This window comes from Alkalihalobacillus deserti (genome assembly GCF_020734105.1).
Lineage (GTDB): Bacteria > Bacillota > Bacilli > Bacillales > Bacillaceae_D > Halalkalibacter > Halalkalibacter deserti.
Genome location: NZ_JAJAFR010000023.1, coordinates 1 through 57,028 on the forward strand (window position 1 = coordinate 1; position 57,028 = coordinate 57,028).

53 protein-coding genes, 1 pseudogene and 1 riboswitch are annotated in these 57,028 nt (G+C 38.6%); of the genes and pseudogenes, 41 read left to right on the forward strand and 13 right to left on the reverse strand.

All coding sequences use genetic code 11. From position 1 onward, the window contains the following. The first annotated feature begins 329 nt into the window (after positions 1–329). The 3 genes from LDX58_RS22210 to LDX58_RS22220 all read left to right on the forward strand — a co-directional run bounded on the left by LDX58_RS22210 (position 330) and on the right by LDX58_RS22220 (position 4,062). The gene (locus LDX58_RS22210; protein WP_227939509.1) at positions 330–1,478 is read left to right on the forward strand and encodes a sugar diacid recognition domain-containing protein; all 1,149 of its coding nucleotides are present in this window, start codon (positions 330–332) and stop codon (positions 1,476–1,478) included. A 125-nt stretch (positions 1,479–1,603) separates the two neighbouring features. Beyond that, positions 1,604–2,872 (forward strand): GntP family permease, encoded by a 1,269-nt coding sequence (locus LDX58_RS22215; protein ID WP_227939511.1) that lies wholly within the window; start codon positions 1,604–1,606, stop codon positions 2,870–2,872. Between the two features lie 17 nt (positions 2,873–2,889). Then, entirely contained in the window at positions 2,890–4,062 is a 1,173-nt protein-coding gene (locus LDX58_RS22220) for a glycerate kinase (protein WP_227939513.1), read from the forward strand. Between the two features lie 97 nt (positions 4,063–4,159). Here the strand turns inward: LDX58_RS22220 and LDX58_RS22225 are convergent, their stop codons facing one another. Then, positions 4,160–5,401 (reverse strand): MFS transporter, encoded by a 1,242-nt coding sequence (locus LDX58_RS22225; RefSeq protein ID WP_227939515.1) that lies wholly within the window; start codon positions 5,399–5,401, stop codon positions 4,160–4,162. A gap of 56 nt (positions 5,402–5,457) precedes the next feature. After that, on the reverse strand, positions 5,458–6,639 hold the full coding sequence (locus LDX58_RS22230) for a M20 metallopeptidase family protein (RefSeq protein WP_227939517.1): 1,182 nt from the start codon (positions 6,637–6,639) through the stop codon (positions 5,458–5,460). 163 nt (positions 6,640–6,802) lie between these two features. On the opposite strand from LDX58_RS22230, the gene LDX58_RS22235 reads away from it, so the two are divergent. After that, positions 6,803–8,665, forward strand: a complete 1,863-nt coding sequence (locus LDX58_RS22235; protein ID WP_227939518.1) for a helix-turn-helix domain-containing protein — start codon at positions 6,803–6,805, stop codon at positions 8,663–8,665. A gap of 960 nt (positions 8,666–9,625) precedes the next feature. Here the strand turns inward: LDX58_RS22235 and LDX58_RS22240 are convergent. Then, entirely contained in the window at positions 9,626–9,934 is a 309-nt protein-coding gene (locus LDX58_RS22240) for a hypothetical protein (RefSeq protein WP_227939520.1), read from the reverse strand. 704 nt (positions 9,935–10,638) lie between these two features. On the opposite strand from LDX58_RS22240, the gene LDX58_RS22245 reads away from it, so the two are divergent. Beyond that, positions 10,639–10,863 carry a hypothetical protein gene (locus LDX58_RS22245; RefSeq protein WP_227939522.1) on the forward strand — a complete coding sequence of 75 codons (225 nt, stop codon included), beginning with the start codon at positions 10,639–10,641 and terminating at the stop codon, positions 10,861–10,863. Between the two features lie 595 nt (positions 10,864–11,458). Here LDX58_RS22245 and LDX58_RS22250 read toward each other — a convergent pair. Both LDX58_RS22250 and LDX58_RS22255 read right to left on the reverse strand, forming a co-directional pair. Next, on the reverse strand, positions 11,459–11,929 hold the full coding sequence (locus tag LDX58_RS22250) for a hypothetical protein (RefSeq protein WP_227939524.1): 471 nt from the start codon (positions 11,927–11,929) through the stop codon (positions 11,459–11,461). A gap of 156 nt (positions 11,930–12,085) precedes the next feature. Beyond that, a complete protein-coding gene (locus LDX58_RS22255; RefSeq protein ID WP_227939525.1) occupies positions 12,086–12,634 on the reverse strand; it encodes a CBO0543 family protein in 549 nt (182 codons plus the stop codon). A 678-nt stretch (positions 12,635–13,312) separates the two neighbouring features. On the opposite strand from LDX58_RS22255, the gene LDX58_RS22260 reads away from it, so the two are divergent. After that, complete coding sequence (locus LDX58_RS22260; protein WP_227939527.1) at positions 13,313–14,008, forward strand: hypothetical protein; 696 nt, start codon at positions 13,313–13,315, stop codon at positions 14,006–14,008. 62 nt (positions 14,009–14,070) lie between these two features. Here the strand turns inward: LDX58_RS22260 and LDX58_RS22265 are convergent, their stop codons facing one another. Beyond that, positions 14,071–14,904: a class II fructose-bisphosphate aldolase gene (locus tag LDX58_RS22265; RefSeq protein ID WP_227939529.1), complete on the reverse strand. Its 834-nt coding sequence runs from the start codon at positions 14,902–14,904 to the stop codon at positions 14,071–14,073. Positions 14,905–15,068: 164 nt separating this feature from the next. Between LDX58_RS22265 and LDX58_RS22270 the strand changes: the two genes are divergently transcribed. The 17 genes and pseudogenes from LDX58_RS22270 to LDX58_RS22350 all read left to right on the forward strand — a co-directional run bounded on the left by LDX58_RS22270 (position 15,069) and on the right by LDX58_RS22350 (position 34,512). Then, positions 15,069–15,917 (forward strand): MurR/RpiR family transcriptional regulator, encoded by an 849-nt coding sequence (locus tag LDX58_RS22270; RefSeq protein WP_227939531.1) that lies wholly within the window; start codon positions 15,069–15,071, stop codon positions 15,915–15,917. A gap of 64 nt (positions 15,918–15,981) precedes the next feature. Then, positions 15,982–17,349: a GntP family permease gene (locus tag LDX58_RS22275; protein WP_227939533.1), complete on the forward strand. Its 1,368-nt coding sequence runs from the start codon at positions 15,982–15,984 to the stop codon at positions 17,347–17,349. A 46-nt stretch (positions 17,350–17,395) separates the two neighbouring features. Continuing rightward, on the forward strand, positions 17,396–18,295 hold the full coding sequence (gene garR / locus LDX58_RS22280; protein ID WP_227939535.1) for a 2-hydroxy-3-oxopropionate reductase: 900 nt from the start codon (positions 17,396–17,398) through the stop codon (positions 18,293–18,295). 1 nt (position 18,296) lies between these two features. Continuing rightward, entirely contained in the window at positions 18,297–19,724 is a 1,428-nt protein-coding gene (locus LDX58_RS22285) for a four-carbon acid sugar kinase family protein (RefSeq protein ID WP_227939537.1), read from the forward strand. A gap of 299 nt (positions 19,725–20,023) precedes the next feature. Beyond that, complete coding sequence (locus LDX58_RS22290; protein ID WP_227939539.1) at positions 20,024–21,013, forward strand: LacI family DNA-binding transcriptional regulator; 990 nt, start codon at positions 20,024–20,026, stop codon at positions 21,011–21,013. Beyond that, a complete protein-coding gene (gene rbsK, locus LDX58_RS22295) occupies positions 21,010–21,894 on the forward strand; it encodes a ribokinase (protein WP_227939540.1) in 885 nt (294 codons plus the stop codon). The genes LDX58_RS22290 and rbsK overlap by 4 nt, the downstream gene beginning before the upstream one ends. Before the next feature lie 5 nt (positions 21,895–21,899). Then, positions 21,900–22,289 (forward strand): D-ribose pyranase, encoded by a 390-nt coding sequence (gene rbsD, locus LDX58_RS22300; protein WP_227939542.1) that lies wholly within the window; start codon positions 21,900–21,902, stop codon positions 22,287–22,289. Positions 22,290–22,303: 14 nt separating this feature from the next. Further along, entirely contained in the window at positions 22,304–23,800 is a 1,497-nt protein-coding gene (locus LDX58_RS22305) for a sugar ABC transporter ATP-binding protein (RefSeq protein WP_227939543.1), read from the forward strand. Further along, entirely contained in the window at positions 23,790–24,734 is a 945-nt protein-coding gene (locus LDX58_RS22310; protein ID WP_227939545.1) for an ABC transporter permease subunit, read from the forward strand. Before LDX58_RS22305 ends, LDX58_RS22310 begins: the two co-directional genes overlap by 11 nt. Before the next feature lie 277 nt (positions 24,735–25,011). Continuing rightward, complete coding sequence (rbsB, locus tag LDX58_RS22315; RefSeq protein WP_227939547.1) at positions 25,012–25,941, forward strand: ribose ABC transporter substrate-binding protein RbsB; 930 nt, start codon at positions 25,012–25,014, stop codon at positions 25,939–25,941. A 1,080-nt stretch (positions 25,942–27,021) separates the two neighbouring features. After that, a complete protein-coding gene (locus LDX58_RS22320; protein WP_227939549.1) occupies positions 27,022–27,351 on the forward strand; it encodes an alpha/beta fold hydrolase in 330 nt (109 codons plus the stop codon). Positions 27,352–27,522: 171 nt separating this feature from the next. Next, positions 27,523–27,777: an alpha/beta hydrolase family protein gene (locus LDX58_RS22325; protein WP_227939551.1), complete on the forward strand. Its 255-nt coding sequence runs from the start codon at positions 27,523–27,525 to the stop codon at positions 27,775–27,777. A 284-nt stretch (positions 27,778–28,061) separates the two neighbouring features. Beyond that, positions 28,062–30,581: a putative bifunctional diguanylate cyclase/phosphodiesterase gene (locus tag LDX58_RS22330; RefSeq protein ID WP_227939552.1), complete on the forward strand. Its 2,520-nt coding sequence runs from the start codon at positions 28,062–28,064 to the stop codon at positions 30,579–30,581. A gap of 223 nt (positions 30,582–30,804) precedes the next feature. After that, positions 30,805–31,812: pseudogene (locus LDX58_RS22335) on the forward strand (amidohydrolase). Positions 31,813–32,096: 284 nt separating this feature from the next. Further along, the gene (locus tag LDX58_RS22340; protein ID WP_227939554.1) at positions 32,097–32,606 is read left to right on the forward strand and encodes a type 1 glutamine amidotransferase domain-containing protein; all 510 of its coding nucleotides are present in this window, start codon (positions 32,097–32,099) and stop codon (positions 32,604–32,606) included. Positions 32,607–32,930: 324 nt separating this feature from the next. Next, a complete protein-coding gene (locus tag LDX58_RS22345; RefSeq protein WP_227939556.1) occupies positions 32,931–33,092 on the forward strand; it encodes a YwzD family small protein in 162 nt (53 codons plus the stop codon). Positions 33,093–33,363: 271 nt separating this feature from the next. Next, a riboswitch (cyclic di-GMP riboswitch) is annotated at positions 33,364–33,454 on the reverse strand. Positions 33,455–33,948: 494 nt separating this feature from the next. Next, entirely contained in the window at positions 33,949–34,512 is a 564-nt protein-coding gene (locus LDX58_RS22350) for a DedA family protein (RefSeq protein WP_227939559.1), read from the forward strand. Positions 34,513–34,632: 120 nt separating this feature from the next. Here the strand turns inward: LDX58_RS22350 and LDX58_RS22355 are convergent, their stop codons facing one another. Continuing rightward, entirely contained in the window at positions 34,633–34,788 is a 156-nt protein-coding gene (locus LDX58_RS22355) for a hypothetical protein (protein ID WP_227939561.1), read from the reverse strand. Between the two features lie 409 nt (positions 34,789–35,197). On the opposite strand from LDX58_RS22355, the gene LDX58_RS22360 reads away from it, so the two are divergent. Then, positions 35,198–35,425: a hypothetical protein gene (locus tag LDX58_RS22360; protein WP_227939563.1), complete on the forward strand. Its 228-nt coding sequence runs from the start codon at positions 35,198–35,200 to the stop codon at positions 35,423–35,425. Positions 35,426–35,612: 187 nt separating this feature from the next. Here the strand turns inward: LDX58_RS22360 and LDX58_RS22365 are convergent, their stop codons facing one another. Continuing rightward, entirely contained in the window at positions 35,613–36,071 is a 459-nt protein-coding gene (locus tag LDX58_RS22365) for a hypothetical protein (protein ID WP_227939566.1), read from the reverse strand. Between the two features lie 646 nt (positions 36,072–36,717). On the opposite strand from LDX58_RS22365, the gene LDX58_RS26180 reads away from it, so the two are divergent. The 3 genes from LDX58_RS26180 to LDX58_RS22375 all read left to right on the forward strand — a co-directional run bounded on the left by LDX58_RS26180 (position 36,718) and on the right by LDX58_RS22375 (position 39,073). Further along, positions 36,718–36,846: a hypothetical protein gene (locus LDX58_RS26180; RefSeq protein ID WP_265416806.1), complete on the forward strand. Its 129-nt coding sequence runs from the start codon at positions 36,718–36,720 to the stop codon at positions 36,844–36,846. 1,017 nt (positions 36,847–37,863) lie between these two features. Next, positions 37,864–38,250 (forward strand): 2Fe-2S iron-sulfur cluster-binding protein, encoded by a 387-nt coding sequence (locus LDX58_RS22370; protein WP_227939567.1) that lies wholly within the window; start codon positions 37,864–37,866, stop codon positions 38,248–38,250. 346 nt (positions 38,251–38,596) lie between these two features. After that, a complete protein-coding gene (locus tag LDX58_RS22375; protein ID WP_227939569.1) occupies positions 38,597–39,073 on the forward strand; it encodes a hypothetical protein in 477 nt (158 codons plus the stop codon). 106 nt (positions 39,074–39,179) lie between these two features. Here the strand turns inward: LDX58_RS22375 and LDX58_RS22380 are convergent, their stop codons facing one another. Both LDX58_RS22380 and LDX58_RS22385 read right to left on the reverse strand, forming a co-directional pair. Further along, entirely contained in the window at positions 39,180–40,028 is an 849-nt protein-coding gene (locus LDX58_RS22380; RefSeq protein WP_227939571.1) for a family 1 encapsulin nanocompartment shell protein, read from the reverse strand. Next, positions 40,029–40,646, reverse strand: coding sequence for an IMEF encapsulin system ferritin-like cargo protein (locus tag LDX58_RS22385; RefSeq protein ID WP_227939573.1), 618 nt, complete (start codon positions 40,644–40,646; stop codon positions 40,029–40,031). It lies immediately after the preceding gene. 1,011 nt (positions 40,647–41,657) lie between these two features. Between LDX58_RS22385 and LDX58_RS22390 the strand changes: the two genes are divergently transcribed. Genes LDX58_RS22390 through LDX58_RS22405 form a run of 4 tightly spaced genes read left to right on the forward strand, consistent with a single transcriptional unit; the run spans position 41,658 to position 44,516 of the window. Then, positions 41,658–42,002: a DsrE family protein gene (locus LDX58_RS22390; RefSeq protein ID WP_227939576.1), complete on the forward strand. Its 345-nt coding sequence runs from the start codon at positions 41,658–41,660 to the stop codon at positions 42,000–42,002. A gap of 16 nt (positions 42,003–42,018) precedes the next feature. Then, on the forward strand, positions 42,019–42,768 hold the full coding sequence (locus LDX58_RS22395; RefSeq protein ID WP_227939578.1) for an ABC transporter ATP-binding protein: 750 nt from the start codon (positions 42,019–42,021) through the stop codon (positions 42,766–42,768). A 12-nt stretch (positions 42,769–42,780) separates the two neighbouring features. After that, the gene (locus LDX58_RS22400; protein ID WP_227939579.1) at positions 42,781–43,773 is read left to right on the forward strand and encodes an ABC transporter substrate-binding protein; all 993 of its coding nucleotides are present in this window, start codon (positions 42,781–42,783) and stop codon (positions 43,771–43,773) included. Then, positions 43,770–44,516, forward strand: coding sequence for an ABC transporter permease (locus tag LDX58_RS22405; RefSeq protein ID WP_227939581.1), 747 nt, complete (start codon positions 43,770–43,772; stop codon positions 44,514–44,516). Before LDX58_RS22400 ends, LDX58_RS22405 begins: the two co-directional genes overlap by 4 nt. 179 nt (positions 44,517–44,695) lie before the next feature. Here LDX58_RS22405 and LDX58_RS22410 read toward each other — a convergent pair whose 3' ends face one another. Together LDX58_RS22410 and LDX58_RS22415 are read right to left on the reverse strand one after the other, a co-directional pair. Then, positions 44,696–45,502: a LysM peptidoglycan-binding domain-containing protein gene (locus tag LDX58_RS22410; protein WP_227939583.1), complete on the reverse strand. Its 807-nt coding sequence runs from the start codon at positions 45,500–45,502 to the stop codon at positions 44,696–44,698. Between the two features lie 336 nt (positions 45,503–45,838). Next, the gene (locus tag LDX58_RS22415; RefSeq protein ID WP_227939585.1) at positions 45,839–46,798 is read right to left on the reverse strand and encodes an acyltransferase family protein; all 960 of its coding nucleotides are present in this window, start codon (positions 46,796–46,798) and stop codon (positions 45,839–45,841) included. A gap of 871 nt (positions 46,799–47,669) precedes the next feature. Between LDX58_RS22415 and LDX58_RS22420 the strand changes: the two genes are divergently transcribed. The 8 genes from LDX58_RS22420 (at position 47,670) to LDX58_RS22455 (ending at position 53,392) form a co-directional block, all read left to right on the forward strand. Beyond that, a complete protein-coding gene (locus LDX58_RS22420; protein ID WP_227939587.1) occupies positions 47,670–47,972 on the forward strand; it encodes an urease subunit gamma in 303 nt (100 codons plus the stop codon). A 15-nt stretch (positions 47,973–47,987) separates the two neighbouring features. Beyond that, positions 47,988–48,305, forward strand: a complete 318-nt coding sequence (locus LDX58_RS22425) for an urease subunit beta (RefSeq protein WP_227939589.1) — start codon at positions 47,988–47,990, stop codon at positions 48,303–48,305. 4 nt (positions 48,306–48,309) lie between these two features. Continuing rightward, complete coding sequence (ureC, locus tag LDX58_RS22430; RefSeq protein ID WP_227939591.1) at positions 48,310–50,019, forward strand: urease subunit alpha; 1,710 nt, start codon at positions 48,310–48,312, stop codon at positions 50,017–50,019. A gap of 11 nt (positions 50,020–50,030) precedes the next feature. Beyond that, the gene (ureE, locus tag LDX58_RS22435; RefSeq protein WP_227939593.1) at positions 50,031–50,477 is read left to right on the forward strand and encodes an urease accessory protein UreE; all 447 of its coding nucleotides are present in this window, start codon (positions 50,031–50,033) and stop codon (positions 50,475–50,477) included. Beyond that, on the forward strand, positions 50,470–51,156 hold the full coding sequence (locus LDX58_RS22440; protein ID WP_227939597.1) for an urease accessory protein UreF: 687 nt from the start codon (positions 50,470–50,472) through the stop codon (positions 51,154–51,156). Before ureE ends, LDX58_RS22440 begins: the two co-directional genes overlap by 8 nt. A 28-nt stretch (positions 51,157–51,184) precedes the next feature. Beyond that, entirely contained in the window at positions 51,185–51,799 is a 615-nt protein-coding gene (ureG, locus tag LDX58_RS22445) for an urease accessory protein UreG (protein ID WP_227939598.1), read from the forward strand. Further along, entirely contained in the window at positions 51,796–52,611 is an 816-nt protein-coding gene (locus tag LDX58_RS22450; protein WP_227939600.1) for an urease accessory protein UreD, read from the forward strand. Before ureG ends, LDX58_RS22450 begins: the two co-directional genes overlap by 4 nt. A gap of 103 nt (positions 52,612–52,714) precedes the next feature. Further along, the gene (locus LDX58_RS22455; RefSeq protein WP_227939602.1) at positions 52,715–53,392 is read left to right on the forward strand and encodes an urease accessory protein UreH domain-containing protein; all 678 of its coding nucleotides are present in this window, start codon (positions 52,715–52,717) and stop codon (positions 53,390–53,392) included. A 304-nt stretch (positions 53,393–53,696) separates the two neighbouring features. Here LDX58_RS22455 and LDX58_RS22460 read toward each other — a convergent pair whose 3' ends face one another. Next, positions 53,697–54,170 carry a hypothetical protein gene (locus LDX58_RS22460; RefSeq protein ID WP_227939604.1) on the reverse strand — a complete coding sequence of 158 codons (474 nt, stop codon included), beginning with the start codon at positions 54,168–54,170 and terminating at the stop codon, positions 53,697–53,699. Positions 54,171–54,620: 450 nt separating this feature from the next. Here LDX58_RS22460 and LDX58_RS22465 point away from each other — a divergent pair, with 450 nt between their 5' ends. Beyond that, positions 54,621–55,736: a M20 metallopeptidase family protein gene (locus LDX58_RS22465; protein ID WP_227939606.1), complete on the forward strand. Its 1,116-nt coding sequence runs from the start codon at positions 54,621–54,623 to the stop codon at positions 55,734–55,736. 592 nt (positions 55,737–56,328) lie between these two features. After that, a partial coding sequence (locus LDX58_RS22470) for a DNA polymerase V family protein (RefSeq protein ID WP_227939608.1) occupies positions 56,329–57,028 on the forward strand: 700 nt, incomplete at its 3' end.

Below are 57,028 nucleotides of genomic sequence, written 5' to 3' on the forward strand. Positions count from 1 at the left end.
AATGGCTGATTTTCTCCAACGTACCCTCATATTTGTTATAATCCTAAAATTTTATTAATTTCTTTGCCCGATAATATCGGATTAGCTTCGTTCAATGCTATGAGTAATTGTTCTTCTTCCTCTGGATGTTAAGATAGACAGTAAACCGAAAGTAGTTGAAATAGTTGCAATTGGAGCTGAATGAGTTCCTTAAAGAAAGGAAACAAATGAAGTAGTAGCTCCTAACTCATGTTCAAACTAAGTTGAATTCATGGTCAAAAACCTGTCTATATGGTAGGTTTTTTCTTATACAATGACAGGAGAACTTTAGGTAGAGAGGATACGAAGAGATGGCGATGTACATAACGGAACAAGTGGCCCAAGAAATAGTGGATCGAACAATGGCGATTCTTCCTTATAATATTAACGTTATGGATCAGGATGGGAGAATCATTGGGTCTGGGGATAGGCAACGGATTTGGATCAAACATGAAGTAGCTAGTGAAGTGTTAAAGAGAAAAGAGATTATTGAGATTAGTTATAATAACATTCAAAACTGGGATGGTGTGAGAGAAGGGATTAACTTACCGATTGTTTTTCAAGGCGAAGTGGTTGGGGTTGTTGGGATTACTGGTGATCCTGAAGCGACAAGGGGATATGGCCAGTTAGTTAAAATGACGACTGAAATGATTATTGAGCAGGCGTTTCTTCAAAAACAGCTGCAGTTAGATGAACGAATTAAAGAAGAACTCGTTCACCAATTAATTAACGGGAATAACCTTGGAGAAAGCTTAGTTTTTGAAAAGGCCAAGTCCTTACAAATTGATTTAACGGTTCCAAGAGTGGTCATCGTCTTAAAAAGTAGTTCTCAGCAGGTTGATAGGAACCAGAAGCTTGAGCAAAAGATTCAAGAAATGAAGGAACAAGATGATCTAACGGTTAAAACCTATACAGGAGAAATGGTTATTCTAAAGAAAGTAGCTATTTTTAATGAGGATTGGGAGAAGGAGCTTACATTAAATACGATTCGTATTTGGCTTTCCCAACTGAAAAAAATAGATCCTTCTGTCAAAGTGGTGATAGGAAGTTATTATTCAACGTTCAAAAAGCTCCATCAGTCCTATAAAGAAGCGAAGGACACGCTTGTGATAGGGGAGAAATTAGTTCTAGAGCAAAGTCTTTTATTATATGAAAATTTCTCGATATATGTGTTCATAAATGAACTTGCTCAATCAATGGATAATCCCTTTATTGACGTCATTAACAAATTAAAAGAAGAAGGTGGGGGAGGGGACCTTCATAGGACATTAGAAGTGTATATTAATCAGAACGGCAGAGCGACCAATACGTCAAACGAGCTGTTTATCCATCGAAACTCGCTTCAATATCGTTTAGAAAAAATAAAAGAGATCACCGGGAAAGATCCTAGAAACTACAAAGATTTATTTGAATTGAACCTTTCTATCCTTATTGATAAATTTACCGGTCGTAATAAGTGAGTTGGTCCGACGAACAAATAACAACCCAAATGATAGCGGTTTATTTGTTCGTCCGACCAATGAACTTAATTTATAAAGCGCTTACAATATTACTATGATTTCGTTACACCAAAGGAGGAACAGAGATGGATGTTCAAGTAAGCGCTTTAGGTGCTCTTGTTGGTTTAGTATTAGCTATTGTTCTTATATTTAGAAAGGTACCGCCTGTCTATGCGCTAGTGGGAGGAGCGATGGTTGGGGGCTTGGTCGGTGGTGCGTCACTAACAGAAACCGTTGACTTAATGATGGGGGGAGCCCAAGGCATCATTCCCGCTGTCCTACGGATTTTAGCAGCCGGTGTTCTTGCGGGTGTGTTAATTGAGTCGGGAGCGGCAGCGTCGATAGCTGAAAGTATTGTTAAGAGAATTGGGGAGAAGAAAGCGTTATTTGCTCTAGCGATTGCAACGATGATTTTAACGGCTGTTGGTGTGTTTGTCGATGTAGCGGTTATTACAGTTGCACCTATTGCCTTAGCGATTGCTAGTCGTGCCAATCTATCAAAGACGGCTATTTTGCTAGCGATGGTCGGGGGAGGGAAGGCCGGAAACGTTATGTCACCGAACCCAAACTCCATTGCCGTTGCTGAGGCATTTGAAGTTCCGTTAACTTCTGTCATGGCAGCTGGTATTATCCCAGGGATCTGTGGCTTGCTTGTTACTTATGTTATTGCGAAAAGACTAGTAAACAAAGGATCGATGGTTTCATTAGAAGAATTGACTCAAACCAATGATCAAAAGTTACCGACATTTGGACTCGCGATCTTTGCGCCACTAGTCACGATTGTTCTCCTTGCGTTACGTCCGTTATTCGATATTGTCATTGATCCAATGCTTGCGTTGCCTGCAGGCGGGCTTGTTGGAGCGTTAGTAATGGGGAAAATCTCGCAAGTAAACACATTCATTGTATCTGGTTTAAATAAAATGTCTGGAGTCGCTGTGTTGCTTCTAGGGACAGGAACAATAGCTGGAATTATTTCAAACTCAGGTTTACGAAATGTTTTAGTAGATGGAATCGACGTACTAGGCTTGCCGTCATTTATGTTAGCACCGGTATCAGGGATCTTCATGTCTGCTGCAACGGCGTCTACAACGGCAGGGGCAGCGGTGGCAAGTAGTGTATTTAGTACAACTCTTATTGAATTAGGAGTAGCTGGTCTTGCAGGTGCAGTAATGATTCATGCAGGGGCAACGGTTCTAGATCACTTGCCGCACGGAAGCTTCTTCCATGCGACAGCAGGAAGTGTCTTGATGAATTTCCAAGAACGTCTTAAATTGATTCCTTATGAGTCACTTGTTGGCTTAACGATTGCGATAATCTCAACATTAATCTTTGGCGTATTTAAGTTATTTTTATAAACGGGAAGGAGTTCGACATGAAAATTGTTATCGCACCAGATTCATTTAAAGAAAGTTTAACTGCATTAGAAGCGGCCAATGCAATAGAAGAAGGACTGAAGGAAGTGCTGCCACATGTTGAGTATGTCAAAGTACCAATGGCCGATGGTGGTGAAGGGACTGTACAGTCATTAGTTGATGCAACAGGTGGAACGATTGAGTATGCAACGGTAACTGGACCTTTAGGGGAAAAGGTAGAAGCCTTTTACGGGCTGTTAGGAGACGGAAAGACAGCGGCGATTGAAATGGCAGCTGCATCAGGACTCGAGCTTGTACCGATGGGGAAAAGAGATCCAATGGTAGCGACTACGTTTGGGACAGGAGAATTGATCTCCATTGCCCTCGACCTGGGGGTGGAGCGAATTATTATTGGAATCGGTGGAAGTGCTACAAATGACGGTGGCGCTGGAATGGTTCAAGCCTTAGGAGGAAAGTTATTAGACGAAGATGGCAGCGAGATTACGTTTGGAGGAGCTGAACTTGCGAGACTTGCACGTATTGATCTATCGCAACTTGATAAGCGCCTTCAAGAGGTTAGTGTGGATGTAGCGTGTGACGTGGACAATCCATTAACAGGCCCAAAAGGAGCATCTGCTATTTACGGCCCTCAAAAAGGAGCAACAGAAGAACAAATTAAAGTGCTCGATGCGAATTTAACTCACTACGCAAATGTCATTAAACGGGATGTGGGAATAGATATTAAAGATGTACCTGGAGCAGGTGCAGCAGGCGGGTTAGGAGCAGGGCTGCTCGCGTTTTTACCAGCAGAATTAAAACGTGGCGGTGACTTAGTGATTGAAGCAGTAAACTTAGATCAAAAAGTTAGCGATGCTGACATCGTGATCACAGGTGAAGGGGGCATCAACCATCAGACCATTCATGGGAAAACCCCAATCTGCGTTGCAACTACAGCTAAAAAGTATCAAATCCCTGTTATTGCTTTAGCTGGCAGTCTGACACATGATTATACGAATGTGTATGACCACGGAATTGACGCTGTCTTTAGTATTGTTCCAGGGGTCGTTACGCTTGAGGAAGCACTGGAGTCTGGATATGAAAATATGAAGAGGGCAGCGAGAGATTTAGGGGCGGTGATTGGGTTGGTTCTGGGGCCAGTTACTCCCCGAAGTTTGTCGAGATTTGTAGAATGAAAGAAAAGGGCAGTCAGTCAGTCATTCAACATTACAATGTAATGTTGAATGACTGTTATTGAAAACACCTACCCTCTATATAAACATGATACTCATTCTATATTACCTCATCATTGCTAGTCACTATAGGAGCGTTGCTTATAGGATTACCTTTTGAATTTAGACTAGCTGCTGCCAAAATACCTAAAACAGCACAGACTATAATATACATGAATGCAGAGAAATACAATCCATTAAAAACTTCAATTAAATATCCCATCACCATTGGTGCTAAAAATGCACCAATCATCCCGCCGAGATTAACCATTCCAAATGTAGACCCTAACACGTTTTTTGGGAATAGCTTATGCGGTAGACTAAAAACCGTCGCTACAACGGGCCCATGGAAAAACATACAGATTGACTGATAAACAATAACTAGTGTCACTGACGGTGCATTTAATAACAAGGACAGAGATACAATCATAATGACAAGACTCACAATGGAAAGGTATTTTTCTTTTCCACTTAGAAGCGACTTAATGAGTTGACCACCGATAATAACGCCAAGCGCTCCAAAAAGGGCAGGTATCGATGTTAGCATCCCCATAGACATCAAATCAAGGCCTCTTACATTGACAAGATAAGGAGGCATCCAAGAAATGAGTCCCCATACCACTGTGCTTACTGCAAACCACATAATCGCCAACTTCCAGCTTGTTGAGATCTTTAAAACGTCTTTAAAAGATGTTATTTGAATTTGCTCTTTATAAAATGTTTCAATTTGCATATTTTCCGGTCTTAAATAATACCAAAATAGCCCTGCAAACAAGACACCAGCTAAACCAATGGCAATAAAAAGATTTTGCCAACCGATCCATACAAGTAGTGGTGTAGCAATTAAAGGAGCGATCACCCCACCAAGTGAATTGGAAGACATCATAATGGTCTGAGCACTTGTTCGTTCTTCTTTAGGGAAGACATCAGCAACAGCTTTAGAGCTTGCTGCGGGATATCCTCCTTCCCCGAGACCGAACATAAAACGAATGATAATCATGGACATAAGGGACCAAGCCATCCCGGTTAAAACGGTAAACAGTGACCAAGTCAGTATGGCTATCGTAATGACTTTTCTTGATCCAAATTTATCCGCTAGCCAGCCTCCAGGCAATTGCATTAAAGCATAACCAGCAAAAAAACTACTCAACACTACCCCCATTACAGACGGGCTAAGATTAAAGTCTTTTGCAATTTCGACAATCCCGACATTCATTGCCATCCTGTCAAGATAAGACAAACACCACCCTAAAAACAGAAGTGTAAGAATCATATGTCTTTTCTTATTTTTCGTATCTTTCATAAACATTCTCTCCCTATCAATATAACTATAAAATGTGATTAAAATTTCTTACTATCTTAATGTGACCTGTTTAAATAATCGAAAACGAGTGAAATAAACATTTTTCCAGCGATAAGAATGGACTGCTCGTCTACATCAAATTTCGGATGATGGTGTGGAAATATAGCTTGAATATCAGAATTCATTCCTCCTACATTGAAAAATGCACCAGGTCTCTCTTTTACATAGTAGGAAAAGTCCTCCATTGCCATCTGTAAGGGGGATTCCGAAACATTTTCTTTTCCTACAATTTCTTCACCTATTCGTTTAATACGAAGTGCTTCTTTTGAATCGTTACAGACAGACGGATAACCGTATTCATAAATAACTTCACAGATAGCACCCGCTGAGCTACATGCCATCTCTGCTACTTTTCTAATATTTTTTTCAGCAAGCTCTCGGGCTTCCTCGGAAAAGGTTCGAACGGTTCCAGACAAAGTCACTTTATCAGGAATAATATTATAGCTACTGACCCCATCAAACGAACAGGCGGTTATCACAGTAGGATCTGTCGCATTAATACGACTAGCGGCGATCTGCTGAATATTTGTAACAATTTGACTCCCAATAAGGACGGGGTCAATCGCAAGGTGAGGGGAAGATCCATGTCCACCTTTTCCTTCTATAACAATTTCAAATTTATCTCCAGCTGCCATCATATAGTTTTCTTTATAGCAAATTTGACCTACAGGTACATTCGACAACACATGAGCGCCATAGACGACATCTACGTTTTTAAGACAACCATCATCAATCATCGCTTTTGCACCGCCAGGAATGACCTCTTCAGCAAATTGGTGAATAAACATTACATTGCCATGTAGATTCTCCTTAACTTTACTGAGCGCATATGCCACACCTAGCAGTGATGCAGTATGAATGTCATGCCCACATGCATGCATGACACCTGATATTTTTGATTTATAGGGAACAGACTTTTCATCTTGAATGGGTAGTGCGTCAAAATCAGCACGAAGAGCAACCGTTTTTCCTGGCTTTCCTCCTTCTAATAAAGCGGTGACTCCTCGGCCTCCTACTTCGGTTTTAACCTCTAGTCCGCATTCTCTTAAATAGTTTGCAATAATTGCTGGAGTTCTTTGCTCTTCAAATGACAACTCAGGATACATATGCAAATCTCGTCTAATATGAACGAGATCTTCGAATATATTTTCTATTTCTTTGAATGCTATTTTTTTCATAATTGATTTTCCTCCTCTGTATGTTGTGAACGTTTTCAATTTGAAGAATAATAAAACTTTTCGCTGTTTACTAAATATTATATAATCTTAGGTAGAACATCAATATTGGTTTAAACAATGTTAATACACAAAAATTGTTGATATCAACAACGGAGGTGAGGGAATGGAAGGAAACGAAGTCTTTCTTAAACAATTAAGTTTAGAAAATCAAAAGGCACTGGATCATGTAATGAATTTAATGGAAAGTTTTCGAGCAATGAACTCGACTCTCGAATTGGATGAGGTACTGAAAAAAATTATGCATTATGCGTTAAATATAGTCGAGACAGCAGAGGCAGGATACATCCAAATGTTAGATGAGACTTCTAATAAACTGATTATAAAGGCGTATGTGGGCTTTAATCATAACATCAGCTTCTTTAAAGTAAATGTTGGTGAATCGATCACAGGAAAAGTTTTCAGAGACGGTTGTGTAAGGCTAATTACCTCAAGGGAAGAAATTTATAATAGTATGGGTGATTTGAGCAGAGAGAACTTTGAGTTTATCGAAAAAGCTCACTATAATAACGAAAATATAAAGTCTATTTTAACCGTCCCTGTTTCATTTGGAACAAATCGGATTGGTGTTATGACCCTTCATTGTTTTGATATCGAAGACGGCATTAGTGAAATAGATCTCCACCTTTTACAAAGTTTCGCTTCACAGGCAGCGATTGCACTTTATAATGCCAAACTCCATACTGAAGTACAGAAAACTTTGCTTGAAGCTACCCATTTATCACAAAGACTCAAAGAAACAAATACTCTATTAGAAAAAAGAACAAACATTCACAATCTACTTACGGGGTTATCGGTTCAGAACAGGGGTCTGAATGCTATTATTTTAGAAATGAATACATTGATGAAAAGAAAGTTTGTTTATGTGGATTATCTTGAAGGAACCTTTTCCCCAAAACACGATAAACATTTCGCCGAAAGTTTAGATGATATTTTCTTTCTTTTTAGAACGAAAACCAAACCTGCTTATGTATCAATCTATGACACGGTTTCTATTGATTGTTATATTTATCCGGTTAGATCGGGTTCCATTTTATTAGGTTGTCTAATCGTAGAAGGAAACGCACGCTTATCACAACTCGACCATCTAATCATTGAGCAGGGAGCTCCTATTCTTTCTCTTGAAATTATGAAACTAAGATCGCAAACTGAAATCATGTATAAGAAAACCTATGAAACATACCAACAATTTTTGAAAATTAAAAATCCTAAGCAAGCTGAGATTGTTGCCGAGGAATTAGGAATTCATAATCATTCTTTTCTTCTAACAGCTTTAATTGAGTTGGATGGAAATATCGACCTGCATTCTCTTGAAAACGAAGCACTGCTTCTGCTAGCACACCTGAAAGAGAAAATGCCCTTAAAAAATAGTCTGCTTTTTAGCTACAATAATAAAATTACGATTTTTTCTTCTGTTCAAAATGCTAATCAGGAAGCATTATGGAAAGAAATAATCGAGAGCGGCATAAAATGGTGGAACGAACGATATACCGTAGTAGCCCGAGGAGGAATCAGCACAGGGTACTACTATCATGGCCAAGCGGAAGAAAATCATTTAAAAGCAGAGAAAGCTCTTCTTTACCTGAGAAAACAAAAGGAAAAAGGCATTATTCATTACAAAAAGATTGGAATCAGTAGCTTTTTTTTAGATCGTTCTCCAGCAGAAATAGATGCATTCCTGAGGGAGACGTTTTCACAATTATGGACAGATCAGGAGAAAAACGATGAATTAATTCATACACTTTTTACTTATATTCAGAATAACCGGTCTATGACTTTTACTGCCAAGGAGCTGCATATCCATACAAACACACTCTATCATCGCATTAAGAAAATTGAGGATATTCTTGATTTGGATTTTAACCATTACGAGGATTATCTAAAAGTACAGCTTGGATTCTATCTTTTTAAAACTTTTTTGGAGCATTCGGATATGGTGCCTGTCACTCCCGGAAATGGTGACACATGAAGCAATGAAGGGAAGCATGGGGACGGTTCCCATGCTTCCTCTAAAGAATACAATAGAGGATTGTTGATTCCGTTTTATGATTTGGCGAAATACGGCGTCTTTTAGCGCGGGAAAAGTTCCCCTCTCAGGTAGAGTCTAAGGGGAGTAAATACTTGATTTATACCCGCTCGATGGCAACGGCAATTCCTTGCCTGTCGCTTTCGAACATGTTGCAATTTAGTATGAGTATATATTAATAAAAAGGTTGACGATGATACCAACTTCACAAATTAACCCCTTATTGATTCACCAATTATTAGATCAAGAAACGTTTAAGAAAGACTCCTCACCATGGATATAGTAAAAAGAGGACTCCTTTCATAAAATGTGGCTTAATATTCACTTGGCTAACAGGAGCGGTTCCTTATTCCGCTATTTGCCACAAATTCCTTGTTTAAGGGATGTTTTTGGATCCTCGTTCCGTTATTTGTCCTTTTCACCCCCATTTTCCATTGATTTTACACGATTAGCGGAACCAGAATCCGTTTCGACTATTTTGGAACAGCTTTTCTACCTTTTAACGGAATGAGAATCCGCATGGCTTGGGATGCGGTGCCTGTCACCACTCGAGACTTGTATAAAAATGAAAATAATAGCATGAATCAAAAGAAATAGCCATACTGCGTTATAAAAGGCAGATGGCTATTTTCCATGTATGTATATTTTCATACTCTCTTAACTTTTGCAACTTACTCTCGTGATACCGAATTTTCCGCTGAAACTCCACCTTCATTTTCTTGTCTAAACAATTCTGGTAGGAAATGATAGTTAGCCGATACTTGAGATAATGCCATGAAGAGTTATTTTATCTAAATCTTAAAGTGGGGGCAGGCACCGGGCTTTACGCCATCAAAAAAGAACGCCTCTCAATCAGGCGTTCGATTGAGTTCTCCTTCAAACAACCCTCTACTTACTCACTGGTTATTGACTAACCTTATGTCGGTCAAAATCGACTAGAGAGGATTGTGGTGCAGCTATAATAAACTCTTCATTTTTATATTTTTGTCTCACTAATGACTTGTTTTTTACTTGAGCATCTTCTAAAGTAGGGGTCTCTTCCGTCAAGGGGGACTTTTTCATGCCAGATAGCCAAGTGTCAAGGTTATAAGTTCCTCTTTCAATGATTTGACACAGATCTTCTAGTGATTCAACTAACTCCATTAAACTATCCAATCCGCTTCTTAACACTTGAGCACCTTTGGAATTTGCTTTTTCCACTGAGTGTTCCATTTTGTACAAGACATCCTGATAGCGAAATTCAATATAACAACTGCTGCGGTCCCAATTATAATCGAAATAGGAAACGTTTAGACACTTCATAATCCTTGTAAGCTTTCTAGCACATATATCTTGCTCATCATTTTTTATCTTGAACATTTTGAATATTTTAAACATAGCATTCACCCTCCGTTTTTTAAACTCTAGTTTTGCAATCTGTTCATCCTAATACCAATGAGTTCTACAAAATAAGCCCATCCCCTTTTGTAATCGTTTTACATTTATCGACTTTCTTAAACAAGGTAAATGGAGGAGGGATTCATAAAACAACAGATAACTGCATAGGAGCGGTGCCTGTCACTCCCAAAGTTTGTAAGTTTTTGTCGATAGATTGATAGGAGAGATCGGTGCCAGGTACTACTTATAGACGTTTTCTTTTACTTATATTTTTGGAGTGTACTGGTAAAACAGGTAGCTTAACCCTTCTTTCATCAGCTAGCTAAATAAAGGTACAATGATTTATCCGATAGGCAAATGCCTAAAAAAGATAGCCTTATTAGTTATCTTTTTTAAGGTACTAATTTTTAAGTAACTCTGGGTAGCTTTCTATTCTTTTTGAAAGGATTGGACGTGGGACCTTCCCTTTGGTATTTCATGTTTTAAAATAGAAAGAAAGGGAACAGTCTAACTAGCCATTAAAAATGGAGGGGTAAAAAATGAAAAAAATATTCTTAAGGTATCTACCTCTCCTATCTTTTAGTATGGTTATGGGTTGTAGTGATATGGATTCAGAAGAACCTGTTGTTGATCAAGCGCCAGGACAACAAGTTGATGAGACAATAACTGACACTGAAGAGCCTATAGGAGATGAACAGGAACCTGATTTAGATGAAGAACCATCAGAACAAACTGAAGAAATTGAGGGAGAGCAAAACGAATAATTGAAAACCAACCCTTTAATTCTAGTTGAATTAAAGGGTTGGTTTGGGGTTTGTAACAGCCTGTCCGTACGGCCAAGCTTAGATCGTCATATATATGGGATTCCCGTCGAAAAGAGCTAGCCGCTCACTCGTAGCGAGTCTCAGAGGGTGTTGGGTATCGGCACCTTTAAGCGTAGGCAGTTAGGTTTGTAGGTCGAAAGCCAATTGAGGTTGAAGGATATAGCTTCGAAATACCGAAATGAGAAGGCCGATGTATTGGTTAATAAGCTGATACGCTTTATTCATTAGATAACTAGTCTGACTACCATATCTACCGCGCTTCCGCATACTATCCTTGATGATAGTATGGAAGAAGCCCACTTACAAACAACCCATCAAGGTTTATTATTTCTTCATCCGATGTATCTTTGACTACGTTACATACTATAAGGTTGACTGTATATAATGTTTCCGTAAAGATGAAAATCTATCATTTTTGTACCATTTTGATATCATTACATACGTTGAATACTGTTTAAAATCATACTGTAGATAAGTACCTGTTAGTTTAAGTGAATTAGTTCACAATATTTATTCTCATTTGACGGAAACTTTTTTAAGTCGATAATAATTTCTTCTTATTAATAATGTATTGAAAACCATATAACAAAGGAGCTTTGTAAAAGAAATAAAGGAAAAATTCAAAATTATTTAATCGAACTAATTTAGCCACTTTTAACTTTTCCATTACTCTTACTAAAATAAAAGCGAAAAAAGCATTGATAATGGCATTAAGCAACAAAAACTGTTTAAAATTTCCATAAGTCCATTTTAATATCCACATAGAACCTACAAGAAACGGACCAATATTAAAAGGTAATTCCCCTGAAATATATGACTTTGGCTTATTATAAAAAGTCCACCATTTTTGTCTTTTTCCAACTTGGACATTCAATGCTTCTAAAAAAACAACAAGTATCGATGCAGGAAGAAATCTTTTTATATTTCGCCTTCCCAAAAAAGATAAGGATAACCAAGAAAGTAAAACCATTGCAATATTAATTAACCACTGATTTTTCAATGACATATTAATTTCAACTCCTTTTCTCTTTAGATTTTCCTCTGCTTTTTTTAATATTCATTTAGGGTTAATTAATGTAAGTTACTTGTAAACGAAACTGCCACGTTCGTGAAAAGTTCGACTGCTCTTGTTCCGCAATCGAACCCGTTAGGTACACTTTAATTAAACTTTATCCCATGTTTTTCTCTTGCTAATATAGTCTGCCATTAAATAAATAACGATATATATCGGAAATGAATAAATATGTTCCCAGTTTAATAAACGATATAATCCAATCCCTATAAAAAAAGGTTCCGCGAGAAAAGAGGATATTCCAGAAAAGGTAATTCCTTTAATCAGTGGATGTGTAGTAGGCTTAATTTGAATGAAAACCATAATAATGACTGGCAAAAGGGAAAAATCCCACGGGAAATAGGATGGAATAAATGGGAAAACTTCATATACGTAATACCATAATCCTAATACGACCCCTAAACAATCTAACCAAGAAGATATAAGAATGACAAAAAAACCTGCACTTAATAATCGAATGGTACTGTCCTTTTTTCTATATTTAATCCATAAAAGCCAAGGGATAATAGTTAGTCCTACCCCAAGCCACCACTGCCAAGTAAAAAGAACATCATTCTTCCAAATTTCAAGCATTTGATTATTCGCTTGAACGATAAGGTTATAAGTTTTTTCAGTTTGTTCTTGCAGAGTTTCATTCATTTTAAACAGTCACTTTCTTTTTAAAGTCATAGTCCTTCCATCCTATCATTTACAATTAAGTTCAAAACAAAACAGCTTTATTAAATAATTCTGCTCCGTTATCGCCATAAACAATAGGAGTTGCCAACGACAACTCCTGCTCTTGAATTCTTGCACCTGTTAGTTGAAGTGTAACATTTCACAATATTTTAGTTTTAAACTTTTGATATAGTAAAAAGAGAACTCTTTTCATAAAATGTGGGCTTAATATTCGCTTGGCTAACAGGAGCGGTTCCTTATTCCGCTATTTGCCACAAATTCCTTGTTTGAGGGATGTTTTTCGATCCTCGTTCCGTTATTTGTCTTTTTCAACCCCGTTTTCCACTGATTTTACTCGATTAGCGGAACCAGAATCCGTTTCGACTATTTTGGAACAGCTTTTCTACCTTTTAACGGAATGAGAATCCACATGGCTATAACTGTAGGATCTGTATGATCATTTCCGCAAACCTTTTGTTTGGATTATAGCTCAGTACTCTAATGTCACGCTGTCATTATTGAACTCTTCTGCCAGTTAGTGAAAATGTTCCTGCTGCTGTTGCAGGAACGACCCATTAGTTTAATAAGAAAAACATAAGTATATATTGTGAAAATGTATCAAAAACTAAAAAAAACCTACTATATAAAAGGGTGATACATTTGGAACAAGAAGAAAAATTGAAAACTGCTACAACCGCAATGGCGAGTGATTTAAAGGTACAAACTATGGGAGGAGCTGAGAAAACAACTAAAACTATTGTGGATATGAACACAGTTCAAGCGTTTATTAATGATTGGAATGCCATGTCTAAAAAAGCAGCTAATCTGACAATTGAACAATACGGTTCTCCGAACGAAGCAACTCCAAGTAGATTAATCTGGTATAACAATGGACCGTGGAAACGTACGATTGTCTATCGTGATGAAATTCCACATGATTTTCCACAACCTCATACTGATGTAATCGAAAACTATATTAACTACACTGTGCCACCAGAAATGTTTAGCGAACTCGCTAAGTTTGATGGTAGTGTGATTGTTGAAAGAACAAGAGGTGAAGTGTCTTCCCGATGTGATATGGAAGCAGCCAATATTCTTGCACTTAACCTAATGAATGATATTGTCACGGGTAAGTTAAACGTCGAGAAAGCTCGTGATGTTTATTGCGAAGTAACTTCAGCTTTTATGATGAATAGACCAGCACCTTATGCCGAGAAACTTCAATTCAGCGTATCAACAGAAGAAAACTACGATACTGACATAGTTATGATTGCTGATGAAATGATTGAACAAGGGATTGAAAAGGTTAAAGATATGGTTAACCCTAACCAAAACCAAGATACTAACTATCATTAAAGTCTTTGAGACTGTCGGTAACTCGGCAGTTTTTTGGGATGAGGGACCTGTCCCTCACCCCCTCATCCTTTAAACGTTTCTATAATTTTGTACATTTGTTCAATCATGGTTTCTTGTGCAGTTGTCATTAGATTGCTTAAATGAATATACGGTTGTTCGCTTAGGGCATTGGCCATTTCTGTTACGGCAGCCAAGGAAACTTCGGTATTTACATTGATTTTGCGAATGCCTAAATTGATTGCCTTTACGATTTGATCTTCAGGTGTTCCCGATCCTCCGTGTAAAACAAGAGGAATGTCGATTTTTTTTGCGATCGCCGCTAATAGATCATGTTGTAAATTTGGTTTACCTTTGTACATGCCGTGAACGGTACCAATTGATGCGGCCAGGAAATCGACATTGGTTTCTTTGACAAACCAAGCAGCTTCATCCGGATCGGTTAGTCTCCCGTCGCCCTCTTCTTCATCAGAGAAATCTCCTTTTTCCATCGAACCAATTTCTGCTTCAACATATACTCCGTTACTATGGGCGAGAGAAACGACATGCTTCGTTGTTTTCACATTTTCCTCAAAAGAAAGGGCCGAGCCGTCATACATGACAGAAGAGAAACCCGAAGCAATCGCTTGTTCAATCGTTTCTAATTCATAGCTGTGATCAAGGTGAAGGGCAACTGGAATCGCAGCTTGTTCTCCGACTACTTTCGTAAATGCGGCGAATGCTTTTAGATTCATATACTCCTTGTATCGCTCTCCGTAGGCAATAATAACGCCTTTGTTCGCTCTTTCTCCAGCCCGAACGGCTGCTTGCACGGTTTCGGCATTATAACAGTTGAATGCAGCAACGGCGCTATTCGTTTCTTCTGCCAATTGAAGCAACACTTTTGTTGTAGTAAACATAACAAACCTCCTATTTTATGTAGTTTAATTACAAGGTAATCGTAATATATAACGTGTTTTTTGTCGATAAACAAAATAAAAAGGGTTTATTGTCACTTTTTCTCTTGTGTGGGTGTTTTTTATGTAGTATTATTACTACATTATCAAATGTTGGAGGTGCGTGAATGACAAGTTTCCATGAGCGAATTCTTCAAAAGGAAGATTCACTAACGGCTTCGGAACTGAAAATCATTGAGCAACTTAAGAAACACGACAAACCCTTTTTGTTATCGATGAATGAACTTTCTTTATTAAGTAATGTAAGCGAACCCAGTATTGTTCGCTTGTATAGAAAACTTGGGTACACGAGTTACCAAGAGCTAAAAGTTACATTGGCTCAAGAACTTGCCAACCAGCCTTCGAATCAAGCAACAAATGAAACCGTGATCAAAGAAGATGATCTTTCTGACACAGTTTTTACAAAGATTGGCGATCAGTTTACAGCAGCGATGTCGATGACAAAAGAAAAAATCAATGTAGAGCAAATGGAAAAGGCTGTTCAACTCATTACAAAAGCTGAACGAATTTTCTTCTTTGGCCAAGGGCTTTCGGGCACAATAGCAGAAGATGGCGCTCATAAATTTATGAGACTTGGTGGCACTGTTTTGGCAGTAAAAGATCCTCATTATCAAGCGATTTACACAGGTCAGATGACAGAGGATGATGTTGTCATAGCCATTTCGCACTCTGGTGAAACCGTCAATATTATTGAAGTCGTGCATATGGCCCAATCAAATGATGCGACCGTCATCATGATTACTTCGAATGAACATACAACTTTAGCAAAGATGGCAGATATCCTGCTTTTGACGCAGGCACAAGAAACGGAAACACGCGCCGATGCGATGACTAGCCGTCTCGTGCAACTTGCCTTTTTAGATACTCTCTACACAAGAGTTGTTATGGTTGGAGGCGACACGATAAAGAAAGCTGTTAATAAATCAAGATTAGCTGTAACAAAAATGAAAAAATAGAGAAGAAGTAAATCGAATGAAAACGCTATTATTTTCGTTCAATTCACCATAGGGGGAAGACAACATGTTAACAGGTAATGCTTTAATTATCGCCTTTGCGATTGCTTTAATTGTGTTATTTTTACTTATTATTAAATTTAAATGGGATGCCTTTGTCTCGCTTTTAGTCGTAGCACTAGGTCTTGGAATCGTTTCGAGTATTCCGATTCACGAAGTTCCAGGTATTATCGCAAGTGGGTTTGGAAATACATTAGCTGGCGTCGGGATCTTGATTGGTCTTGGGATCATCTTTGGTCAATTTCTAGCTTCTTCTGGAGCGATTAGCAAAATTGCTTCAGGCATGCTTCAAGCATTTGGAATTAAAAAGTCTCCTTATGCACTGGCAGCGACATCGATTACGGTATCGATTCCCGTTTTTTTCGATGCAGCCTTTATTATTTTACACAAATTGATTCAAAGTCTTTCAGTTAAGACGAAGATTTCTCTTTCCACTTTTGTTACGATCTTAGCGGTTGGTTTAATTACAGCACATAGTTTAATCATCCCAACACCAGGTCCATTAGTTGTAGCAGACCAAACAGGATCTGATATTGGAATCTTCTTTATCTATGGGCTACTCATTTCCATCCCGGCTGTTCTCGTTGGTGGAGTGATTTACGGAAGATTCATCGGGAAACGAATTACGAATGAAGGACGCCTTCATGCTTCGGAAATTTCCGACGATGTCGTTGCAGAAGACAACACTAGCAGAAAAGAAATTTCTACAAAACTCTCTTTTGGCTTGCTTGCTCTGCCAATTGTCTTAATTTTATCGAATACCATTGTAAACTTAATGTATATTGACAACCCGGAACATGGTGTTGCCACGTTCTTTGCTACGATCGGTGATAAAAACATCGCCCTTTTAATAAGTGTCATTGTCGCGATGTTTGTATTAAAGCCTTACATTAAAGAAGATTCAAAAACCATCTTTGCTGATGCGTTTAATCAAAGTGGGATGGTTATTCTAATTACAGGTGCCGGTGGTGCATTTGGTCGAGTCGTACAAGAAACAGGCTTAGGAGATTTACTGATCAATTTGATGCAAGGACTAAGCATCCCAGCATTATTACTTGCTTTCCTATTCTCACAAATTCTTCGTGCTTCACTTGGGTCAGCAACGGTTGCTCTTGTCACAACATCAGCGATTTTAGGACCAATGGCTGTTGAACTTGGCGTATCTCCTGTCTTACTCGGTCTAGCTATTTGTGCCGGTGGGATTGGATTATCAATGCCAAATGATTCTGGTTTCTGGGTCGTAAGTAAATTCGGACGTCTGTCGATGACAGAGACGTTACGTGTATGGAGTTTAGGTGGATTCCTTTCAGGTGTAACGGCACTCGTATTCGTCTATATTTTAAGTGCCTTCCAAGGATTTTTACCAGGATTGTAAGAGTTACGAGCACACCTTTTTTATAACATGAATGGAGATGAATGATATGACAAATAAAGTTGGATTTATCGGATTAGGGATTATGGGACTTCCTATGGTACGTAACCTTATGAAACATGGAAACACCGTAACCGTTTTTGATATTAACCAAACAGCGGTCGATACTCTTGCAAAAGAAGGAGCTCACCCAGCTTCTTCTGGTCAAGAAGTAGCATCAGCGAGTGATGTCATTATTACGATGTTGCCAAAAGGAGAACATGTTCGCCAAGCGGTCTTCGGAGAAAACGGAGTCATGGCAGGCGCACGTTCAGGAATGACGATCATTGACATGAGCTCTGTATCGCCTGTTGATTCAAAAGAAATGGCAGACCTTGCCGCAAAAGAAGGAGTCCATTTCCTCGATGCTCCCGTTAGTGGCGGCGAGCCGAAAGCGATTGATGGAACACTTTCTATTATGGTCGGAGGGGACGAAGAAGCGTTTGAAACGGTGAAAAATGTTCTTCATGCCATGGGTACAGACATTGTTCGTGTAGGAGAGTCAGGCTGTGGAACGACAGCGAAGCTTGCGAATCAAATTATCGTAAACTTAAATATTGCTGCTGTTTCCGAAGCACTTGTTCTTGCGGCAAAAGCAGGCATCGATCTTGAAAAAATGTATGAAGCAATACGCGGTGGACTTGCTGGAAGTACGGTTATGGATGCGAAAATCCCGATGATTCTCGAGCGCAACTTCAAAGCTGGTGGTCGTGTCGATATTAATATGAAAGATTTAACAAATGTGATGAACACGGCCCATGAACTAGCCGTCCCTCTCCCTCTTTCTAGCCACTTGCTGGAAATTTTCCATAGTTTAAAAGCAGATGGAAAAGAAGCACTCGACCACGCTAGCATTATTCAACATTATGAAAAACTTGCTAACGTTGAAGTATCCAAAGAGGTGAAATAACATGAACACAGTAAAGGTATCAGAATTGTTAGCGAATGTAGGGGAACCAAATCGTACAGATGTAAAAGCACGCCTAGATAAGGAGCTAAAAGGTTTCCAGCACAAAGTTGTCGTCCTTGACGATGACCCTACCGGCGTGCAAACGGTACACGGAATCTCTGTTTATACAGACTGGTCAAAAGAAAGCATCGAAAAAGGCTTTCAAGAAGAAAACCGAATGTTCTTCTTACTCACAAACTCTCGCGGCTTCACATCGAAAGAGACGAGGATCGCTCACGAGGAGATCGCTAAACGCGTGCAAGAAGTTTCCGAACAAGAAGGCGTTCCTTACGTTCTCATTAGTCGCGGCGACTCAACGTTACGCGGGCACTATCCTTTAGAAACAGAAACGTTAAAAACAACGATTGAGCAACAGTCAAACACCTTATTTGACGGAGAAATTATTATGCCTTTCTTTAAGGAGGGCGGTCGTTTAACAATTAATAACACTCATTATGTCCAGTACGGAGAAGACCTCGTTCCAGCTGGGGAAACTGAGTTTGCCAAAGACCGGACATTCGGTTTTCGATCCTCTCATTTAGGAGAATGGATTGAAGAAAAGACAAAAGGTGAATTTACGAAAGAAAGCATGATCTACATCAGTCTTGACGACCTCCGTTCAGGAAATGTAGCTGCTGTGAAACAACAGTTAATGAACGCTGTAAATTTCCAGAAAATCGTTGTGAACGCCGTAGACTACGTGGATGCCGAAGTATTTGTCACCGCATTACTCCAATCATTAAAAGAGGGAAAAGTCTTCTTATGTCGTAGTGCCGCTGCTTTAACAAAAGTTATCGGAGGCGTAGCTGACAAACCTTTGCTTACAAGAGAAGAACTCATAATAGAGGATTCAGCAAATGGCGGACTAATCGCTGTCGGTTCCCATGTCCAAAAGACGACTGATCAATTATACAGTCTGCTTGATAGCAACTTAGTGACTCCAGTTGAATTTAACGTTCATCTCGTATTGGAGCCGGAGAAATTTGAACAAGAGACGTTACGCGTTCGAAAGACGTGTGAAGATCTTATTAAAACGGGACAATCGGTTGTTTTCTATACACGGAGAGAGCGCCTCGACTTAGGTGAAAACAAAGAAGAGGAAGAATTACAGCTTGCTGTGAAAATTTCAGACGCTGTCACAAGCATTATTCAAGATTTAAACGTTCGTCCGAACTACATTGTAGCTAAAGGCGGGATTACTTCATCGAGCATTGGAACCGTTGGCCTCTCCGTTAAACGCGCGGAAGTGGCAGGACAAATTAAACCCGGCATCCCTGTTTGGAAAATAGGCGAGGAAAGTAAATTTCCTTCCTTAGCCTATGTCGTCTTCCCAGGAAATGTCGGTACGAATGATACCCTAAAAGAAGTAGTTGAAATATTAGAAGGTTAGTGGGACAGGGACTAGGACAAAATTCCTCGTCCCTTTTTTGTTTGGGCGCAATTCACTGTCACTCCCCGAAGATTGTAAGATTTTGTCGAATAGTGATAGTTCTTTTAAACGGTTAGTATGGCAATTAAACCAGAAAAAAGAATCATTGAGTATTAACAATGACAACCTTCAAAAAAGTTGAAATTCCTATTTCTTTTGAGGTGACAGCTAAAATTTTTTTCTGTATATTGACAGATAGCTTCAAGTATATTATTATCTATGTAACCGGTTACAGATTCAACGCAAGATGAGGAGATCTTATGACAACAATCCGTGATGTAGCAAAACTTGCGCAAGTATCAGTGGCGACAGTTTCAAGAGTGTTAAATAAAAAAGGGTATGTAAGTAAGCAAGCGGAAGAAGCAGTAGGAGCTGCCATTAAGGAGTTAGATTTTAGACCAAACGCCGTGGCTAGAACACTCTATAATAAATCATCTCGGATGATCGGTTTGATTTTACCGGATATCACGAACCCGTTTTTCCCTGAATTAGCTCGTGCTGTTGAAGATATAGCACTCACTTATGGCTATACGGTTGTCCTATGTAATGCAGATGAGGATATAAAGAAGGAACGTAATTACTTAGAAGCATTGAAGCAAAAATATGTGGATGGCATCATTATAACAACGAATCAACTCTCTTTTTCGGAAGTGGATGAAGTCGGTGTTCCGATGGTGGCCCTTGACCGAGTCATAGGTGGAAATATTCCGACTGTCGTTTCATCTAATAAGACAGGGGCCGAAATGGCTGCAACATATTTAATTGAAAGCGGCTGCAAATTCATTGCTCATTTACGTGGACCAAAAGGGTTACCGACTGCTGATGATCGTTTACATGGTTTCAGAAATGTGATGGATCAGTCAGGAGTAGCCAGTGTTGTCGCAGAAGCAGATTTTCATTTTGAAAAGTCAGAGCAGGTCACTAGAGAGTTACTCGAACAGCATCCAAGCATTGATGGTATATTTGCTAGCAGTGATGTAACGGCAGCAGGTGCAATGAAGGCTGTGAATAGAATGGGAAAGCGTGTGCCAGAAGATATCCAAATTATCGGTTTTGATGGTATTCCTTTTGGAGAAATGCTAGTTCCATCCTTAACAACGATTGCACAACCTATCTATGAAATGGGTGCAACTGCGGCAAGATTATTAATCAAGCTTATTGAAAAAAAGCCAATAGAAGGATCTTATTTTGAACTATCAACAAACTTAATCATTCGAGAGACAACAAAAAGGAAGGAGGAGACAGAATGAAACGACAACCGATTATAACCGTCGTTGGAAGCATCAATATGGATATGGTTACTTTAACGAAAAAAGTTCCTGTACAAGGAGAAACGATTATAGGAGACCGTTTTGAGACGATCCCTGGCGGAAAAGGAGCCAATCAAGCAGTAGCTGCTGCAAGATTAGGTGGCAATGTCCAGTTTATTGGGAGAGTGGGTGACGATTCCTTTGGAGAACAGCTTCGACAAGTTTTAAAAAAGGAAGCCATTTCTGTAACGAATGTGGAACCGGTTACACATTGTAGTACCGGTGTTGCAACGATCCTTGTATCGGAAAATGATAACCGAATCATTGTGATCCCAGGAGCAAATGAACATCTCACTCCTAAATATGTGGAAGAACATAAAGAGCAACTATTATCTAGTGATCTTGTATTACTACAATTTGAAATCCCGCTAGAAACGGTTTGTTATTGTTTAGACCTTTGCGAGCAGGAAGGAATTCCCGTTATTTTAAATCCAGCTCCAGCTAGACAATTAGATAAAAAGTATTGGAGGAAGGCTCTCTATATTACTCCTAACGAGACGGAGGAAAAAGAGTTACGTCTAGATAAGGATGAAGAAATGGCAGAGAGACTCATTGTGACGATGGGAGAAAACGGTGCCAAATTTACGGAGAACGGAGGGCCACAGATGATCCCTTCCTTTAAGGTAGAACCGACAGATACAACTGGAGCTGGCGATACATTCAATGGTGCTTTAGCAGTAGCTATTAGCGAAAAAATGCCACTCTCAAAAGCGGTTGAGTTTGCTAATGCGGCAGCCGCACTCTCTGTTCAACGTTTTGGAGCTCAAGGTGGCATGCCTACACGCGAGGAATTAGAGCAATTCATAGTAAAGTCGAGGTAGCGTTGATGAAAAAACATGGAATATTAAACAGAGATATTGCAGAAATTCTTGCAAAGTTAGGACATACAGATACGATCGTTATTGGCGATTGCGGCCTTCCAATTCCTGATCAAGTTAGGTGTATCGATTTATCATTGAAAAAAGGGGTACCAAGCTTTTTGGATGTGCTTGAAGAAGTGTTGAATGATATGGAAGTAGAAGCAGCTATTTGTGCAGAAGAAATTAAGAGAAGTAATGAAAGGGTTTACAACGAGCTGTATAAAAACCAATTTCCTATTAAGTTCATAAGCCATGAGAATTTTAAAAAGGAAACACAAGAGGCCAAGGTGATTATACGCACTGGGGAGATTACACCTTACGCTAATATCATTCTTCAGGCGGGTGTGATTTTCTAAAAGGGGGTGTTTTTATGATTATTCATATGGGTGGAATTTCGAAATCATTCAGCGGAAACCAGGTATTAAAAGAGGTAGCGTTCTCCTTAAAAAAAGGCGAAATCCATGCATTGATGGGAGAAAACGGTGCCGGTAAATCAACGATGATGAAAATCCTTACGGGAATTTACTCTCGCGATAGCGGGACAGTGGAAGTAAAAGGAAGAAGCGTCGTATATAAAGGTCCAAAGGATGCAGAAAAAGATGGAATTGCCGTAATTCATCAGGAGCTAAACATCCTACCAGAGCTTACCGTTGCAGAAAATTTATTTTTAGGTAATGAACAAACAGTGGGAAAGACTCCGTGGTTGAAAACAAGAGAGATGAATCGCATGACCGAGGAGAGGCTGAGGGATCTTGGTTTAAAGGTTAAGGCAACGGAGCGTGCTGGAAATTTATCAGTTGGGAAACAGCAGATCATCGAAATTGCTAAAGCGCTTATGACCAATGCAGACGTTATTATCATGGATGAACCTACAGCTGCTTTAACAGATCGAGAAATAGATACATTGTTTAAGACGATTCGTGATTTGCAGAAACAAGGCGTTTCCTTTATCTATATTTCCCACCGAATGGAAGAGATCTTCTCTTTATGTGACCGGATTACCGTATTGCGAGACGGTCAATATGTAGGAGTGAAAAATATCCGAGAAACAAGCTTTGATGAAATCGTAAGTATGATGGTAGGAAGGCAGTTAGGTGGTCGATTCCCAGAAGTAACAAACCAGCCTGGTGATGTGAAACTGGAAGTGAAAAACCTAGCAAGATCAGGTGAATTTGAAAACATCTCTTTTTCGGTGAAATCTGGAGAAATATTAGGGATATCGGGCTTAATGGGAGCAGGACGCTCTGAAGTAGTGGAAACTTTATTTGGCTATAGGAAGGCAGAAAAAGGACAGATTTTCATCAATGGAAAAGAAGTTCAGATTACGTCTCCAATTGTGGCGATAAAAAATGGCTTGGGCCTAATTACAGAAGACAGAAAATCGAAAGGACTCGTGACGGACTTCTCAATTCGTGAAAATATTAGTCTAGTAAACTTAAAGTCTATTTCAAGCAATGGCTGGATTAGCCATTCGCAGGAATCAAGCTTTGTTGAAAATCTCATAAAGCGACTAGGTGTTGCTTGTTCGGGTCCAGAGCAAAAGGCAAAGTCGTTGAGTGGTGGAAATCAGCAAAAGATCGTTATAGCCAAGTGGCTCGGCACAAATCCAAGTGTCTTAATTTTAGATGAACCAACTCGAGGTGTAGATGTTGGTGCCAAGAAGGAAATCTATACGATTATGAAAGAGCTTGCAGAACAAGGAGTAGCCATTATCATGGTCTCTTCAGAACTTCCAGAAATCATCGGAATGAGTTCAAGAGTCATGGTGATGTTTGAAGGAGAAATGCAAACGATTTTAGATCGAAATGAATTAAGTGAAGAACATATTATGCATTACGCCACTGGAGGCGATAAACATGTTGGGTAAAGGAAAATTATCAGCTAATTTTGCTAAATTAGGTCCGCTCATTGGTCTAGTTGTAATCATGATTATTATTACCATCTTAAATCCAAGCTTTCTATCATTACCAAATATCTTCAATATTTTAAGACAAGTATCGATTAATGCCTTGATTGCATTTGGAATGACCTTTGTCATTTTAACGGGTGGAATTGATTTATCTGTCGGATCAATTCTCGCTTTGTCTGGAGCTGTAACGGCAACGTTGTTAGCAGCAGGGGTAGACCCCGTTCTTGCCGTTCTAGCGGGCTTGATTGTTGGAGCTATCTTAGGGGCATTTAATGGATTGATTATTTCCAAAGGGAAAGTGGCCCCTTTTATAGCAACACTCGCAACGATGACGATCTTCCGAGGTTTAACGTTGATGTTTACAGATGGAAGACCTATTACTGGTTTAGGGGATTCTTCGTTTTTTCAAATGTTAGGTAAAGGGTATTTCTTCGGAATTCCTGTACCAGCTGTCACAATGATGATTTCGTTCTTAGTCTTATACTTAATTTTGAAAAAGACGACGTTTGGCCGTCGCGTTTACGCAGTCGGGGGCAACGAAGAAGCAGCGATCTTATCAGGAATTAAAGCAGATCGAATTAAAATTTATGTCTACTCGTTAACTGGATTTCTATCCGCTCTTGCTGGGATCATCCTTATGTCGAGGTTAAACTCCGCTCAGCCAACAGCGGGTTCAATGTATGAATTAGATGCGATCGCGGCTGTAGTACTAGGTGGGACAAGCTTAACAGGTGGGAGAGGTTGGATCGTAGGTACCCTTATTGGGGCCTTGATTATAGGAGTCTTAAACAATGGACTCAATTTGTTGGGAGTAAGCTCCTTTTTCCAACAAGTCGTTAAAGGCGGAGTTATCTTACTTGCGGTTTTATTAGACCGTAAAAAAAGTGCTTAAAAGAGATTGTTCAAAAAGGGTGGTCTTCCCTTTTTGAACAATCTCGAAGCAATGAGCGAAGCCACTGCCATGTTTTAAGTCGATCCGAGTGGTTTTCTCGGATAGACGCGCAGTGAGTGAAGCCATTGCAACTCCGCATTAGGAGAGAGATACTAAAGGTTCAAAAAGGGTGGTCTTGCCTTTTGAACAAGCTCTAAAAGGAGTTGAGGATTAAGCGTATCATCTTGGAAGGAAGTTCTAGAAAAAAACATTAAATATCAAAGGGGAGTTGTGTAACATGAAAAAGTGGTTAATGCTCGTATCATTACTAATGTTAGCTTTTGTAACAGCTTGTTCAATGGAGTCACCAACAGATAGTTCAGGCACGGAGACTGGTTCAGAAGAGAATGGAGACGGTGAATATACTGTTGGTTTTTCGATCTCGACATTAAATAATCCATTTTTCGTAACTCTGCAAGAAGGTGCCGAAGCTAAAGCGGAAGAACTAGGAGTAAATTTAGTTGTTTTAGATGCACAAGATGATGATGCTAAACAAGTAAGTGACGTCGAAGACTTAGTCCAACGTGGCGTTGATGTGATTTTAATTAATCCGACAGATTCAGCTTCTGTAGCTGCAGCTGTTGAAGTTGCAAACGGTGCTGGAATTCCTGTAATTACAGTAGACCGTGATGCTGATGCAGGAGACATTGTGTCTCATATAGCTTCTGATAATGTAGCTGGTGGAGAAATGGCAGCAGAACTTTTAGTAGAATTAGTCGGAGATGGGGCTAAAGTTGCTGAGTTAGAAGGAATTCCGGGTAGTTCAGCTGCACGTGAGCGTGGAGAAGGTTTCCACAATATCGCGGAAGGAACGCTTGACGTAGTTTCGTCTCAAACAGCAAACTTTGATCGTTCTGAAGGGTTAAACGTAATGGAGAACATTCTTCAAAGTAACCCAGACATTGTTGGAGTCTTTGCACATAATGATGAAATGGCACTAGGTGCTTTAGAAGCGATTGAAGCAGCTGGGAAAGGGAATGACATCGTAGTGATTGGTTTTGATGCTACTGATGATGCTGTTGCCGCTGTGGAAGCTGGCCGCATGGCAGCTACGGTAGCACAACAACCTACACTTATCGGCTCCTCTGCAGTAGAAGCTGCACTAAATGTTCTAAAAGGAGAACAGGTTGAGGAAAACATTCCGGTACAATTGGAATTAGTAAAATAAACTGACTATTTGAACGTACAGGGTGTCGTAGATGACGCCCTGTACTTTTTGTGTTTGCCCCAAGTTCGGTTATGCTTTAAATCGGCGGGGGGGCAGGGATCGCTAAAATGAGTCGTTTGTGCATATACAGAGGGTTTACGTGCAAATAATCTGAAACTCGTGCAATTATAGTTGTTTTTCGTGCAATAAATTTAAAATTTGTGCAATTATGATCGATTTTTGTGCAATTATGATCATTCTTTATTACGGGTAGCGGTTCCGTGCACGCTTATCTGACTTCCGCTTCCACTCCTATTGTTTGATGACCAATCACATCTACCTCCAAATGTAAACGACCCTATTCCATAGTAAAGAGAGTATGATAGAAAATCATTTCAGGTATGCCGTCTCGTTTAACAAAGATCATCTCTATATCGGTTTAACGTTTTCTTCAAATAATTGAAGGTTTATTGGTGAAAACCATTGTCCAAAGGAGGATTTTAGTATGATTTTTCTCATGAGAATGGTTTTTATATCGATTGTAAAGGACTTTTTCTATACGCAAAATAAATTAATTGAACATTCCGAGTATTTTTAAAATTAGATTTTGTTGGTACAATAGTAGTGTGTAATAATAGATCAAAGAATAGAGTCTACTAGATGGCTCAAACCACTGGTGCTACCCGGAGTTTCGTCGGTAGCTTCCAATTGATGGGAGTGCAGTGGTGGTGTATCAGGTGCTGCGTGCCAGTCGTCACTAGAAGATGAGGAAATCTGGTATCACAGTTTTACCTATAGTACTTAAACAACCGTGTGATCCTTTGTTTCCGAAATAAAAGGGAGAGAATTCAATCAAATGATTGCTGACGGAACGAACGTCTGAGTAAGAGATTCCTAGATATTTCATTTTACTTGATTTTATCAAAAGAAATATAATGATGATGGTAAAAGCAGAAAGACGGTCTGAAACAGGCAATAATTAAATAGTAGACTGACTGATATGCACATTAAAAGGTAGGTAAGGACTAAACTCTATTTAGATTAGGAAATGATCTAGTAGATTAAAAGTTGCTTTTGATAAAACGAATTCGAGGTATCCTAATGGAAATAGAAACGATCATTTTTTTGCATGGAATGGTAGGAAATAAGAATGCGTTTAAAAAGGAAATAGAAAAGTTGAAAGATCAATATCTTTGTATAGCGTACGACTTTTACGATCCTAATGATTTAGCAGTTGAAGGTGTTCTATCTTTAGATCTATTGGTCGAGCAGCTTTATAGTAAATATGTGAAAGCGGGAATAGAACAAGCTCATCTATGTACACTTAGTTTTGGGAGTATCGTAGCAATGGCCTTTGCTAATAAATATCCTAATATGGTAACAAGTATGACGTTTGTAGGGGGATATTTAAGTACCTTCGCAATTTCATAAGAACATTACTAAACTGTTAGAAGAAAAACATAAATATAAATATAAATTGTGGTTAAAAAAATGTGCGAGATTGCTAAATCCTAATAAAGAATTCATAGCTGAAGACTCAGAAGCAATTTTTTTCATTATGCTCTTCAAGTACAACCAAATGTTGTGGAAAGGGTCATGCGATTGAATCTTGAATTTGACTCAAAAGCAGCGTTATCGCAAATGGAAACACCTATTTTATGGGTTATGGGAGAATATGATGAATTGTTTAAAGGGACACTTACCAATTTGAAACAAATGAACCTAAATGTGATATATAAAGAGATAAAAAATGCTGGACATGCAGCACATGTTCACCAACATAAACGGTTCATGTCTATCTTTCAATCCTTTCTGACAAAAGATAAATCAATAAAAAAAGTTGAAATTAAAGTTTAAGCTCTTTGAGTTGATGGGTGCCATTTAATCATCGGGGATTTTGTGTATTTTAACCAAAAGGTAATCCTCTACAATGGACTGTAAAGAATCACCTATACTGCCCATTGTAGAGGATTTTTTGTGTTTTAGTATTCAACAATTACAACGTTAATAAGTTAAAAATAGAAGTTATGCTATAATATTCTAAAACTTAAAACCTATCTCTATACTTTGATTATAAGACATTCAGGTGAAAGAGACGGCTTTTACAAATATAGCTTGTTTATGTATGAGGAGGTATCACTGTGTCAATAAAAAAGAAACTACCGTTGATTTTCACCTCATTGGTCTTATGTATTTTAATCGCTAATAGTACATTACACTACATACGGTCTAAAGAGAAACTAATAGCATTCAATGAAAGAGAAATAGAATTAATTACCCAGGAAGTATCCTATCAGGTGGAAAATTCAAAAAGTGGGTCTCTCTATGTAGAAGATATTATAGCGCGAGAGTTAAGAACGGCTTCAATCGCGATTAAAAACGCCCTGCCTGCACAACATGAAGATGTGACAAATGAACAATTAACAGAGCTGGCTGACGAGCTTATGATTTCTCATATTACCTTATTGGCTCAAACGGAGGACGACATCATCGGTGTGAAATCCTCTGATCCACATGAGATTAATATGTCAACAAAGGAGTGGGAATATTGGTACGTTGCATTCAAACAGCTGTTCAGTTTAACTCCTGTTACAGTTAAAGAAGGCTTAACTTTGCCAAACTATTGGTCAGGTCCAATTGAGGTTGCTGCTAGTAATCCTGACCATACCGATAAATGGGGTTATTATTATGATGGAACTACGAATTATATTATCAATCCATATTTTCGTGACAACCAAGTACTAGAGTATGAGGAGCTTTTTGGTCCAGCTAATATTATGGAACGTTTTACAAATAAACTTGAGGGTGTCCTTGAGTTGACCGTATTTAATCCGAAAAACTTTGGTCAAGAGACTGAAATGGTCCATAGAAACGGAAAAAGTTTTATTCGAATAGCTGATCAACCAATATGGTATGGAACCTATGAATATCGAAACCAACCATTAGATGCAAAATTGGTTGAAACAGTTGTAAAAACAGGAGAATCACAGAACTACACGGAAGAAATAAATGGGAAAATGGTTACAAGGACATTTGTCCCGATTAATACAGGCACGCAGGATCCCTATGTGATTGGTGTAACCTACGATTATAGCTTAATTCAGAAAGAACTTGAGAATGAACTAATGAAGCACATCCTTTTATCAATCCCGTTTATATTGATTGTGTTACTCACAAGTTTTATCTTCTCTCGATCGATTACAAGGCCGATCGATTCTATTGTCGAAAAGGTAAACGAGATTGCTCAAGGGAAATTTGGAAACAATATCGTTTTAAAACGACAAGATGAACTAGGTCATCTTGCACATAATGTAAATGCTTTATCAAAGTCTTTACAAAACTATGTCACTGATTTAAAAGAGAGCCAGGAAGTTATTCAATTTCAAGCTAATCATGATCCGCTCACAGGGTTATTTAACAGAAGATATTTTCAAGAAGACTTAAATCAGAGAATTGCAAGGAGCAAGAAAACAGGAGAGACGGTTGCGGTCTTATTTGTTGATATCGATCGATTTAAAGATATTAATGACACTTTAGGGCATGCCAAAGGGGATCAATTAATACAACAAATTTCTGAGCGAATCAAGAACTGTCTAACGATTGGAAATAGTGTTCTTACTAGACAGGGTGGCGATGAATTTGTTATTTTATTTAGCGAACTCGAAGAAGAAGAAATGAAGGGTATAGCTGATACAATTGTAACGGCCATTAACGAACCTTATTTACTAGATGGAACTGAAGTGATTGTAAGTGCAAGTTGTGGCATAAGCTTGTATCCGAAACATACTGAAAACATGGTTACTCTTATGATCTACGCTGATGGAGCTATGTATGCCGCGAAGAAACAAGGCGGCAATAAAGTTATTTTATATGATGAGGAAATAAACAAAGAGAAGAATAAGAAGCTTCGTATCGAAGCACGTTTGCGTAAAGCAATTAAAAATGAAGAAATTGAAGTCTATTACCAGCCTAAAATAGATGCTCGGGCTGATATCCTTACGGGAGTAGAAGCGTTACTAAGATGGACAGATGAGGAACTTGGATTTGTATCACCAGAGGTATTTATTCCCATTGCAGAGGAAACAAGGCTCATCCATCCTTTGTGGGAAATCGCAATGAAGAAAGCTTGTTCCCAAATAAATAAATGGAATGAAGATCGAGCAGAACCATTAAGTCTTGCTGTTAACTTTTCAGGCAAACAATTTCAAGACCCTGCTTCTTTAGTCAAACAGGTGAAAGAAATCCTTTCCGACTATCAATTAGCACCAAAGTATTTTGAAGTAGAGATTACAGAGAGCACATTGCTTTTTAATTCACAAGAAACAATAAAAGCTCTAAAAGATTTACAAGAATACGGAATTCTAATTTCTATCGACGATTTTGGAACAGGATATTCTTCATTAAGTTACTTGAAATCATTACCAATTGATTGTTTGAAAATAGATAAATCATTCATTAAAGATATTAAAGAGGATTATGGCAATTCCGAAATTACTGAAGCGATCATAAATCTTGCACGTAGCCTCGGGTTACAGGTAATAGCTGAAGGGGTAGAGGAAGAATATCAAAAAGAGTTTCTATTAAAAAATGAGTGCTATCACATGCAGGGGTATTTATTTAGTAAGCCGCTTGGTAGGGAGGAGTTTGAACAGTTGCTTTGAAGGTGCTAGGCACCACAAATGCAGTTTGTTCATGGGTAATGGACAATAAAGATGAGAGTTATCGCATTTAAATGCGGTAGCTCTTTTTTCAATATGAGGGGGAAATTTTTACTCAAAGGTAAAGATTTTTTTACTTTTGTCTGAATATGGTTTTTTCTCTATTTGAATATAAATACTTAAAGCCATTGTAAAGTATATAAAGGTTTAGTTACTAGCACACGGAATTTTAAATGTAACGGACTTATATGCTTTTATTGAACCAGAAGATTATTTTGAAATTTACCAAAAAGCGAGTGGAAATGGCTTTAAACCACGCACGGTGATTTATTATCGTTATGATCATATGAAACGAAACGATCTGTTACGGATTCCCAAAGACCGTTTGGATCGTACGCAGCAAGTTCATGTAGGTGGAGTCAAAATGTTAACAGACGGGAGTGTGTCTGGCCAAACAGCTTGGGTTCATGAACCATTTGAAGGAACAAGTGATCAATATGGAATCCCAACAACGACAAAGGAAGAAATGATAGCGGCGGCTGAGGCGGCTAAAAGCAATAAAATTCAGTTAATCGTGCATGCAATGGGAGAGCGAGCGATCGATTTTGTCGTTGATGAGTTCTATGAGGTGGATCGATGGCTTGAAGATGGTCCATCTGTTCGAGTCGAACACGCTACGATCCCGACCGAACAGGCAATTGAACGTGCGGCTAAAGGCAAGATTGGGTTTGTCCCACAGACGGTATTTCTATTTGCGGAAATTGAAAGTTACTTGAAGAACTTCGGGGAAGAGCGGACAAAAAGATCTTATCCGATCAAAACGTTTTTAGAGAACGATATACTGACAGCGTTATCATCTGACGCACCAGCGACGGCATGGGCAGATTCTGTCAATCCATTTATCGGTATTCAATCTGCCGTCACACGTATTGCTTATCAGGGTACAGATTATGGACAAGATGAGCGAATTGATGTTGAAACAGCGATTAAGCTATATACAAAAGCAGCTCAAGAAATGACCCGGATTCCAAATGTCGGTTAACTGAAAAAAGGCTATGAAGCTGATTTTGTTGTATTAGATCAAGATATTTTAGAAATTGCCCCAGAAAAAATTGGAGAAACAACTGTTTTGAAAACGTATATGGGTGGAGAAGTAGTATTTTCTAAAGAGATACGGGATGCGGTGTCTGTCACTACCCGTTTAAATCAGGGCGATGCTCCTATTACAAAATGAACGATTTGATGAAGGAGTGAATGGTGATGTACACATACTCACGTAGAAAAAGGAGGGGGAAATTAGTCTTATTGAGAAAGGTAAAGAACTGATACGATGAATCAATAGGAGTTTGTATAGATGAAACATTTTTGCTCATCACATCAACCTAGGTGATGGACCTTCTTCATGCTCATTTTTCAAATCGGATGCCTGCCCCACTCGCAGTGTAAGGTTTAACCATATCTTATCTGTGGTACACCTACAATATAAAGATCATTGTAGAAAAAAGGAGTGACGATAAGATGGCTAAAATCGCTACTGTTATAACGGATTATTTTGAGGATGTTGAATATACGGAGCCAGCTAAGTCCTTCAAAGAAGCAGGACACGAAATCATGACAATTGAAAAGGAAAAAGGTAAAAAGGTTACAGGGAAACAAGGAAAGGCTTCGGTCACGATTGATGAAAGTATAGCTGACTTAAAACCTGAACAGTTTGATGCATTGTTCATTCCGGGTGGGTTCTCCCCCGATCAATTGCGTGCGGACGATCGATTTGTGGCATTTGCAAAGCATTTTATGGATGAGAAAAAACCTGTTTTTGCTATATGTCATGGACCGCAACTTTTAATTACGGCTAAAGCATTAGAAGGGCGTGACGTGACTGGTTTCAAATCGATACAAACAGATCTTGCCTATGCGGGTGCAACGGTAAAAGACCAAGAAGTTGTTGTCTGCCAAAACCAGTTGGTTACTAGTCGTCAACCCGATGATCTTCCAGCTTTCATAGAAGAATCGTTAAAATTACTATGAAACAGTGCCTACCCTAGAAACAGATAGTAAACAAGGGACGTTTCTTGTAAAGTGGCATGGGTGTTTGATCTCTCTAAGCGACAAAGCCTGTGCCTTGAGAGTGTAGTGTTAAGAATCGTGACATATAAGAGCGTTAAACTTGGAATGAATTCAATTCTATCACTACAAAATTAATCTCGTTAATTATCAAAGTAGAGTACAGAAAATTGATTAATTGTAATACCACTTATGGAAATTAAGTGGTATTATATGTAAATAAAAGGTTTAATTAACTTAGTGAGTTAGTCATTAATTAGAGTCATACACAGGTAGAGGAGAAAAGAAATGAGTACACATAAAGATGTCGAAATATTAACACAACAACATCTAATGAAAATACTAGAGGATGCCTATAAAAAAGGTACGGAATCTGCCAATATTACGTCTCAACAACTAGTAGAGGAAATTTCTGCACTCTTAAAGCCATATGTTAAGTTTGAACAGTAAATACCCCAAAGATCGAAGCGATAAGTCTTTTAAAGAAGGCTTGTCGCTTCGATCTTTTTTAAGCAGATTGATCAAAAAAGAGCCCCATTTAGCTGTGAAATTTCATTTTAGTTAATTTCTCTTGATGGAAATATGCTCTAGTAAATAACCTTCCTTTTTTCACGTGACAATCACAACGATTGTATAAATACATCATTACGTTCACACATAAGTTATGCCATATTAAATTCATAACACAATCCCCCTATTATCTATTTCGACGATAGGTATTTTCGGTAACTGGCTGGCATGTCCACTGTGGTGTGGAAGTAGCCCCTAAAGTTTTGCGTCATCACTTTTCAATGATTTTGCCCTTATCGTACGATTTATGTTTAGTTATATTCTCCAGTATTGGTGTTGAATTCTAAAGAGTATATTTACCTATTTTTTCTGATTTTTCTGATTTGTGTTAGATGCAATTTCAGTTCGATAGTAATGGTTTGATTTCCAATTGCAGCGCTTGATCTAAACTCCGCTAAAGCTGTAACGCGGTAAAATGAGGAATTTAGCTACATCAAGATTGAGATAAAGCTCTGTGGAGAAAGTTTGAAGGCTTTTTTTAACTTTAGAAAAACATAGTTCTGAGTTGATGGAAAGACACCTTTATTAAAGAAATTGAACTAGATAAAGGCGTCTTTCTAGGGCAGGTAACTGGCTAAACTAGTAGGTGTATTCATCAAAAGTTTTAGAAAGTATGTATCAATCATAAAAGATCATATTTTCACAATCTAGTTACCCTCGTGTTGCTTTCTGTTTTAAGTTAAGAAAACAGGGTAGTTACAGTATAAGAATGATGATGAAGTAGGTGACAGGACTATTGATAGATATTATATTGGATGTTTTAAGAGACTTGAAATGGGCCGGTTTATTGATCGGGATTGTGATTGAAGCCATATCGCTTCCATTTCCCGCGGCATTATTTGTCCTCATTTATGGTTACATATTAGATCCGAGTTTACCAGAAATGGCCATGCTTGCCTTTGGGAGTTCGATTGTTTATGTTGCTTTTAGCTTTATTCCTTACTGGTTAAGTATAAAATACGAGCCGTTTATAAGAAGAAAAGTATCTGAACATAAAGTGAGAAAAGCAGAACGTTGGATTGAAAAGTACGGAGAGTGGATGATTGCTGTAGGTAGAGTAATAGGAATGGGGTATATTGCTTACATAGCTGGATTCAGTAAGATTCGGCCGGTTTCTTTTGCGTTCTTTACATTTCTAGGGTTTTTCCCTTTATCTTTTTTGATGTTTTTTCTTGGGTCTCTCGGTAACTTAGAAGAAATGGCAGAGAAGTTTCAAAATGCTCAGTGGCTCGTATACAGTATCATAGGAATGACCCTTGCAGGATATCTTACCTACCGCAAGTTCGGACGAAAAGAGTAGTCCGTCTCCTTATGAAAAAAGCCGAAAAAATTTTTCGTGATTATATGTGTCATAGAAACACCACTAAAACCCAATCGTAATGAATTGGATTTTAGTGGTGTTTTTTTCAGATAGCTGGTTCTAAAATTTAGGCAAAATATATTGCACTAAAAACCATAAAATTATGACAAGGATAATCACATAGGCGGCGTACTTAATAAAAGTTGCCGCCACTTTACTAGGATCAGACTTTTTTTCTTTTCTTTCAATTTCAATATCTTCATTTCTCTGAGACATGGTTTCAACTCCCTATCAATTGTGAGGATTTATGTCTTGTCTTAATGGACTTTTCCCAACACACACTGATTTCAAACTTACTATTTTGGGTCTAGCTATCTTTGCAAATGGGAGATGTGAAAACCAAACAGTGAAAGTACAACCACCCAGAGGCATTCTTATTTACTTGTTTGCTAACGAGCGATTTAAGTACAGGTTTAAGGTAGAAAAAGCGGGGTATTAACTAGATAAGTGATAAAAGCAAGGTAGCTAGATGGCAGAAAGGGGGCACACAAAATGCTTCGCACTATTTTAATGATAATAGGAGCAATTGTAGTTATTGGAGTTATTATCAGTCTTCTCTAATAAAATGATCATCCTAGAGCATTTCAGAATTCACCATAAACAAATGAAAGGATAAATGAAAACGATGTATAAACTGTTATTTACTTTAAAAAAGCGTAAAGGCATTCAAGCTCACGTGTTAGATAAACAAGAAGATGTCATTCATCTGCTCTATCTGCACCCACGTTCTTTAAAGCCAAAGGAGGATATCCCCCCTAATTTAACAAAATACTTAGCAAAGATGAAGGAAGCGATTAAAGAAGGGGATTCTTTTCATCAACTAGATGACTTGAGGGAAAGTCCTGGTGCCTGAACACCGACCCTTTAAGAGCTTGTTCAAAAAGAGAAGACCGCTCTTTTTGAACTTTTAGTATCCTCTCTCCTAATGCGGAGTTGCAATGGACTTACTCACTGCGCGTCGATCCGAGAAAACCACTCGGATCGACTTAAAACATTGCAGTGGCTTCGCTAATGGGAGGTTCTAATAAGCTACTTAACTATTAGGACTTCTCCTTATAATCCCATAGAATCGCTGGTTGCTCGCCATCTAAAGACACATACACATACTGGACAAAATTGAAATGTCCATATTTTCCGTTATACTCCTTCGTAACAACGACTTCATATGCTTCCATTGGCTTAGCATCCTTCGTCATTTTCCAGCTTTTTATTTTTTTTGGTTTGGTCATAGAGTAGGTAAACGTATCTGCCCCAAAATGGCTCATAAACGTATGTACTCGGTCTTGCATATAGGCGGATTTGGAAAACTTATTTTTCATTTCTGAGTGAAGTAATTCCCAAGAGGAATCAAAGTCTGCTTCTTGTTCCGCACTATAAAATTGGTCTACTATTTTATGCGCTTGTTGATTCTCGGAGGGGAGTAGGATCAAAATGAAAGTAACAAATGCAATTAAAGCGATTGGGATCATAAGTATGAATGATGGTTTCTGTTTTCGCATTGGGTTCCACCTCTGTTTTTTCTAGGGTTGTATCAAATCCTATTCCTTATTTGCGAATGTTATGAGCAGTTTTTAAAACGTGCTGGGATGGTGCTAGTAAAGAATGCTGCTGAGTTACTGTCTGACCCCAGTGCTTTTTAGTATTAGTGCAGTGGGGGCCAGGCACTGAAATCACATCATTCGTATTACTAGTTTAATAAGCGTTATACTGTTTAAAAGTAGTTTAATTGTATGGCAGAACATACAATAATTAGAGAAAGAACGAGGCCACTGAAAAAGTCCCTTTTAGCAGATTCGAGGAAGTAGCAATGGCTCCACACGTTGCGCGCCTGCTATGAGAAACCCACTCATAGCAGGCTTAAGACAAAGCAACGGTTCCGCTCATTGCTTAAAGGCCACTGAAAAAGGTAAAAATCGTACCTTTTTCAGCGGCCTCAGAAAGAACCTGCTTTTTTACTGAAATTGAATCCTCCTTTTCAAACTAAAGTCAGATGCAGGAACAGAATGACATGGGGGGCACATGGCCGTTATTCAGATAGGTTCTGAAAGGTTCAAGATGCTAGGGTAGGTACTTTATCGGTTGGGATATACGGAAGCTTAGTAGATTATATAAAGGATCGAGAGTTAGAGTAAGGAGATAATCATCATGAAGAAAGACCAGGAAAGTTTTAACTTTGTATTTTGGATTTCTATGGTATTCATTACTGTATTTATTATTTTTGGGGCTGTATGGCCTGATCGTCTTTCGCAGTTCCTCCCTAATATTGATAAATAGGTGTCGAAACTTTAGTATGTCCATTATAAGAGGTACACAGTACTGTCTCCACCCGGAATTTGTCGAAGTCAGAGCGGTTCCGGTTCTATGGCACCACTTATGGACAAAAACGTTGATTTTGATTTGGATGGTTGGATTAGATCGACGAATTTATTTTGTAGCAATTTAAGTCCTTACAAAGCGCAAGAGTAGGTTGTCATTTATAACAGATAGGATTCCTCCCTAAATAGTACGAGTAGGTAGTTAGAGATTAACGGAAAAGAAAAAATGATTAATTTTGCGAAATTAGAATAGATCTCTATCTTTTATTAGCTAATAGCCAATATAGTATGTATCATCTTCAATAACACTCCCCCTTCAAATTAAATAAGAACAATTAAACGCTGTACTAAAGTTTTATAAAATTTTGATTCTGATTTAAACTTTCCTTAATGCTAATTCTATGACTTTTGGAAACAGGCACTGAATAAAAAAATTTATACTCTGCGATATCTTGACAAAATACACAAGATCCTACAAAATCTTTATTCCCAATATAAACAATATGTGGTGTGTGAAGACAGTTGATCCCATTTTTTATATGATTTTTACAAACTAATAACAAGAATGTGCCCTCCCTACTCAAGTTATACTTCCATCGATAACTCCTATTGTTATTACTTAATACGCAAGGTAAATATTTATGATAAAAATATTAATATAAAAATAAAAATTTATCAGAATCTTCAGTTTTGTCTCAGCATCTGTTTAGACCGAAAAGAAAGCGCTTTAATAAATGCGTTTGTTTTTCAATATTTTGCAAATGCAACACCCCATGTACATCTAAGCTTATTATTATGATAAGTTTTTTCGCTAAAGAAGAACAGGGGAAACTTTTCCAAAAGTAGTGCTTCTAATAATCAATTAAGGCCTACGTACTTTATAAAAGTGTAATCGGACTATCATTTCTTCGTTTGCTTTTTTATAATAGGATTATATTTTAAAAGAGATTCTCAATAGTCAAGGAGGTAAGAAATGATGATATCACGGAAATTAACGGTTGGTTCTTTAAAAGAAAAAGCAAAAGCAATGCCTGATCATTCGGTTATTCAAAAGACCGTACCTTCTCAACTCAAAAGGAAACCGGAGAAACGAGCAATAAACAAAATAAAAATCATCCAAAACAATAAAAATTATACGGTCATTTCAAATCAGAAAAAGAGTTCACTTCTTGACTTAGCATTGGAACAAAGCCAAATGCTTTCTTATAAATGTAAAAAAGGTTCGTGTGGGAAATGCATGGTGGAGGTTCTGTCTGGAGCTTCGTGTTTAGAAGCGGTAACTAAACAAGAGAGAGAAACACTAAAAGGAAATCTTGAACGTAATTATCGGTTATCCTGTCAAGCCATTGTAAATTGTAAGTAATCGACCATAAATAAACATCAAATATTGGTAAGTTGAATAAAAGTAATAGTACACGGATACTGAACCTTTACTATCCTCTCTCCTAATGCGGAGTTGCAATGGCTTCACTCACTGCGCGTCGATCCGAGAAAACCACTCGGAGCGACTTAAAACATGGCAGTGGCTGCGCTCATTGCTTAGAGCTAGTTCAAAAAGGGAAGACCACCCTTTTTGAACTAGCTCTATTAGTAAGAATTATCTAAAAAAAGGTAGCAATTTCATATTGACACTTCTCAACTTATGTCTTAAAATGAGAACCAATATCACTGAAGATGAGTATTATTCTCAATAGTAGGGAGTGTGGAATATGAGCTATTCAATCAATGGTTTTCAAGATTTTTATACGGTACTTTCTAATGAACGGAAAATTGGTGGAGTGATTGAGGCGGAAAATATTAAATTAAGAACTGGAGAGGTGTTTCATTCTCCTGTTTTCACAAACATAGACTATTCTGGCTCTGTTTTTTACTCAGTAGGCTTCATTTCAGATGAAGGAGTTCGGATGATTGTTCATGTAAATGATATTAGTACGATCACATCACCCCTTCATAAAAAAGTGGCCATGATGAATAATGAGTACTACAAAGCATTGAAAATGAAGGAAAAAGTAATGTATTTAAAAAGACTTTATAAGGCCGACCAAGGTGCTTTTACAAAGCCATTCTTAGAAGAAGTAAAATTGATTATAGAAGATATAGGTATCAGTTCTATTGAAAATGATAAAGAACTTAGTAAAGAACTTCTTTTAAAGGTTAGTAACAATAAAGTAATAAAAATTGCATAAAAAGATAAAGGGTAACTTAAAATGTTAACAAACAACACCTAAGTCACCCTCTTTTTTATTAGCGTGTTTAAATAAGAAGAGGATTCAATAAGGTAGCAATCCTCTTTTACTCATTAGCATCTTCTAGAGTGCAGATCGCACTTGGACGCTTGATACGCGGTACAATACACTCATATATTCTGAAAAAATGATTCATATTTTCACTATCCATATAGGCTGTTTCGATATCTTCAGCAATGACAAGGTCAAGATTATGTCTTCCTGTTGCGATAAGAACCCCTGACTGTCCTTTCAGAACGGGTGATTGGAAAACCCCGTCTGTCACTAGTTCACGTATATGCTCAATTTCAAGAACATTGGTACCTTGATGAACACGATGGAGCAACGCAAATAAATCAGGAGATAACACGAGTGCATACGGTCCGCTCTGTCCCATTTTCAGCAGCTTATTTCGTGCTTCAACAACATCAGTAAAGGCATTACCGGATTTCATCCAATCTGAACGAATGTGAGATAAGTGTCCTTTTACATTTGTCAGACCTGGAACATGAAATTGTTTTGAACCATTAAAAATAAGATCGTCTTCAAGTAAAGCAGTTTGTGCGACAGCGTTGGCTGCTGGTGAAAAATCAATTGGAATATCTAGCGCTTTTGCCTGTTCAATGTCCCGCCAAAACAAACCAAAGTCTTTGTATAGTAATGGAATATTAAGATGAATTCGTTGAGTAGATGAAGAAATATCTAACTCTTCACCATGATAACTTAAGCTCCCACGCTCGGATTCTTCAAAAATGTCGTTTATGACAGACTGAACTCCTTGACCAAGTGGGCCATAAATGTCAATAAAACGTCTTCCTATTAAATTACGGCGGGCATTTTCGATAACAATCTCATCTAAAGCTTCCCATTCCCTTTCATTTAAAGGGGCATCATGGTATTTCTGAACTTTATTCATTTATATAACCTCCTTCTTCCCTTTCAAACTTCCAACTGTCAATCTTTTCATAGGTTTCTTTTCTGTTACTCGTTCGTTATGATCTTCATGATCATGTGCCGGTGTTGTTGTGTATTTTTCTATTTTTAAGCTGTCATTAACTCCTTCTTTTTCATCTGTTGGGATAGAGCCCGCCGCGAAAGCAGCACCATCGAATTGTTGATTTAGCAAATTCATAATGCCTTTAATCGTTTGATAATCTGTATTCGTTGTATTTCTCATTTGGTGTAAACGTTCGGCATACTCGGTATCCTTAAATGTAAACAGTGCTAGATCAAGATGTTCAAGAAAATTATGGAGTCCAAATTTCTCAAGACTAATATCTTGTAGTAAACGGATAAATTCGGTATTCTCAGGTGTTTGTAGTAGTTCACTTTCTAGAGAAGATTCCATTTTGGGGATTAAAGCATTAAGACGATCTAAGCGTTGTTCTTCTTCTTCATAAATGTGATGGTAATAGAGTCGTTCATGATCATCTTTAGCATTTTCAATTCTTGGTGTGAGGATATCCATGAAGTTATGTATGTCGTCTTTTGTTCTTAGAAACATCTTTCTTAACTCTATAAATTGTTCTGACATATTTTACCTCCTTTAGGCATAAATTTGGGTATACCAATTGTATTGCCATTTTTAATGGATTATAAACCTATATCGCAAAATGAGGAGAAGGTTCCAGGCACTACTTATGATTTGGGTGGAAAAAGCAAAAAGAAGTGAAAGACGTCACAGTGTCTTAAGTGCCTGCGCCCCGTCGGTTTAATAAGTAACCTTCATAACTGGTGGGGGCGTTTGTAGAGTCGCTAAAATACTGCTATCTTAGCGGTTTTTTATTGGGAAATAGAACTTAAACTTAAAGAGCTTGTTCAAAAAGGGAAGACCGCCCTTTTTGAACCTTTAATATCCTCTTTCCTAATGCGGAGTGGCAATGGCTTCACTCACTGCGCGTCTATCCGAGAAAACCACTCGGATAGACTTAAAACATTGCAGTGGCTTCGCTCATTGCTTCGAGTTTGTTCAAAAAGGGAAGACCGCCCTTTTTGAACAAACTCTTAAACATGTATTTCAAATGTATATTTTCCTTAGTATAAAATCTGACGTAAATACGTACAGATTTTTATGTCATTGGTATGATGAATATAACAAAAAGAGATTATATAGGAGGCATTCAAATGACAAATACTAAACTTAAAAACCCAGGAATCTTTGCTATGATAGCTCTAACTTGGACGGTGCTTTTTGGATAAATGATAGAAGGAAAATGAGAGTAGGAGAGGTGGCTTGATGGGCTGCTTCTCCTGCTTTTTGTGTGCGTGTCTGTCCCCACTCGGAATTTGTCGAAGATTGTCAGATTAATAGGTTGCCAGCCCTCCGACACTTAAGGCGCGAGCGTAATATCATTTCGGTGGACAATTAAACATCTAAACACCCGCTTTAGCTAATAGCTTGGCAGGTGTTTTTTTAGTGTGGGTGCCAGACACCACTTATTCATTCGCTTTTTTTCGACAAAGTCATTTGCAAAATACAGTTGTTCATTTATAATCATAGTATTCAACTATGTTTTATTGTTTTTAAAAAGGAGGAATGACTATCATGACTAAAGTCGTCGTTCAAGTTAATAAAGCTGGGGATGATTATTATAAAAAAGTTTTAAATAATATTATTAACTTAAAAAATAAACTTGGTGACCAGTTAGTAGAGTGTGAAATTGTCCTATTTGGTGAAGGGTTGCCTCTTTTATTAAGTGAAGATGAAGCGATTCGAAATCAAATAACGAAAATTTTAGAAAAAGACATTCAATTTATCGTTTGTAACAATACATTAACACGACTTAACGTGCAAACAGAGGATCTGGCATGCAGTGTAAATGCAGCCGGTTCCGGAGTCGCCCATCTTGTCACAAGACAGACGGAAGGGTGGGCTTACTTAGCACTCTAATCGAAAGGAGAGCATGATGATAGCACATGTACAATTAGAAGATGTAACGTTTCAATATAAAACAAATTCGTCTATTTTAACCGATATAAATGTTCAGATTGAAGAGAACTCATTTGTTTCGATCTTAGGTCCAAGTGGTTGTGGAAAATCAACACTACTAAATTTAATTGCAGGATTTATTCCGACTTATGGTGGTTCAATAGAAGTCGATGGCAAACCGGTAAAATCTCCATCTGGAGAGAAAGGATTTGTTTTTCAGGATTTAGCATTGTTCCCATGGTTATCGGTTTATAAAAATGTTGAATTCGGTTTGAAGATGCAAGACTTTCCAAAAGAAAAACGGGCGAAAAAAGTAAATGAAATGATTGAATTAGTCGGGCTTTCTCAATATGCTGATTTTCCGATTTCCTCCCTTTCTGGCGGAATGAAACAACGAGTTGCGCTTGCTAGGACACTTGCAACAGAACCCAATCTATTATTATTAGATGAGCCATTTAGTGCACTTGATGCGCAAACGCGAGATGTATTGCAGGAAGAGCTGCTTACGTTGCATGAAAAGTTAAAGATGACGACCGTTCTCGTCACGCATAGCATTGATGAAGCGATTTATTTATCAGATACGATTATTCTGCTCTCAAAGAACGGAACGATTAAAGAGATTGTTGACGTCAATTTAGCGAAACCGAGAGACCGAACGTCTTCTGATTATAATCAATATCAAAAACAACTATATGATTTTTTACGTAATGAACGGCAACAAGCATAAGGGGAGACTTACATGAAAAAATTACTAATGATTTTATCTATAACTGGATTATTACTTACAGCTTGTGGTGCTGCTGAAGAGGAACCCGTTGAAACTGATCAGCAAGCGGATGTGACAGAAAAGCCTAGCTTGAACATTGGATATGTTTCCATTCTGGCAAACGCGCCAGGGATTGTAGCGGATCGCCAAGGGTTTTTTGAAGAAACATTGGATGTTGAGACGTATGCTTTTAACGCAGGGCCAGAACTATATCAAGCATTGGCAGCAGGTGAGTTAGATATCGCCTACGCTGGTGTACCGGCATTAGTAAACTGGGCTTCACGAGGACTTCCTGTCAAAGTAATCGCCAAAGTAAACGATGGGAAGCTTGGCGTTGTTGTAGCAGGAGACTCGGAAATTGATAAGGTTGATCAATTAAGCGGAGAAGTTTTTGCCGGTGTTGGACGTGGAAGTGGTGTTGATATCATTACACGAGGACTTATTTTACCGGATGCGGGCCTAACAGATCAGGATGTCACGATACAAGAATTTAGACAAGCCAACATCGAAGCAGCTATTGACTCGAACCAAGCCGCTGCCGGTGCTCTAAACGAACCATTTTTAACGTATGCGTTATTACGTGGTAAAAAACAAATCGCCGAAGAAAATGACCCGGCGCTTGTGATTCTTGTACGAGAAGAATTCCTTGAAAATAACCCTGACGTTGTCCGCGCATTTATGGATGTACACCAATCGACGATTGCTTATTTAAACGAAGAAGAGGAAACAGCAAACCGTGTATTAGTGGAAGCATTTAATATAGCGGATGTCGGTGACGTTCCTGCAGAAGAGGTTATTGTAAAGGCAAAAGAAAAACTAGAATACGATTGGAAGTTTAAGAAGGATGATTTCAACTACTACCAACAACTTGCTGATGCGGCCTATGAACTAGGCTATGTCGATGAACCGGTCGATGTGGAAACTTTGTTTGACCTCACGTTCGTTGAAGGAGTCGTAACCGAGTGAAGAAATGGATCATCGGATTTCTTGCCATACCCTTTGTTTTAATTGTTTGGACTTTAGTCTCAACACAATATCCTTCTTATATTTTTCCGAGTCCGATAGACGTATGGAACGAAGGGGTACGAGAATTAAATAAGGGAGAGATCCAAGCTCATATTTTAGTAAGTTTAAAACGGCTAGCGATCGGCTTTTTCATCGCTTCTGGTTTAGCCTTTCTTGTTGGAATTTTAGCTGGAGCATCAAAAACATTTCGTTATTTCATCACGCCGTTGGTCTCGTTTTTCCAAGCAACACCACCAATGGCATGGGCACCAATGTTAATCATTTTGATTGGGCTCGGCGATGGGCCAATGATTGCGGTCATTATTATTGCTTCCTTTTTCCCTATTTTGATTAACGTGATCCAAGGGATGAATCAAATCCCTGAATCACATATTCGAGCAGCACAATCGCTTGGAGCGAAAAAGTGGAAGCTTGCTTATCACGTCTATCTACCAGAAATTTTTCCAGCGGCTATCAGCGGGATTTATATTGGCTTTGCGATTTCATGGCGCTCGCTTGTCGCTGCAGAGATGATCGGTGGCAATGCGGGAATTGGTTACTTCATTGCCTTCAATGGCCAAATTGGAAACGCAGCATCTGTTTTACTTGGGATTATTATTATTGGCTTTTTAGCGTTATTGATGGATTATCTGTTGTTGAAGCCGCTTCATAAGCGGTATGCTGGTTGGGCGTCGCGGGGGTAGATAGCGTGCCTGTCACCACCCGGAATTTATCAAAGATTATCAGATTAATAGGACCTGCGCCCGATTCTTTAAGATGCGAGCGTGCTATCGTTTCGAAGGACAATTAAACATATATTAAACATTTAAACACCCGCTTTAGCTAATGGCTTTGCGGGTGTTTTTTTGGATGTTAGGCATTTCTACCCAAACAAAACTCTCGTTTCAACAAGATCTTGAACAGATCCATCCTTGGCACTTCTCGTATACACCTGCAGTACGCCTGCGTTTGTGGTTGGCGGTGTGTCAAAAGGAATGGAATCCCGAAAACGGCCATACGAGGGGGCGCCGGATTCTGCGGTTGTGAAGGTTTCATTTGTGACGACGACCCCATTATCATCAACAACCCGGTAAAGGACATTGGCTTCAAATGCTCTCGCATACCCGGCTATGACTTGATTGTCGCGAATAACAAACCCAGGGAAGGGCTGCGTGACAACGATGTTTTCTGACATTGGAAGCGGAATGATGAGTCTCATGCCTGCCAAAAGAACATCTGGTGACAGGGTGGGTCGTTGATCATTGGCCTGGATAATGGTCGATATGTCAATCCCTGTTCTTGCAGAAATCGATGCGAGGGAATCTCCTGTGTCTACTTCATAAATAACCGCAGGGATTTGAATTTGTTGATTAGGGAAAATGAAGTTTGGGTTGTGAATCGTCTTGTTTATCCCAGCTAAAAGTTCTGGATAGGCTGAAAAACGCTGTGATATTAATCCAACCGTGTCCCCTGGCTGAATGACGTATAGAGTTACCGTTTCATTTGAAATCACTTTTGGGATGACGAGTATTTGATTGGGGTAGATCACATATGGATCGACGAAAGGGGGATACAAGGCATTGGCAAGAGCAATTGCATCCACGGTACTTTCATATTGTACTGAAAGGCTATAAACTGTATCGCCAGGTTGAACCGTATGAAGGATATGTGTTCCGAACATGACTGACATTTACACCGCTCCTTTTTTTTTCAATACTAATAGTTATGATGGAAGACCGCACAGATATGCCTTGCTTTGGAGGTTTTGGTTTCCTCATGTAAACCGTTGTTGAGGTATGCCTGTCACCACCTACTTTAGAAAGAGCGCTGTTAAGCATCTGATTGTTTTTAAAATTTTCATTTAGAGCAGTGATTTAAACGTCGTTCAACCTCAGGATCAGTAACCTATAGCTACTTCTTCCATTCAACAATAACCAACTTCGATATAGATATGATCAGAAAGTTCGAGCCCAGTCCGCGACACAACAGGACCCCCAAAAAGCTGAGGGTCCTAGTGTCATAACCTTTATTTTGTTACAAACTTCATTAAGAGTAGAACGGGTTTTCGTGTCAAAATATACATAATCGCAAACGCGAAAACAACCAGTAACCAGTATTGATTGTGTTCAATGATAAATGGCACTAAAGGTGATTCGTGGAGCAGTTTCACTAGCAACATATGCAATAAATAAATAGAAATGGTTAGTGGACCAATATGAGTAAAAAATGTTTTCTTACTCGGGACTAACGTGAAAAACAAGAGAGTGACCAGACCCATCACCACGTAAACACCGAATCTCGCTAACCAGGCGAAGTGGAGTGTGATGTCGGTCATTTTTTCATAAGGTTGTTTTCCCATTAACCAAGCTCTTCCATCTAGTGGCAAAACCTTATACATAAGCGCAAATAAAGCCACCATTAAAGCGGCTGAAATGACTTTGTTTGACTTCGATGTCAGCTTTGTAAAATGTTCTTCTTTTAAGTAATAGCCGAATAAAAAAAACGGAAAAAAGAAAAACGTTCTAGAAAGACTTAAGAAACCACCTACATGGGAGAAATAACCGATCATCAACGATAGAATAACAGCTAGCAGCAGACCATATTTTATCTTTGAAAATAAGAGGAGCATGACATTCCATAAAAATAAGCTGACTAAAAACCATAACGCCCACCTTGGAGTAAAAGGAGATAACGACAAACCGTTTTGAAAGATTACGTTGTAATAAAACGTATAAAAAATTTGAAAAATAAGATAAGGGATTAGTAGCTTCTTAGCTACATTGACTAGATAGCCAGGCTTATGTATCCCTTTTGCAAAAAAACCGGAAATGAGAATAAACGCAGGCATATGAAACAAAAAGATAAAAAGATAGATACTAGAAATCATTCGATCCTTATAAAGAAACTCAGAGAGAATATGCCCAAATACGACAAGAAAAATTAAGATCACTTTTGCATTATCGAAATAGGGATTCCGTTTTTTCATGAATTCACCAACCTTTTTTCAATACACGAAATAATAGCATACATTTTCGCTAGAGAACATAAGTAATTTTCCCCTTTTTTTGGTGCCTGTCACCACCCGGAGTTTGTCGGAGATTGTCAGATTAATAGGGGAGGCCCAAGGATACGCTTCTTAAATTGGGATAAGGTCATACTCGCGAATGAGTTGAACGCCAATCGTATTAATTGGGTAGAAGACATGTTTCATAATGACTTCTAGTATGTTACATAATTTTACTATAGTTGTTAGCAATGGTACCTAATGTCATGGGAGAAGTATGTGGTTCGCTTGAAATGTTGGTGAAATAGTATCTGTTTTCAGTCAATATTATACATACTTAAGGTGAGTTGATAGAAACTTGGAATTCTCATTAAAAAGGTTGTAAGAAAGCTTAACAGTGTTGCTGAAATGGGGGGGTGAACAATCGTATACTAGTCTACGTTAAACATTTTAAATAATCTAATAATGGAAGATAAACAGTTGTTGAGAGATGCAAAGCTGTGTACTCGCTGGGCTCTTGGGTTAACGTTTTTTTAAATTTTTGCTTTCCCAGGCATTATGTTTCTAACCGGCTATAATTATAGTTTGCAGTTTTTCAAAGGGTGGACATATCTCGCCTTTGGATGGCTCGTTATAGCAGGTCTGTATATTTTGATTCGACCCTGGGTGGAGTTTTATCTAGACAAGAAACAGTCATCTGAGCAAGTTTAACGAATGGATTTGTGTTCTGAGTTAAATAAAGCAGTAGCTGAGTCCCCGGAACCTTAGCTACTTTTCTTTTACAGTATAATAATTGGCAAATTATAGAATTTCCATAGGAGTACTAACCAAATTGAAATGAAGGATGATATGGATGAAACTAACGTCTCGTGAGATAGAAAAATTGATGATCGTTGTCGCTTCTGACCTAGCTCGTCGTCGTCAAGGAAGGGGATTAAAGCTAAATTATCCTGAAGCAACGGCTATTATTACATATGAAGTATTAGAGGGAGCTCGAGATGGGCAAACAGTCGCTCAGTTAATGCAGTACGGAACAACCATTCTGACAAGAGAGGATGTCATGGAAGGGGTTGCCGAAATGATTTCAGATATTCAAGTAGAGGCCACCTTTCCTGATGGAACAAAGCTAGTAACTGTTCATAACCCAATTCGATAATAGGGGGGAGAAAAAGTGATTCCAGGAGAATACATATTGAAAAAAGAACCGATTACCTGTAATGGTAATAAAAAACCGATCACGATTAAAGTCTTAAATCAAGGTGACCGTCCGATTCAAATTGGGTCACATTTTCATTTTTATGAAGTTAATCGTTTTTTGAAGTTTGCTCGTGAAGAAGCATTAGGAATGCACTTAAATATTCCAGCAGGGACGGCCGTCCGTTTTGAACCCGGTGATGAAAAGGAGGTAGAGCTTGTTTCATTTTCAGGAGAACAAAAGATATATGGTTTGAACAATCAAGTAAATGGATCTGTAAACAAGGAGGGATAATGTAATGAGTTTTCGTATGTCGAGAAAACAATATGCTGATATGTTTGGTCCGACAGTTGGAGATGCCGTTCGTCTGGCTGATACAGAATTGTTCATAGAAATTGAAAAAGATTATGCCACGTATGGAGATGAAGTGAAATTTGGGGGAGGTAAAGTCATTCGAGATGGAATGGGCCAACATCCCCTTGCGACAAGAGAAGAAAGCGTTGATCTTGTTTTAACAAATGCCATTATTATCGATTATACAGGGATTTATAAGGCGGATATTGGTGTAAAGGATGGCTTGATCGTGGCAATAGGCAAGGCGGGAAATCCATTGTTAATGGATAATGTCGACATTGTTGTTGGTGCTTCTACCGAAGTCATTGCAGCTGAAGGAAAGATCGTGACTGCTGGAGGGATTGATGCTCATATTCATTTTATTTGTCCACAACAAATCGAAACCGCCCTATCATCGGGAGTGACAACCATGCTTGGTGGAGGAACGGGACCTGCAACAGGCACTAATGCCACAACATGTACACCCGGTAAATGGAATATTCATCGGATGCTTCAAGCAGCTGAAGAGTTCCCGATGAATTTAGGCTTTTTAGGGAAGGGAAATTCTTCGGGCGTTAAGGCTTTAAGTGAGCAGGTAGAAGCAGGAGCAGTTGGTCTTAAACTCCATGAAGATTGGGGAACGACTGCATCATCTATTGATACTTGCTTAAAGGTAGCAGATCAGTATGATGTGCAGGTGGCTATACATACGGACACTCTTAATGAAGGAGGATTTGTAGAGGACACACTTGCGGCGATTGATGGTCGTGTGATCCATACGTACCATACGGAAGGTGCAGGCGGGGGACACGCACCAGATATTATTAAGGCGGCTAGTTATTCTAATATTTTACCTTCGTCAACGAATCCGACTCGACCGTTTACCGTCAATACCCTCGAAGAGCATTTAGATATGTTAATGGTTTGTCATCATTTAGATCCAAGTGTTCCGGAGGATATCGCATTTGCCGATTCAAGGATTCGAAAAGAAACGATTGCAGCAGAGGATATTTTACATGATTTAGGTGTATTTAGCATGATCTCATCAGATTCTCAGGCGATGGGGCGTGTAGGGGAAGTCATCAGCCGCACTTGGCAAACGGCGGATAAGATGAAAAAACAGCGAGGCAAACTACAAGGAGATGAAGGTGTAGGTGACAACAACCGTGTAAAGCGCTATATTGCCAAGTACACGATTAATCCGGCTATCGTTCATGGCATTTCTGAGTATGTCGGATCGATCGAGGTAGGAAAGTTTGCTGATCTCGTTGTATGGGATCCTGCATTTTTTGGAGTGAAGCCTGATTTAATCGTAAAAGGCGGCATGATTGCTCATAGCATTATGGGTGATCCAAATGCAAGTATACCAACACCGCAACCTGTATTGTATCGTCCGATGTTTGCTTCGTTTGGAAGTGCCAAATATAAAACAGCCATGACTTTTGTTTCAAAAGTGGCATATGAAGCAGGTATTAAAGAAGAGCTCGGACTGCAAAAAGTAGTGAAGCCTATTTATGGAGTTCGTCAGCTGACGAAAAAGTCTATGGTGTTTAATGGTGAAACTCCGGAAATTGAAGTCGATCCACAAACCTATGAAGTTAAAGTAGACGGCGAGTTAATTACGTGTGAACCATCAGATGTTGTTCCGATGGCGCAGCGATATTTCTTATTTTAAGGTGGGAGAATATGATTATTGAAAGTGTAATCGGAAATGTGGCGACAGTAGAGAAAAGAGCCCCACATGTAGAACGAGTCTATTTGGTAAGTGATGACTTAGTGAAAAGAATTCAACGAGTTGTTACCGATCATGGTAACGAGATTGGAATTCGGTTAAAAGAAAACCGTGAATTAATAGACGGCGATATTTTATATATGGATGAAAAAAACATGATTGTTATCTCAGTAAAGGAAGATGATTTGCTAACGATTATGCCAACATCGATTCAACAAATGGGTGAAATTGCTCATCAGCTGGGGAATCGACACTTGCCGGCTCAGTTTGAAGAGAATGAAATGCTTGTTCAATATGACTATTTAGTAGAAGAATTGCTTCAGCAACTATCGATCCCGTATAAAAGAGAAAATCGAAGGGTCAAACAGGCATTTCGTCATATTGGACATCGTCATGATTAATAATTTGTTGCCGCTTCTGCAATTAAGTGATTCGAATTTTCCTTCAGGAGCATTTTCTCATTCCTTTGGATTAGAAACGTATATTCAAGAACAGGTAATTACAGATAAGAAAAGCTTTGCAGAAGCTATTGCCGTTTATATTCGTAAGCAGCTCGCTTTTGTAGATGGCCTTGCTTGTAGACTTGCTTATGAGGCATTAGAACAAAATGATTTCACGAAATTTTTAGAGCTTGATCATCTCCTCTATGCCTCTAGTCTCGCCCAGGAAACAAGATTAGGAAATCAACGAATCGGTGAACGAATGGCAAAGTTGTGTAACGAGATTTATCCCTCATTTACCCTAAAACAATATTTACATCATATAAAAGAAAAACAAGCGCATGGACATTCCGCTTTAGTATTTGCGGCAGTTGCCTACAACTTGAAGGTAGTTGAAGAAGCGGCTGTTCAAACCTATTTATTTGCCTCTATCTCTTCGTTGGTCCAAAATGCAGTTCGTGGGATTCCGCTTGGACAGACAGATGGTCAAAAGCTTTTAGTGGAAATCCAGCCCGAGTTAGTTGAAATTGTTGCTTTGATTTTCGAATTGTCGAAAGAAGATTTAGGGGCTATTAGTCCTGGATTGGAAATTGCGCAAATGCGTCATGAACGTTTACATGTACGCTTATTTATGTCATGAATTTTTAGAGGAAAGAAGGAGAGATACTATGGAACCGGTACGTATTGGAGTTGGAGGTCCTGTTGGAGCAGGAAAAACGATGCTTGTAGAAAAGCTAACACGAGCGTTGCACGAAGAGTTGAGCATGGCAGTAGTAACAAATGACATTTATACAAAAGAAGATGCCCAATTTCTAATAAAAAATGGCGTATTACCAGAAGAACGAGTTATTGGAGTGGAAACAGGTGGATGTCCACATACAGCGATCCGAGAAGATGCCTCAATGAACTTTGCTGCAATTGATGAATTAAAAGAAAAGCACCCTGATCTAGAGTTGATTTTTGTTGAAAGCGGCGGGGACAATTTAGCAGCTACGTTCAGTCCAGAATTAGTTGATTTTTCCATTTATATTATTGATGTAGCACAGGGAGAGAAGATTCCGCGTAAAGGCGGGCAAGGAATGATTAAATCGGACTTGTTTGTCATTAATAAAATAGATTTGGCTCCATATGTGGGGGCAAGCTTAGAAATTATGGAACGAGATACGATCGCGGCACGAGGGGAGAAACCATTTGTTTTCACCAATTTAAAAGATGAAACAGGCTTAGATGAAGTTGTAAATTGGATTAAAAAGCAAGCCTTTTTAATCGGATTGGAATCATGAGTTATACAGGAGTACTAGAACTGACTGCTACGAAAAAAGCTCTAAAAACCATTCTTTCTGATTGTTACTATGAAGGAGCATTAAAAATCACTCGTCCAGTATACTTAGATCCGGCTTCACCATCTATTTACCTCATCCATATTGGAGGAGGCTATGTAGATGGTGATACATATAAAACCAACATTCATGTCGAAGAAAGAGCAGAATTAGCGGTTACAACACAATCGCACACAAAGGTTTATAAGACACCGAAAAGACCTGTTGTTCAAGAAACAACTATTAAACTAGGAAAAGGCAGTGTTCTCGAATACATGCCCGATCCGCTAATTGCTTATGAGAAGGCACGGTTTATCCAAGAGACAATTGTCCATATAGAAGAGGATTCCAGTTTTTTTTATAGTGACATTATTACGCCAGGATGGGCGAAAGATGGTAGCTTATTTCGATATGATTGGATCCGTTCTAAATTAAAAGTGTATAAAGGAGAAAAGCTCGTTTTATTTGATCACTTAATGCTAGAGCCGGATGGCGAAATGAACGGGTTGATGCAGATGGATGGCTATACGCATGTGGGGATGTTTCTCATTTTACACGAACAAGTGGAGAAAGGCTTTATCGACCGTTTATACGAACATTTGGAAGAGGCTCATTCTGATGTTCGCTTTGGATTGTCTGCTCTTCCGCAGAGTGGAGTGATTTTACGCATACTTGCCCGAAATACAGGTGCCATTGAGAAAATGATTACTCAAGCTCATACCTTTGCTAGAAGTCAGCTATTAGAAAAGGAGTATGTCAGTTGGCGGAAATATTGAGTCAGGATATCACGTTCCACTTGATTCTTTCAGTCCCGCTCTAATATACTATAAGATGCTGTTATTTTAAAAAGTAATTTGTATCGTAATAGGGGGTGTACGAATGGAAGTCGGTTTTCTATCTATTTTAGCTTTGGGATTTGTGCTTGGAATTAAACACGCAGTTGAGCCAGACCATGTAATTGCTGTATCTACTATTGCTAGTCAAAGTAAAAAGTTATGGCGTTCCTCCTTATCAGGTGTATTTTGGGGGATCGGGCACACTGCCACGTTATTTATATTTGGGATTATTGTTATTCTTATGAAGGGTGATATACCAGATAATTGGGCTATGTCCTTAGAATTTTTAGTAGGGATTATGCTTGTTTATCTAGGGATTACAAGTATTCTTTCCTTCAAAAATATCCATTTACACAAGCATGAACAGGTTCAGAAAAATAGTGCCGGGCATCGACATAAAAAAGTCACTTATATAAAATCAATGATAATTGGTTTTGTGCATGGTTTAGCAGGAAGTGCGGCAATGATTCTATTAACTATGAGTTCAGTAAACAATGTTTGGGAAGGTGCAACTTACATTCTTATATTTGGTGTTGGAACCGTAATTGGTATGCTTTTCTTTACTACTATATTGGGTATTCCATTTGTTTTTAGTGCTAAAAAGAGAAAAGTTAATAAAACCTTCATTCAAATTACTGGTGTTACGAGTACAATTTTCGGGATTTATTATATGTATAACTTAGGGATAACAGAAGGACTTTTTAAAATTTGGGTACAGTGAATTTAGTTCGAGTGTTCCCGGCGCCTTCAAGTGAAAACGTGCTATAGTCTTGGAGGATAATCAAATATCAATGAAAAATAAAAATACCCGCTGAGCAAATCGCTTGGCGGGTATTTTTATTGGCTGAGGAATTTTAGTGCCTTAATGTGAAAATGTTTTATCTTCGTTGGACACTAAAGGATAAATAGTGATCATTGAATTTCAGATGCAGCTTGTTTGATATAGTAAAAGGGTACAGATTATTCTGACGTGCAGCTTTAAATTTAGGGCGCTTGGACTATTGTTCGTCTATCTATACACTGGCTTACTCTAATTTCACTAAAAAATTGTCCAGTTTTTCTTGGGTATCCTCGATCAAGCCCTGGATGGTGTCAGTATCAGGTTCAACTGCCTGGGCCTCATAAATAAGCGGGTAAAGACTTTGCTCTATGTTTTCATAGTCATCTGGGTACTCCTCTTCCACCTGATCCTCAATGGCGCCCCATTTTTCTTCAAGCTTTTTGCCTTCTGACTGAATGCCTTCCGCAACATCAGGAGATTCTTCTATAATTCCATTCAGGTCCTCCACGGACGTCTGTACTTCTTCTATCCCTTTAGACAAATCGCCATCCGCACTTTCCTTAGTATAGGCATTTTCTTCTTTAGTCTGTTCTTCTGTCTGAACCGTTCCTTCAGCATTGTTGTTATTTTCCTGACCCTGCTGTTCCTCTTCTTCCCCGTTACAAGCTGCAATAACTAGTGCAAGGCTTAGCAGAATAAGATAAAAAATTTTTTTCATTTTTAACCCCTCCTTTTGTTCTCAGTGATCGTTTCCCGTTTGTTATAAACGATAAACTAGATCAATAGTCCCTGTATTTCATCAATGAAGACTAAATCCTAGTATGTTAGATTTTCGGAACATATAAAAGGTAATTAAGTAGCCCGTATTAGATTTCATATGTTTATCTAGTTAAAGAGTTGAGATTGACTAATAAAGTGCGAGTTTTTTTACATTTTGACTGGTGGTTATTTCTTTAAACGAGATGATTTGTTAAGTAAAGATTGTTAAGCAAAACGGGCTGTTTAGTGGTGCGAAATGTTTCTAGTATGGAGGTGATCACATTAATCTAGTAAAAATTCAAAATAGTAGTTAATTATGAAAAAGCTTATGTATAATTACCTTGTATGCTTTACGGCGTCTCAAAAAAGTAAAGTTGTAAAATTACCATATAATAAGGGGTTAGATACAGTGGAAAATAAAAATCTGAAATTAACCAAACAGTTGCGTCATGAGTTGCATCAACATCCTGAACTCTCGAATCAGGAGGTTTGGACAAAGCAGCATTTAATCGATTTTCTTAAAGTGCACACAAAGCTGGAAATCGTAGACAATGGTCTTTGGTTCTATGCAATTTATCACGCAGGTGAAGACAAAAAGAATATAGCTTTCCGTGCGGACTTTGACGCGCTTCCCATGCAGGAACACATCGACATTCCACACGCTTCCCAGTTCCCTGGAATCTCCCACAAATGCGGACATGATGGTCACTCTGCTTGCCTTGCCGGATTTGCACTAGAAATTGACCAGAAGGGAGCCGATAAAAACATCTTTTTCCTCTTCCAGCATGCGGAAGAAACGGGAGATGGTGCTGCTCAGTGTGCCGCTTTTATCAAGGAAAATAACATCGAAGAAATTTTCGCATACCATAACATGAGCGGTATGGCTTTCAATTCAGTCAACGTTATCGACGGGAAAGCTCACTTTGCATCTAAGGGCATGACTATCCACATGGAAGGTTCTCCTGCTCATGCTAGCCAACCAGAGGATGGAGCAAATCCTTCTTTCGCTATTGCAAAGATTATTGATGCCACACCTTCGTTCGTCTCTCCAGAGAAGAACGAAGGTGTGGTACTTTGCACCGTTGTTCAGGTAGACATTGGCGAAAGAGCCTTCGGCGTATCCGCTAGCAAGGGCGACTTGCTCTTAACGATTCGTGCTCTGTACGAAGAGGAATTGGATAAGCTTCAGAAAAACCTTGAAGATCTTGCTCTGGCTCAAGCAGAAAAGTACGGCTTGAAGGCAAGCTTCTCCTACAACGATGCCTTTCCGGAAACTGTAAATCACAAGGAAAGCTCTGATAAGATACGTCAGGTTTGCGATGCAAAAGGGATTCCGGTAGTTGAAGTAACGGAAGCATTCCGTGGCTCTGAGGACTTCGGTCACTACTTGAAGCAGTCAAAGGGTGCGATGTGCTACATCGGAAACGGCGAAGATTATCCTCAAATACATACTAATGAGTATGACTTCCGCGATGAAATCATTGAAACCGCGGTTGAGCTTTTCAAAGGACTTGCTGAACTGTAACTGTACCGAGAAGAAAAATTATTAAAAGAAACTTACAAAAGAGTTGTCTCATCTATCTGAGGCAGCTTTTTTTTAGAAGAAGCAGATGGAGTGAAATGGAGGATTGAGAGGTCAACAAAATCAATATATTTATTGAAAGAGTCTTGCAATCTTCGTGGCGTACCAGGCACCTCTAATGGAAACAGTCGCCATGGTTAAAGGTAAACGTAAAAAGTAAGCAAATGAAGATAATTGTAAAAATAAGAACAAAGTCAATGGCTACCTCACTCTCTTTTTTCCATCTAAGTTATAAAATTTTTCGATACATCAAGGTTAATACTATTGTGCATGGCTAGTGAGTCAGGCACTCTTTTTTTCGTTTATTACAAAAATGTCCTCGCGAGTTCATAAAAAGGTCTAAATTTTATCTAAATAAACTCATAGTTTGGTTATATTTCTTCTGTAAAGTAAGGGACAAGCAGTTAGGGAAACTGCAAAAAATGACAAAAGGAGGGTCCTAACTATTATTTTCGACAATCACATGATGAAAATTTAATAGGTAGTCCACCTGAAAAGAATTCATTACTTACACTTTAAGAGGAGGAATTTAAACATGGTTAAAAAAGGAAATGAACAAATTAAAAGAGGCAAGAATTCTAAAAAAATAGTACCTTTGGTGTTATCTACAGCGATGCTTGCAAGTGCATTTGCTGCTGCAGGCGCACCCGTTTCAGCTGCAGAACTAGAGGATCAAGGCAAAAACCATGGTCAAATTGTTTCGGAAGTGGCAAATAGTATTCCTGGTTCACCTGAAAAAGGGAAGATTATGCGAGAGGTTGCTAAAGGTAATTATGATGTATTAGATGAATTACCTGGTGACGATCTGGAAGATGGTTTAGAAGACTCAGATGACGAGACAGATGACATAGATGAAGAAGACGAAACGGAAAACATAGAAGATGAAGACGAAACGGAAAACATAGAAGATGAAGACGAAACAGACAGCACAGAAGATGAAGGAACAGAAGAAGAAGCAGTAGACGAAACAGATAGCACAGAAGATGAAGGAACAGAAGAAGAAGTAGTAGACGAAACAGACAGCACAGAAGATGAAGGAACAGAAGAAGAAGCAGTAGATGAAACAGATAGCACAGAAGATGAAGGAACAGAAGAAGTAGTAGTAGAAGAAACAGATAGCACAGAAGATGAAGGAACAGAAGAAGTAGTAGTAGAAGAAACAGATAGCACAGAAGATGAAGGAACAGAAGAAGTAGTAGTAGAAGAAACAGATAGCACAGAAGATGAAGGAACAG

Coding starts and splice junctions, on each gene's coding strand:
- LDX58_RS22210 (WP_227939509.1), top strand. CDS start 330: ATGGCGATGTACATAACGGAACAAGTGGCCCAAGAAATAGTGGATCGA.
- LDX58_RS22215 (WP_227939511.1), top strand. CDS start 1,604: ATGGATGTTCAAGTAAGCGCTTTAGGTGCTCTTGTTGGTTTAGTATTA.
- LDX58_RS22220 (WP_227939513.1), top strand. CDS start 2,890: ATGAAAATTGTTATCGCACCAGATTCATTTAAAGAAAGTTTAACTGCA.
- LDX58_RS22225 (WP_227939515.1), bottom strand. CDS start 5,401: ATGAAAGATACGAAAAATAAGAAAAGACATATGATTCTTACACTTCTG.
- LDX58_RS22230 (WP_227939517.1), bottom strand. CDS start 6,639: ATGAAAAAAATAGCATTCAAAGAAATAGAAAATATATTCGAAGATCTC.
- LDX58_RS22235 (WP_227939518.1), top strand. CDS start 6,803: ATGGAAGGAAACGAAGTCTTTCTTAAACAATTAAGTTTAGAAAATCAA.
- LDX58_RS22240 (WP_227939520.1), bottom strand. CDS start 9,934: ATGGAACACTCAGTGGAAAAAGCAAATTCCAAAGGTGCTCAAGTGTTA.
- LDX58_RS22245 (WP_227939522.1), top strand. CDS start 10,639: ATGAAAAAAATATTCTTAAGGTATCTACCTCTCCTATCTTTTAGTATG.
- LDX58_RS22250 (WP_227939524.1), bottom strand. CDS start 11,929: ATGTCATTGAAAAATCAGTGGTTAATTAATATTGCAATGGTTTTACTT.
- LDX58_RS22255 (WP_227939525.1), bottom strand. CDS start 12,634: ATGAATGAAACTCTGCAAGAACAAACTGAAAAAACTTATAACCTTATC.
- LDX58_RS22265 (WP_227939529.1), bottom strand. CDS start 14,904: ATGTTTACTACAACAAAAGTGTTGCTTCAATTGGCAGAAGAAACGAAT.
- LDX58_RS22270 (WP_227939531.1), top strand. CDS start 15,069: ATGACAAGTTTCCATGAGCGAATTCTTCAAAAGGAAGATTCACTAACG.
- LDX58_RS22275 (WP_227939533.1), top strand. CDS start 15,982: ATGTTAACAGGTAATGCTTTAATTATCGCCTTTGCGATTGCTTTAATT.
- garR (WP_227939535.1), top strand. CDS start 17,396: ATGACAAATAAAGTTGGATTTATCGGATTAGGGATTATGGGACTTCCT.
- LDX58_RS22285 (WP_227939537.1), top strand. CDS start 18,297: ATGAACACAGTAAAGGTATCAGAATTGTTAGCGAATGTAGGGGAACCA.
- LDX58_RS22290 (WP_227939539.1), top strand. CDS start 20,024: ATGACAACAATCCGTGATGTAGCAAAACTTGCGCAAGTATCAGTGGCG.
- rbsK (WP_227939540.1), top strand. CDS start 21,010: ATGAAACGACAACCGATTATAACCGTCGTTGGAAGCATCAATATGGAT.
- rbsD (WP_227939542.1), top strand. CDS start 21,900: ATGAAAAAACATGGAATATTAAACAGAGATATTGCAGAAATTCTTGCA.
- LDX58_RS22305 (WP_227939543.1), top strand. CDS start 22,304: ATGATTATTCATATGGGTGGAATTTCGAAATCATTCAGCGGAAACCAG.
- LDX58_RS22310 (WP_227939545.1), top strand. CDS start 23,790: ATGTTGGGTAAAGGAAAATTATCAGCTAATTTTGCTAAATTAGGTCCG.
- rbsB (WP_227939547.1), top strand. CDS start 25,012: ATGAAAAAGTGGTTAATGCTCGTATCATTACTAATGTTAGCTTTTGTA.
- LDX58_RS22320 (WP_227939549.1), top strand. CDS start 27,022: ATGGAAATAGAAACGATCATTTTTTTGCATGGAATGGTAGGAAATAAG.
- LDX58_RS22340 (WP_227939554.1), top strand. CDS start 32,097: ATGGCTAAAATCGCTACTGTTATAACGGATTATTTTGAGGATGTTGAA.
- LDX58_RS22345 (WP_227939556.1), top strand. CDS start 32,931: ATGAGTACACATAAAGATGTCGAAATATTAACACAACAACATCTAATG.
- LDX58_RS22355 (WP_227939561.1), bottom strand. CDS start 34,788: ATGTCTCAGAGAAATGAAGATATTGAAATTGAAAGAAAAGAAAAAAAG.
- LDX58_RS22360 (WP_227939563.1), top strand. CDS start 35,198: ATGTATAAACTGTTATTTACTTTAAAAAAGCGTAAAGGCATTCAAGCT.
- LDX58_RS22365 (WP_227939566.1), bottom strand. CDS start 36,071: ATGCGAAAACAGAAACCATCATTCATACTTATGATCCCAATCGCTTTA.
- LDX58_RS26180 (WP_265416806.1), top strand. CDS start 36,718: ATGAAGAAAGACCAGGAAAGTTTTAACTTTGTATTTTGGATTTCTATG.
- LDX58_RS22370 (WP_227939567.1), top strand. CDS start 37,864: ATGATATCACGGAAATTAACGGTTGGTTCTTTAAAAGAAAAAGCAAAA.
- LDX58_RS22375 (WP_227939569.1), top strand. CDS start 38,597: ATGAGCTATTCAATCAATGGTTTTCAAGATTTTTATACGGTACTTTCT.
- LDX58_RS22380 (WP_227939571.1), bottom strand. CDS start 40,028: ATGAATAAAGTTCAGAAATACCATGATGCCCCTTTAAATGAAAGGGAA.
- LDX58_RS22385 (WP_227939573.1), bottom strand. CDS start 40,646: ATGTCAGAACAATTTATAGAGTTAAGAAAGATGTTTCTAAGAACAAAA.
- LDX58_RS22390 (WP_227939576.1), top strand. CDS start 41,658: ATGACTAAAGTCGTCGTTCAAGTTAATAAAGCTGGGGATGATTATTAT.
- LDX58_RS22395 (WP_227939578.1), top strand. CDS start 42,019: ATGATAGCACATGTACAATTAGAAGATGTAACGTTTCAATATAAAACA.
- LDX58_RS22400 (WP_227939579.1), top strand. CDS start 42,781: ATGAAAAAATTACTAATGATTTTATCTATAACTGGATTATTACTTACA.
- LDX58_RS22410 (WP_227939583.1), bottom strand. CDS start 45,502: ATGTCAGTCATGTTCGGAACACATATCCTTCATACGGTTCAACCTGGC.
- LDX58_RS22415 (WP_227939585.1), bottom strand. CDS start 46,798: ATGAAAAAACGGAATCCCTATTTCGATAATGCAAAAGTGATCTTAATT.
- LDX58_RS22420 (WP_227939587.1), top strand. CDS start 47,670: ATGAAACTAACGTCTCGTGAGATAGAAAAATTGATGATCGTTGTCGCT.
- ureC (WP_227939591.1), top strand. CDS start 48,310: ATGAGTTTTCGTATGTCGAGAAAACAATATGCTGATATGTTTGGTCCG.
- ureE (WP_227939593.1), top strand. CDS start 50,031: ATGATTATTGAAAGTGTAATCGGAAATGTGGCGACAGTAGAGAAAAGA.
- LDX58_RS22440 (WP_227939597.1), top strand. CDS start 50,470: ATGATTAATAATTTGTTGCCGCTTCTGCAATTAAGTGATTCGAATTTT.
- ureG (WP_227939598.1), top strand. CDS start 51,185: ATGGAACCGGTACGTATTGGAGTTGGAGGTCCTGTTGGAGCAGGAAAA.
- LDX58_RS22450 (WP_227939600.1), top strand. CDS start 51,796: ATGAGTTATACAGGAGTACTAGAACTGACTGCTACGAAAAAAGCTCTA.
- LDX58_RS22455 (WP_227939602.1), top strand. CDS start 52,715: ATGGAAGTCGGTTTTCTATCTATTTTAGCTTTGGGATTTGTGCTTGGA.
- LDX58_RS22460 (WP_227939604.1), bottom strand. CDS start 54,170: ATGAAAAAAATTTTTTATCTTATTCTGCTAAGCCTTGCACTAGTTATT.